Source organism: Streptomyces sp. NPDC000878 (genome assembly GCF_053599695.1).
In genome coordinates this window covers 1-43,501 of sequence record NZ_JBSFMT010000084.1, presented here as the reverse complement: position 1 = coordinate 43,501, position 43,501 = coordinate 1, and the positions used below count along the sequence as shown (strand labels likewise).

Below are 43,501 nucleotides of genomic sequence, written 5' to 3'. Positions count from 1 at the left end.
GGCTGGGTTAGTCAGCCCGTCCGGCGTTTGAGGACAAGGCCCGTTCAGGGCCGGAGCGGGGGTTCGGGGGCGCAGCCCCCGAGGATGGGAACGGGTAAGGGCGGCGGGGGCGAGACACCGCTTCGGGGTGCGTCCGCGTTGGGTCAGGCCGTCCTGGTCAGTTCCTCCGTCCTTGACGGCGACGTCTGCTCGCCCTGCGCCCGCAGGCCCGTCAGCGCGACGAACACCGTGGCCAGTACCGCCGCCACAGCGAACGCGGTGAACCCCCAGCTCTCCGACCCGTTCGCCACCAACTGACCGCCCAGCCACGGCCCGAACACCGCCCCGAAGCGCCCGATGCCGGACACCCAGCCCACCGCCGTCGCCCGGTTGGCGTCGGTCGAGCGGCCCGCCACCGTCGCGTAGATCATGGCCTGGGCGCTGAAGAGGAACATCCCGGTGAGGAAGACCACGATGTACGTCAGCGGCAACGCCATGTGGATGCCGAGCAGGTACACGCCCACTGCCGTGCCCGCGAACCAGATCGTGGCGATGCGGGCGGAGCCGTAGCGGTCGGAGCAGCGGCCGGCGACGAGCATGCCCACGATGCCGCCGAGGTTGATGACGATCAGGAGGGAGAGGGAGGAACCCAGTTCGTAGCCCGCGCCGCGCATCATCGTCGGCAGCCAGTTGCTGACCCCGTACACCAGCAGCAGGCCGCAGAAGGACGCCAGCCAGAACAGGGCCGTCGTACGCCACAGGTTGCCGCGGAACAGGGCCGCGACGGCGCTCCAGCGGTCCTCGGCGGCGGGGCGTTCCGTCGCGGCGCCGGGCAGTTCGACGTCGTAGCGGTCGGCGAGGGCCCGGGCCTCCTCGACCCGCCCCTTGGCGATCAGGAAGCGCATCGACTCGGGCAGGTACTTCGCGACGAACGGGACGCCGATCAGGAGCGGGAGGACGCAGATCCAGTAGGCGACGCGCCAGCCGTCGGGGCCGCTCGTCCACAGGCCCAGGAAGCCCGCCATGATGCCGCCGGCCTGGTGCGCGGTCATCAGCGTGCCGACGATGAGGGCGCCCCGGCCGCGTGGGGCGTACTCGGAGACCATCGTGATCGTGGTGGGCAGCAGGCCGCCGAGGCCGAGCCCGGCGATGAAACGGCCGAGCCCGAACACCCCGAGGCTGGGGGCGACCGCGCACAGGGCGGAGGCCAGCGAGAACACCGCGGTGCAGGTGAGGATGACCTTCTTGCGGCCGATCCAGTCGGTGACCGTGCCCGCGGACAGGGCGCCGATCAGCATGCCGAAGGTGGCGTAGCTGCCGAGGTCGCCGGCCTGGGCGGGGACGAGTCCGAGGGCCTTGTGCTCCAGCATGTGGGGCAGTTCGGCGCCGTAGACGAACATGTCGAGGCCGTCGAAGAAGACGACCAGCCAGCAAAGGCCGACGACGAGCACAGCCAGTCTGCCGCCGCGAGCGGGCGGAGCGGGGGCGGGGGACGGAGACATCGTTGTTTCCTATCGTCCGGCAGGAGAGTCCCTGAGGGGGAAGGGCCTGCCCCATAGCCATGGGGAACGGGGGGATGCGCTCGACGGTAAGGAGCCGTTGCGAGAGTGTCAACGTTTTTGTCAACAATCCTGGGAGCGCAGTGGGCCGTGCCGTGGCCGGTCACGGCCCGCGCCGCAGGTGGGAGCGTCAGTCGAGCGGAGGCGTGCCGTGCGTGTGGAACGACTCGATGGTCTTCAGACCCCACGCCTGGCCCTTGGCCCGCTCCGCCTGTGTCCAGGTGATCAGCGGCCAGTCGGGGGCCAGGACGAGGCGGGTGAGCGGGTTGCAGAGTTCGATGCGGTTGCCGCCCGGCTCGTAGACGTACAGGAAGAACGTCTGCTGGATGGCGTGCTTGTGCGGGCCGGTCTCGATGTGCACGCCGTTGTCCAGGCACAGGTCGGCTGCGCGCAGGATGTCCTCGCGGGTGTCCGTGGCGAACGCGATGTGGTGCAGGCGGCCGTTGGAGCCGGACCAGTCCTCCGTGTAGACGATGTCGTACGACTTGTTGGTGAACGTCAGCCACTGCGCGGCCAGGCGTCCTTCGTCGAGGACGATCTGTTCGGTGGGGCGGGCGCCGAGGACGTGCTGGACGAAGCCGGCGTTCGGTTCGACCGCGGCGGCGAGGAAGTTGACGTGGTCGAGGCGGCGCACGCCGACGCCCGTCGCGGGCTTGGCCTGCGGCTGGTTCTTGAGGCCGGGCCGCAGCTCGGGCGGCGCCTGGTACCACTCGCTCTCCCAGTAGAGGGCGTACTCGTGGCCGTCGGGGTCCGTGGTGACGTAGAGCGGGCCGAGGCCGGGTTCGTCCTCGACCCAGCGGCCGGGGCGGCCGGCGTTCTCGGCCTCCTTCACCCGGCGTTGCAGGGCCTCCTCGCTGGAGGCGCGCAGGGCGGTGCGGCGGATGCCGGAGGTCGAGTGGGCGGTGAGGGTGAGGCTGTGGTGCTCGTAGTCGTCCCAGGTGCGCAGATACACCGAGTCGCCGGAGCGGCCGTTCTCGGTCAGGCCGAGGATCTTGGTGAAGAACCCGACGCTGGCGTCGAGGTCGGGGGTGAGGAGTTCGACATGGCCGAGGTGGGCGATGTCGCCGAGCGGCGGGGTCATCAGCGGCTCCTGACGGGGAGAGGGGCGGCGGGGCGGGGGAACACCGTGCCGTCGAAGATCTTGCGGGCGGTACGGACGACGGCCGTGCGGTGCGCGACCGGGGCGGGGCCGTCGGTGTCGGTGTCGGTGAGGGAGACGGCGGTTTCCACGTCCAGGAATCCGGTGGGGTGTTCGATGCGCAGCGGGGCGTCGTCGGGGGCGGGGAGCCGCGCCACACCCTCCCCGACGGCACCGGGTATGCGCAGTCCGGCGGCGACGCTCGCGGCACCCAGCACGCCGATCGCCGTGTGGCAGCGGACCGGGATGAAGGTGCGGGTCATGACGGTGCCGCCGTGCGCGGGCGGGGCGAGCAGGCTGAGCTTGGGCACGGTCGTCGCGGAGACATCGCCCAGACCCATCAACTTGCCCGCCTCCAGGCGGATCTCGCGCAGCCGTTCGTTGAGGGTGACGTTCTCCTCCAGGTCCCTCGGATCCTCGTAACCGGTGACGCCGAGGGCGGAGGCGACGATCAGCACGGTCGGCATGCCGTTGTCGACGCAGGTCACCGACGTGTCGGCGACGGTGTCCCGGACCCGGCCGGTCGGCAGCAGGGGTCCGCTCCCCCGCCCGAACCCGATCGTCACCGGAGCGGAGCTGCCAGGTACACCGGAGATCTCGGTCGTGCCCTCGTAGACGACCCGCCCGTCTGCCGTGGGGAAGGTCGCGGTGGCGTGGTCGCCGCTGTTGACCATGCGGATGCGTACGGAGGTCAGCTCGTCCCCGGCCGCGACCAGCCCGCGTTCCACGGCGAACGGGCCGACGCCCGCGAGGAGGTTCCCGCAGTTCTGACGGTCAGTCACCTCGGGCTCCTCGACGCCGACTTGGAGGAACAGGTAGTCGACGTCGGACTCGTCGTCGGCCGAGCGGGAGACCACGGCCACCTTGCTGGTGAGGGGGTGCGCTCCGCCGAGTCCGTCGATCTGGCGGGGGTCTGGGCTGCCCATGACCCGCAGCAGCAGGTCGTCGCGGGTCGCGGGGTCGGCCGGCAGGTCCTCGGCGAGGAAGTAGGCGCCCTTGGAGGTGCCGCCCCGCATCAGCATGCAGCGCAGTTCCTCCCCCGGGCCGCCCGTACTCACGAGCGGACCCCCGGTCCGGCGCCCGGGTCGGCCCCCGCACCGGCGTCCCGTACGTACTCCTCGTACGACCGGTACGTGACCCCCAGCCGTACGAGCGTCTCGCGCAGCCCGTACCGGTCCAGGCCCAACTGACCGTCGGCGAAGGCGAGTCGGGACGCCTCCTCCTTCGCGATGCGGGCCTCGGACGCCTTGACGGCCTCGGCGGACCGCAGCCGGGGGACGACCATCACGCCGTCGTCGTCGGCGATGATCACGTCACCCGGGTGGATCTGCTGGCCGCCCACGACGATCGGGATGTTCACCGAGCCGCCCGTCGCCTTCACCGTGCCCTGGGCGGAGACCGCCGCCGACCAGACGGGGAAGTCCATGGCACGCAGTTCGGCGGTGTCGCGTACGCCGGTGTTGATGACCAGGCCACGTACGCCCCGGCGGCGGAGCGCGGTGGCGAACAGCTCGCCGAACAGGCCGTCCGTGCAGGGGGATGTCGTGGTGACAACCAGGATGTCGCCCTCGGCGCACTGTTCGACGGCCGCGTGGATCATGAGGTTGTCGCCGGGCCAGCACAGCGCGGTGACGGCGGTGCCCGCGATACGTACGTCCTGCTGGATCGGGCGCAGGGTCGGGCCGAGGAGGCCGGTGCGGCCCAGGGCCTCGTGGACGGTGGCCACGCCGTGGCGGGCCAGCGCCTCGACGTCCGAGGCGGTCGCGCGCGGTGGGTTGGTGACGATCACGCCGCTCATGCCAGCTCCCCCGTGACCTGCGGGTAGGGGCGCATATAGGCCTCGCCGTAAGTGGTGTGCGGCAGGCCGAGGTTGGGGCCGGCGTTGCGCTTGAGCTGGACGCCGCGCCGCTTGGCGAGGTCGGTGTAGTAGTCCCACAGGTGCTGTTGGGCGGACAGGCACTCCATGGCCTTGCGCTTGGTGTCGAACACCTCGGTGATGTCGAGCAGCACCTGCGGGGTGAAGTCGCACATCTCCGGCTGGTGGGGTTCGAAGAAGAACACCGGTGGCGCGCCCAGGACTTCACCGGGGGCGGGGTAGCCGATGGCCTGGGCGAGGATCCGCGCGTCCAGGGCCATGCGGGCGGCGGCCGGGTGGTCGGCGTTGTAGGGGTCGGCGAGGGGGTGGGTGAGCACCACGTCGGGCTGGGTGTCCCGGTAGATGCCCACCAGCCGGTCGGTCAACTCGGGGGTGGCGAGGAGGGGGTAGTCGCCGGCGTCGAGGAAGCGGACCTCGGCACCGAGCGCGGCGGCGGCCTGCTCGGCCTCGGTCCGGCGGATCCCCTTGATCTCCTCCAGCGACTTGCCCTCCCGCCAGGCCTTGGCGGACTCGCCGCGTTCCCCGTACGACAGACAGGCGATGACGACCTTCTCGCCACGGGAGGCCGCCAGCGCGATGGCACCTCCCGCCCGCCAGACGAAGTCACCGGCATGTGCGCTGATCACCAGCGTCGAGCGAGCGGCTGCGGGCACCGCACCTTGTGTCATTGCAGAAATCTCCTTGGTGGACAGGTCCTTCGGCCCACCTCGGCGGCGTCATCCGCGCAACGCGTTGTTCGCACAACACGCTGTTCGCGCGACACGCTATTCGCGCAACGCGGCGATCACGCTCGTGAGATGGGAGCGAGCGGCCGCTTCGGCCGCCTGCGGGTCCCTGGCCGTGATCGTCTCGACCATGGCCAGGTGTTCACTCAGGGACTGCTGGGGACGCCCCGGTCGCAGCGCGAGCTGGAAACGGTGGCGCACCAACTGGGCGTTGAGCTTCTCCAGCAGTTCCACGGCCGTCTGCTGGCCGGAGAACTGTCTGATCCGGGCGTGCAGTTCCTGGTTGAGTTCGGAGTACGTGACCGGCTCGCCGTCGGCGACCGCCTTGGCCATCGCCTCGCCGACGCCGGTCAGTTGGGCCAGCTGGTCGTCGGTGGCCGCCACGGCCGCCTTGGCCGCGCACAGCCCTTCGAGGACCATCCGGCATTCGGTGATGGCGACCGCCTCCTCCACGGTCACCACCCGCACCCGCGAGCCACGGTTGCGGATCCGCTCGACGAGTCCCTCCGACTCCAGCTCGATCAGCGCCGCCCGGACGCTGGCCCGTGTCACACCGAACTGCTCGGCGAGTTCGTTCTCCACCAGCCGCTGGGCCGGTGCCATGTCGCCGCGCAGAATCGCCTGCCGCAGCCGCTCCAACGCGTGCTGCTTGGCCTGCTCTCCGGTGCCTGGACGGGCTTGGTTCGGCATGTGCCCTCCTGAGTGAGTGCCTGTCGACGCTAAATCTAGACGGACAACATTGTCAACAATATTGTTCCCCATGCTCGCACACAGCTGCCCCACAGAAACGCCGCCACACGGCTCCGATCTGTTATCAGGTCAAGCGTCCCGGACTATTGACTCCATCACCCCGCTGTCGCGATCCTCATCACAGAGTTGCGCGAGCCATGACAACCCTTGTGCGAGGACGTGAGTGATGACTGTGCCTGCCTTCTTGCCTCGCCCGCGCCGCGGACGCAGACCCCTGACCGTGCTGTCGCTGCTGCTCGCCGTACTGGCGCTGACGCTCGGCACCGTGCCCAGCTCGGCGGCCGGCACGGACTGGTGGACGCCGACCGCGCGCCCCACCCCCGACTCCCAGATCAACGTCACGGGCGAGCCCTTCAAAGGCACCAACTCCCAGGGCGAGGTACAGGGGTTCGTCGACGCGCACAACCACCTGTTCTCCAACGAGGCCTTCGGCGGACGCCTGATCTGCGGGAAGGTCTTCTCCACCAGCGGGATCGCGGACGCCCTCAAGGACTGTCCCGAGCACTACCCCGACGGCACCCTCGCGATCTTCGACTACATCACCCACGGCGGCGACGGCAAGCACGACCCGGTCGGCTACCCGACGTTCAAGGACTGGCCCGCGTACGACTCGATGACCCATCAGGCCAACTACTACGCCTGGGTCGAGCGCGCCTGGCGCGGCGGCCAGCGTGTGCTGGTCAACGACCTGGTCACCAACGGCGTGATCTGCTCGGTCTACTTCTTCAAGGACCGCAGCTGCGACGAGATGACGTCGATCCGTCTCCAGGCCCAGCTGACCTACGACCTCCAGGACTACATCGACGCGCAGTACGGCGGCACGGGCAAGGGCTGGTTCCGGATCGTCACGGACACCACGCAGGCCCGTGAGGTGATCAAGCAGGGCAAGTTGGCGGTCGTGCTGGGCGTCGAGACGTCCGAGCCCTTCGGCTGCAAGCAGATCCTGGACATCGCGCAGTGCAGCAAGGCCGACATCGACGCCGGTCTCGACGAGTTGTACGACCTGGGTGTGCGCAGCATGTTCCTGTGCCACAAGTTCGACAACGCGCTGTGCGGGGTGCGGTTCGACGAAGGCGGGCTCGGTACGGCGATCAACGTCGGCCAGTTCCTGTCGACGGGTACCTTCTGGCAGACGGAGACGTGCACGACCGCGATGCACGACAACCCCATCGGCGGCGCCACGGCGACCGACGCGACGGAGGACCTGCCGGCGGGCACCGAGCTGCCGACGTACGACGCGGACGCGCAGTGCAACACCCGAGGGCTCACCGATCTCGGCGAGTACGCCGTGCGCGGCATGATGAAACGCAAGATGATGCTGGAGATCGACCACATGAGCGTCAAGGCCACCGGCCAGGCGCTGGACATCTTCGAGTCCGAGTCCTACCCGGGCGTGCTCTCCTCGCACAGCTGGATGGACCTCAACTGGACCGACCGGGTCTACGGTCTCGGCGGTTTCATCTCCCAGTACATGCACTCCTCCGAGGAGTTCGTCACGGAGGCCGCGCGCACCGACGCCCTGCGCACCAAGTACGGCGTGGGCTACGGCTACGGCACCGACTTCAACGGCATCGGCGACCACCCGGCCCCGCGCGGCACGGACACGGGTACGACGGTGACGTACCCCTTCACCAGTGTCGACGGCGGTTCGGTGATCGACCGCCAGACCACCGGTTCGCGCACCTGGGACATCAACACGGACGGTGCCGCGCACGTCGGGCTGATCCCGGACTGGATCCAGGACATCAAGCAGGTCGGCGGCGCGGACGCGGTGAGCGACCTGTTCCGGGGTGCCGAGTCCTACCTCGACACCTGGGGCGCCTCGGAGAGCCACAGGGCCGGGGTGAACCTCGCCAAGGGCGTGACGGCGACGGCGAGTTCGTCCGAGTCGAACCCGGTCACCAGCTACCAGCCCGGCCGGGCCGTCGACGGCGACTCGGGCACCCGCTGGGCGAGCGACTGGAGCGACGACCAGTGGCTCCAGCTCGACCTCGGGTCGACGAACCTGGTCAAGCGGGTGACCCTCGACTGGGAGAAGGCGTACGGCAAGTCGTACCGCATCGAACTGTCGACCGACGGCACGACCTGGCAGACCGCGTGGTCCACGACCGTCGGCGACGGCGGCCTGGACACGGCACAGTTCGCGGGAGTACCGGCCCGCTATGTGCGCGTCCACGGTCTTGATCGCGGCACGGACTGGGGATACTCGCTCTACGAAGTGGGTGTCTACAGCAGCTGAGTTCCGTATCTAGGGGGAGTTCATGGCACGCAAGCCGTCGGCCGAGCGGCGCCGGCAGCTGACCGAGGCGGCCATCCGCGCGATGACCCGGGACGGCGTCCCCAGGACGACGACCCGGTCCATCGCGGCCGAGGCGGGCGTGTCACTGAGCGTCTTCCACTACTGCTTCGACTCCAAGCAGGCCCTGATCGAGTCGGTCATGACGACGATCACGGACCACTCCGTCGACGTGGTGCGCGCGGCGATCCAGCCGCAGGCCACCCTCCAGGAGACGATCCGGGCGGGCTTCAGGGCGTATTGGGACCATGTGGCCGCCCACCCGGGCGAGCACATGCTGACGTACGAACTCACCCAGTACGCCCTGCGGGAGCCGGGGTTCGCTCATCTGGCCCGTCGGCAGTACGAGCTGTACGCCGACACGTACACCGGGCTGCTGGAGCAGCTGCGCGAGAGCATGGGCTTCGAACTGGGCGTGCCCGTCCCGGTGTTGGCCCGCTATCTGGCCGCGATGACGGACGGCCTGACCCTCAACTTCCTTGCCCTGGGCGACGAGAAGGCCTGCGTCGACATCCTCGACACGGTCACCGACCATGTGGCCTCCCTCGTACGGGAGTAGTCCGTACGAGGGTGGTCCGTACGGGAGTTGGGGGGGGACGCGCTACTTCTGCGAGGTGAGGATGCTCACCGCGTTGGCGGCGACGATCGCCCCGATGCTCGCCCACTCCAGGGCGCCCAGGCTCTCCCCCAGGCCGATCCAGCCGACCACGGCGGCCAGTACCGGGTTGACGCTCATGAACAGCCCGAAGGCCCGGGCGGGCACCCGGCGCAGGGTGAACATGTCGGCGAGATAGGGCACGGCCGAGGCGAGCACCCCGGCGACGACGGCGTAACCGACGGCCGCCGGGGTCGGCGGACGGTCGACGACGAGGACGATCCCGACCGGCAGGAAGAGCAGCGCGGAGACGCCCGCGGCGGCGGCCGACCCCTCCGCACCGGGCAGCCGCCGCCCGATCGTACGGTTGAGCAGGATGTACGAGGCCCAGCAGACGGCGGCGAGCAGACCGAGGCCCATCCCCAGGTAGTCGGCGGACGGCTGCGGGCGCAGCAGCGCGACGACACCGGCCGCGGCGATCACCGCGCAGCAGGCGTCCACGCGCCGCCGGGTGGCCGCCAGCGCGATGGCGAGCGGTCCGAGGAACTCCAGGGTCACCGCGAGACCGAGGCCGATCCGGTCGATGGCCGTGTACAAGGACAGGTTCATCGTCCCGAAGACCAGGGCCAGCAGGAGTACGGGCCCCCACTGCGCGCGGGTGAAGCTCCGCAGGCGGGGCCGGGCGACGGCGAACAGGACGACGGCGGCGACGTACTGGCGGACGGCGACGACACCGACCGGGCCGAGCACCGGGAAGGCGAGGGAGCCGGTCGCGGCGCCGACCTGGTTGGCCAGCCCGCTGCCGAGCATGACTGCTACGCCGGCGAACCTCCCGGTGGCGGGCTTCGGGGATGCAGGGGGAACGGGTGCGCTGCTGTAGGCGGGGGCCACCGTGTCGGCGGCTGTTGTGTGTGCGGGGCCTGCGGGCATGGGCCGATCGTGCGCCGGTTCGGTGGTTGCGCAAAATGCATGGGACTGGGCATCTATACGCTGGAGTCATGGATGTACCCCACACGCGGACAGTGCCGACAGCGCAGATCGAGCTTCGGCAGCTGCGCTTTCTCGTCGCGATCGTCGACGAGGGCACCTTCACGGATGCCGCCATCGCGCTCGGCGTCTCCCAGGCGGCCGTCTCCCGCACCCTGGCCTCGCTCGAACAGGCCCTGGGTGTACGGCTGTTGCGGCGGACCTCGCGCGAGGTGAGCGTGACCGGCACCGGGTTGCGCGTGGTGGCGCACGCCCGGCGGGTGCTCGGTGAGGTGGACGACCTGGTCGGGGAGGCGACGTCCGGTCATGCCCGGCTGCGGATCGGGTACGCCTGGTCGGCGCTGGGCCGCCACACCCTCGCCTTCCAGCGCCGCTGGGCCGAACGGCGGCCGGAGACGGAGGTGCAGCTCGTCCGGACCAACTCCGGCACCGGTGGGCTGGCGGAGGGGGCGTGCGAGCTGGCCGTGGTGCGCCGGCCGCTCGACGACCGGCGGTTCGACTCCGTCATCGTGGGTCTGGAGCGGCGGCTGTGCGCGATGGCCGCCGACGATCCGCTGGCGCGGCGGCGGTGGATCCGGCTCGCCGACATCAGCGGGCGTGTCCTGCTGGTGGACCGGCGGACCGGCACGGCCACGGCGGAGCTGTGGCCGCCGGACTCGCGTCCGGCGACCCAGGAGACGCATGACGTCGACGACTGGCTCACCGCGATCTCGACGGGGCGATGTGTGGGGCTTACGCCGGAGTCCACGGCGCATCAGTATCGGCGGCCGGGGGTTGTGTACCGGCCGGTGCGGGATGCTGAGCCGGTGGTGGTTCGGCTTGCCTGGTGGCGGGATGATCCGCATCCTGCGGGGGCGGCGGTGGTTGAGTTGTTGACCGACCTCTATCGCGAGGAGTGACAGGTGGTCCGTCGTCTGCGAGCCGGTGGGGGCTGGTCGCGCAGTTCCCCGCGCCCCTAAAAGAAGGGGCGCTCCTCCACCGCCTGTCAGTAGCTCACCGCCAGCAGGCGTTCCGCGTAATCCGCCAGGTACTCCTCTCTCTGTTTCGGGGACACCTCGGCCGGGGTCCTGGCCACGAACGGGGGCAGGACCTCGAAGCCCAGGCAGTTGAGGATGCCGTGGTGGATGGGCCAGAGGGCTCGGTCCAGGTCCTCGTCGGTGGCGTGGGGGCCGTAGAAGCCCGAAGGAGTGCCCGTCGTCGTGCTGATCAGGGCTCGTCTGCCCTTCAGGGGGGCGGTGTCGTAGGTGCGGCCCTCGTCGTAGGCGAAGCCTCGGGCCATCGTGCGGTCGATCCAGCCCTTGAGGATGGCCGGCATTCCGGACCACCACAGCGGGAACTGGAGGATCATCAGGTCGCACCGGGCGACCTTCTCCTGTTCGGCGAGGACGTCGGGCGGGGTCTCGTGGGCCGCCTGCACGCGTTCCTGCTCGGCGGTGACGTCCAGGTAGTCGGGGTCGGTCCAGACGCCGGGGAAGTCGTCGGCGTCGACGGCGGCCTTCCAGCCGAGCCGGTAGAGGTCGCTGACCACGACCTCGTGTCCGGCGCGTCTCAGGACGTCCACGGCTCTGACCTTCAAGGCGCCGTTGAATGAGCAGAGTTCGGGGTGGGCGAAAACGATCAGTACGTTCACGGTGGGGGGTCCCCTCAGATGCGTGTGTGCTGAGGTGCGCGTTCAGTCGTGGGGCGGTCGGTCCGTCCTGTCGAGCGGGAGGCGGAGGGTGAAGACGGTCGAGCCGGGCCCGCTCGTCAGGTCGAGGGTGCCGCCGTGCGCCCGTACCAGGGACAGGGCGACCGCGAGGCCGAGGCCGCTGCCGCCCCGGTCGCGGCTGCGGGCCTTGTCGACGCGGTAGAAGCGGTCGAAGACCCGGTCCTGGTCGGCGGGCGGGATGCCGGGGCCGGCGTCGGCGACCCGGACCACCGCGTGGCCCGCGTCGACCTTCACGTCCACGGACACGGGGGTGCCGGCGGGTGTGTGCACGGCCGCGTTGGTCAGCAGGTTGTCCAGGACCTGCCGGATGCGGAGGGGGTCCAGGCGCAGCCGCAGTTCCTTGGGGGCGGCCGTCACCGTCAGGGGATGCTTCGGGTGGCCCGCGCGGAAGGCGTCGGCCGCCTGGCCGGTCAGTTCCACCAGGTCGGCGTTCTCCTGGCGCAGCGGGGTCTCGATCTGGGCCGCGTCCAGTCGGGCGAGCAGCAGCAGGTCGTCGAGGAGGACGCCCATCCGGGCCGCCTCGGCGCGCAGGCGGGCCAGGTGCTTGTCCCGTTCGCCGGGCTCGTTGGCGGCGGCGTACTGGAAGAGGTCCGCATAGCCCCGTACCGACATCAGAGGGGTACGCAGCTCGTGGGAGGCGTCGGCGACGAAGCGGCGCAGGCGCTGCTCGGCCTCCGTGCGGACGGCGAGGGAGTCGTCGATGTGTTCGAGCATGGTGTTGAACGCGGTGCGCAGCTCCTCGACCTCCGGGCCGCCGTTGCCCCGGTCGGCGCGTACGGGCAGCCGGGCGGAGTCGGTGAAGTCGTGCGAGGTGATGCCACGGGCGGTGTGGGCCATGTCGCTGAGGGGCCGCAGGCCGCGCCGCAGCACCGCGCGGCCGAAGATCACCAGGCCGAGGAGGGCGATGGCGAAGGCGACGACCTGGACCGTGACCAGCTGGTCCATGGTGTTCTCGATGTCGTCCATGGGCGCGGCCGTGACCAGGACGACCCCGGTCTCGACCTCGCAGGCGCGCAGCCGGTAGGCGTCCCCGTCGATGCGCGCGGTGCGGTAGACGGGGTCGGTGCCGGAGGCCCGCAGGCTCGCGGCGGTGGCGAGGAGTTCGCCGGAGTCCGGCGGCACGTCGGCGGGCTCGCGCAGGACGGGCGTACCGCTGGAGACCTTGTACGAGGCGGTGTACCAGCCGTAGTACGGCTTGCCCTGCACGCTGCCGTAGTCCACGACGTCCTTGGACTGGGTGATCTGGACGAGCTTCATCTGGTCGCTGAGCTGGCGTTCCAGGTACTCCCGCATGTACATCGAGAGGGCCGCGCCGACGACGGCGAACACCACGAGCGAGAGCACGCCCATGCCCAGCGCCAGGCGCGTGCCCAGTCGCAGCCTGCGGTAGTTCTCCCGGCAGCGGCGGATCACTCGCCGACCTGCCGGACCACGTAGCCGACGCCCCGCACGGTGTGGATCAGCGGTTCGTCGTGCTGGTCGGGATCGTCGAGCTTGCGGCGCAGCCTGCTGACGACCAGCTCCACGACGTTGGACCGGCCGCCGAAGCCGTACTCCCAGACGTGGTCGAGGATCTGTGCCTTGGTGAGCACGGTCGGCGACTTGCGCATCAGGTAGCGCAGCACCTCGTACTCGGTCGGGGTGAGAGTGAGCCGTTTGTCGCTGCGCCTGACCTCACGGGTGTCCTCGTCCATCGTCAGGTCGGCCACCCGGAGTACGGACCGCTGGAAGCCGGGACCGGCGCTGCGGCGCAGCACGGTCCGCAGCCGGGCCATCAGCTCCTCCACGGCGAACGGCTTGACCAGGTAGTCGTCGCCGCCCCGGGTCAGCCCCGCGACCCGGTCGGCGACCCCGTCACGGGCGGTGAGGAAGACCACGGGCACCATCGTGCCGGACAGCCGCAGCCGGTCGAGCACGGCGAAGCCGTCGAGGCCCGGAAGCATCAGGTCGAGCACCACGATGTCGGGATGGAACTCGGCGGCCCGGCTCAGCGCCTCCTCACCGGAGTACGCGGTGACCGCCTCCCAGCCCTCGTAGCGGGCGACCGTCGCGACCAGGTCGGCGATGGGCGGATCGTCGTCCACGACGAGGAGTCGTACTTTTTCCACGTGCTCATAGTGCTCCACGTGGCTCCCGTGCCATACCGCCCGCCCCTCCCTACACGCGATCGATAACAACTTGAAAGTCCAACGACAGCATTACGACAGCTACCGTCGGTCAAGCTCAGTGTCCCCGGACCCGATCAAGGAGCACTGTCCGTGACGACCGTCCAATCGCCTCCCGCGCCCCCCACGGCGATACGACCCAAAGTGGTGGCCCGTACCGGCCTGTACGCCGTGCTGGCCGCCAACGTGGCCGTCGTGACCGTCTTCTTCGCCCAGGCAGGCTTCGCCTCCAACGCGCTGATCGTCATGGGCCGGCTCGCCGGGCTGTACGGCGCGCTCTTCATGGCCTTCCAGCTGGTCCTGGTCGCCCGGCTGCCGTGGCTGGACCACCGCATCGGCATGGACCGGCTGACCTCCTGGCACCGCTGGGTGGGCTTCGGCCTGCTGTGGACGCTGATGGCCCACGCGGTGTTCATCACCTTCGGCTACGCCGAGGGCACCTCCATGGGCCCGGTCGACGAGCTGGTGGAGCTGGCCGAGACCACCGAGGGCGTGCTGCGCGCGATCGTCGCCCTCGTCCTGATCATGATCATCGGCGCGGTCTCCGCGCGCTACGCCCGCCGCCGCCTCGCCTACGAGACCTGGCACTTCATCCACCTCTACACCTATGTGGCGGTGGTCCTGGCGTTCACGCACCAGGTCGGTGTCGGTACGACGTTCACCTCGTCGTCCGCCGCCACCACGTACTGGTGGACGATGTGGGGCGTGGCGCTCGGTTCGGTGTTCCTGGGCCGGGTGGTGCTGCCGCTGCGCAAGAACCTCCGGCACCAGCTGCGGGTCTCGGCGGTCGTCCCCGAGGCCGACAACGTCGTGTCGATCTACATGACGGGCCGTGACCTCGACAAGCTGCCCGCCCGCGCCGGCCAGTTCTTCCTGTGGCGGTTCCTCACCAAGGACCGCTGGTGGCAGGCGAACCCGTTCTCGCTGTCGGCGGCGCCCGACGGCCGGTCGCTGCGCCTCACCGCGAAGGTCGCCGGCGACGGCACCGCGACCCTGAAGCACATCCCGGTCGGCACCCGCGTCTTCGCCGAGGGCCCGTACGGCGCGTTCACCTCGATGCACCGCACCCGCCCGGAGGCCGTCCTCATCGCCGGCGGTGTGGGTGTCACGCCGATCCGCGCGCTCCTGGAGGAGATCCAGGGCCACGCCGTGGTCATCTACCGGGTGGCCAGGGACCAGGACGCCGTCCTCTACGAGGAGCTGCGGGAGATCGCCCACGCCAAGGGTGCCGAACTGCACCTGGTGTCCGGGCCGGTCGCCCCCGACAAGCTGGCCCCGGGCGAGCTGGCCAAGCTGGTGCCGGACATCACGGACCGGGACGTCTTCCTGTGCGGCCCGCCGCCCATGATGAACGCGGTGCTGCGCAGCCTGCGGGAACTGGGCGTGCCCAAGTCGCAGACCCACTTCGAGCGCTTCAGCCTGGCCGGATAAGAGGAACGTCGTGAAACGAGCACTGCCTGTACTGGTCCTGAGCATCGCGGGCCTGGTCCCCGTCTGGCTCTACGAGCCGTCGCTGGGCATCACGTCCTCGGAGGCCTCCAGCCCCGCCACGACCCCGTCCTCGTCGTCCTCGACGTCTTCCTCGGGCTCCTCCGGTACGTCGTCGACGGTCGTCAAGGGCACGACCGTGACCACCGAGAAGGGTGACGTCCAGGTCGAGGTGACGTTCGCGGGGACGAAGATCTCCTCGGTGCGGATGCTGAAGCAGCCGAACCACCCGCAGACCACGGCCGCCGTCCCGGTCCTGATCAAGGAGACACTGGCCGCACAGAGCGCCGACATCGACACCGTGTCCGGCGCGACGATCACGAGCGACGGCTACAGGGAGTCCCTCCAGGCGGCGATCGACTCCCAGGCGGAGTCCGCAGCAGCGTCCCCGTCGGCCTCGGCCTCCGAGTCCTCGGCCGCGGCGGACACCGCGTCCAAGGTCGTCTCGGGTACCGCCGTGGACACCGAGAAGGGCACCGTCCAGGTCGAGGTGACCTTCGAGGGCGACACGATCGCGTCCGTGAAGATGCTCCAGCAGCCGAACCACCCGCAGACCACGGCCGCCGTCCCGGTCCTGATCTCGGAGACCCTGGCCGCACAGAGCGCGGACATCGACACGGTCTCGGGTGCGACGATCACCAGCGACGGCTACAAGGAGTCCCTCCAGGCCGCGATCGACGCGAAGGGCTGAGGGGATGCGGCGCGTCGAACACATCATGGGGTTCCCGATCTCGCTGCGGATCGACGACGAGAACGCCCCGGCGGAGGCGGCCCACGCCGTGTTCGCCTGGCTCCACGAGGTCGACGCGCGCTTCAGCCCCTTCAAGGACGACAGCGAGGTGTCCCGCCTCGACCGGGGCGAGCTGGAAACGCGCGAGCTGAGCGCCGACCTCACCGAGGTGCTCGGCCTGTGCGAGGAGTACCGGGTCGCGACGAAGGGCGCCTTCGACGTACGGCTGCCCGGCCGGGGCCTCGATCCGTGCGCCATGGTGAAGGGCTGGGCGGTGCAGCGGGCGGCGGATCTGCTGGCGGCGGCGGGCGTACGGACGTACTGCCTCAACGCCGGCGGTGACGTGGTCGCCGCCGGGCGCCCCTGGCGCGTCGGGGTACGTCACCCCGAGCACGCCGACCAGCTGTGCACGGTGCTGGAGATCACGGAGGGCGGTGTGGCGACCTCGGCTCGTTATGAACGCGGCGACCACATCCTCGACGGCCGCACCGGCCGCCCGGCGACGGGACTGCTGAGCCTGACCGTCGTGGCCCCGACGCTCACCGAGGCGGACGCCATGGCCACGGCGGCGTTCGCGATGGGCGCGGAGGGCATCGACTGGGCCGCCGCGCGCAAGGGCTGCGAGGTCTTCGCGGTGGACACCGACCGCCAGGTCTTCCGGACGGCGGGCTTCCCGGTGGCTGCCTGAGAGGCCTTGCTTGCTGTTTTGTACGTCCGTGTGGGCGCCCTCCGTTGCGACGGGGGGCGCCCACTGGCGTGTGCGTGCGGTGTCCGTGGCCGTCAGTGGCCGCGGGCGATCCACTCCTCCAGGTGCGGTGCCTCGGCCCCGATGGTGGTGGGGTCGCCGTGTCCGGTGAGGACCTTCGTCTCGGGCGGGAGGGCGAGCAGGCGGTCCCGGATCGAGTCGATGATCGTCGGGAAGTGGGAGTAGGAGCGGCCGGTGGCGCCCGGGCCGCCGTTGAAGAGGGTGTCGCCGGTGAAGACGGTGCCCAGGCCCGGGTCGTAGAGGCAGACCGCGCCGGGTGCGTGTCCGGGGGTGTGGAAGACCGTGAGATCGGCGCCGGCGGCCTCGATCACCTGGCCGTCGGCCAGCCAGGCGTCGGGCTCGCGGTCCGGGTGGGTCTGCTTCCACAGCGGCAGGTCGTCGCGGTGCAGCCAGATCGTGGCGCCGGTGCGTTCGGCGAGCGCGGGGGCCGCGTCGATGTGGTCGTTGTGGGCGTGGGTGCAGATGATGGCGGTCAGGCGTCGGTCGCCGACGGCCGCCGCGATGGCGTCGGCGTCATGGGCGGCGTCGATGACGATCGCCTCGTGGTCGTCGCCGACGATCCAGACGTTGTTGTCGACGTCCCAGGTGCCGCCGTCGAGGCTGAACTGCCCGGAGGTGACGAGGCGTTCGATGCGGGCGGCCATCAGAGCACCACCACGGAACGCAGTACGTCTCCGCCGTGCATCCGCTCGAACGCCTTCTCCACCTCGTCGAGTTGGATGGTCTCCGTCACGAACTTCGCGAGGTCCAGGCGCCCTTGGAGGTGGAGGTCGATGAGCATGGGGAAGTCACGGGAGGGCAGGCAGTCGCCGTACCAGGACGACTTGAGCGAGCCACCACGCCCGAAGACGTCGAGCAGCGGGAGTTCGAGCTTCATCTCCGGCGTGGGGACACCCACGAGGACGACGGTCCCGGCAAGGTCGCGGGCGTAGAAGGCCTGCTTGTACGTCTCCGGGCGGCCGACCGCCTCGATGACGACATCGGCGCCGAAGCCGCCGGTCAGTTCCTGGATCGCCTCGACCGGGTCGGTCTCCTTGGAGTTGACCGTGTGCGTGGCGCCCAGTGTGCGGGCGGTGGCGAGCTTCCGGTCGTCGATGTCGACGGCGATGATCTTCGCGGCACCGGCGAGGTTGGCCCCGACGATGGCCGCGTCGCCGACCCCTCCGCAGCCGATGACGGCGACCGTGTCACCGCGTCCGACGTTCCCGGTGTTGATGGCGGCACCGATACCGGCCATCACGCCACAGCCGAGCAGTCCGGCGACGGCGGCGGAGGCGGCGGGGTCGACCTTGGTGCACTGTCCGGCGGCGACGAGCGTCTTCTCGGCGAAAGCACCGATACCGAGGGCGGGCGACAGCTCGGTCCCATCGAGCAGGGTCATCTTCTGCTTGGCGTTGTGCGTGTTGAAGCAGTACCAGGGCCGCCCGCGCAGACAGGCGCGACAATTCCCGCACACGGCACGCCAGTTGAGGATCACGAAGTCACCGGGGGCGACATCGGTGACGCCCTCCCCGACCGACTCCACGATGCCCGCGGCCTCGTGGCCCAGGAGGAAGGGGAACTCGTCGTTGATCCCGCCCTGCTTGTAATGCAGGTCGGTGTGGCAGACCCCGCAGGCCTGGATCTGCACCACGGCCTCGCCCGGACCGGGGTCGGGCACGACGATCGTCTCGACCCGCACCGGTTCGTTCTTGCCCGGTGCGATCACGCCGCGTACTTCCTGCGCCATGGTGCTGAACCCTTCCATCGGCCAATGTTCGGTTCTTCTCTCCGACCCTACGTGCGACTGATCGGTATCGGCACGTCCACGGTCGAGCCCGGCTCACGAATACCCCCGGGGGTACCTCTGCTACGGTGATGAATATACCCCCGGGGGTAATTTCGCGAGGCTTCGCAAGTCCTCGCAAGGCCTCCGGAGGCTTCGCGAGGACTTCATGAGGAGAGGAAGGAGTGCCGCCATGTACTTCGTCGACCGCATCGACGTGCCGGGACTGGGCAACCGCGGCTATCTGGCGGGCGGGCCGCACCGGGCCGTGGTGATCGATCCGCCACGGGACATCGACCGGGTGATCGAGGCCGCCGTCCGGCGGGGTGTCCGCGTCACACACGTCGTCGAGACGCACGTCCACAACGACTACGTCACCGGGGGCCTGGAACTGGCCCGGATCACCGGGGCCGCCTACCTCGTCCCGACGGGCGCGCGGGTGGCGTACGACAGGGTGCCGGTCACGGACGGGGACAGTGTGGAGATCGAGGAGGGGCTGCTGCTCCGCGCGCTGGCCACGCCCGGGCACACCCCGCACCACACCGCGTACGTCCTGGAGGAGGCCGGTCTGGCCGTGGCCGTGTTCACCGGGGGCTCGCTGCTGATCGGCACGGTCGGTCGGCCGGACCTGGTCGAGCCGAGGCTCACCGGGGAACTGGCCCGGGCGCAGTACGACTCGGCGCACCGACTGGCAGCCGAACTCCCGGACGAAACGGCCGTGTTGCCCACGCAAGGCTTCGGCAGCTTCTGCTCCGCCGGGACAGCGGCGGGCGACGACGCGACGACCATCGGCCGGGAGCGCATGGCGAACGAGGCGTTGGTCAAGGACGCGGACACGTTCGTCGCCGAGCTGCTCGCCGGGCTCGACGACGTGCCCGCGTACTACGCGCACATGGGCCCGCTGAACTCCGCGGGCCCCGCGCCCGTCGACCTGACTCCGCCGGCCCCGGCGGACGCCGAGGAGATCGCGGCGCGGCTCGCCGCCGGGGAGTGGGTGGTGGATCTGCGCAACCGGGTCGCGTTCGCCGAGGGTCATGTCGCCGGGACGGTCAACTTCGAGGCGGAAGGGCAACTCGCCACCTATTTGGCGTGGCTACTGCCGTGGGGCAAGCCGGTCACCCTGCTCGCGGAATCGTCGTCCCAACTCGCAGCGGCACAGCGGGAGTTGGTACGTGTCGGCATCGACCGACCCGCAGCCGCTTCCACGGGCTCCCCCGCCGGGTGGCTACGTCCGGGCGAGCAACCGCACACCTTTCCACGCGCCACGTTCGCTGAGCTGGCGGCCCGTCTCGCCGAGGCTCAGCGGGAGTCGGACCGACCCGCCGCCTCCACGAACTCCCCCACCGTTCGGCTGCATCCGGGCGAGCCGTTCGCCGACCTGGCGGGCCAGGAGGACAGGCAGGTCGTGGTCCTGGATGTGCGGCGGGACTCCGAGCGCTCGGGCGGCCACATCACGGGTTCGCTGCACATCACGCTCCACCAACTGCGGGACCGGCTCGCGGAGATACCCGACGGGACTGTGTGGGTGCACTGCGCGGGCGGGATGCGGGCCGCGATCGCCGCCTCGCTGCTGGACGCGGCGGGGCGTGTCGTGGTCGCCGTCGACGACGGGTTCGCCGCCGCCCGCGAGGCCGGGCTGCCGATGGCCCGGGTCACCCCGGCCGAGGCCCGCGAACTCACGGGCGCGGACGGGACGGCCGTACTCCTGGACGTCCGCGAGGCCGAGGAGTGGACTGCCGGGCATGCCGTCGGTGCGTTGCACGCGCCGCTGTCGGCGCTGAGGGCGGGTGCACCGCTGCCGGGTTCCGCGCAGGGACGCCCCCTGATCACGATCTGCCGCTCCGGCAAGCGCTCCCGGGAGGCCGCGGCGCTGCTCACGGCGCGCGGCACGGAGGTCTCGGACGTGATCGGCGGGATGGGGGCATGGGCGGAGGCGGGCCTGCCGGTGGTGACCGGGGACGGGCCGCAGACGGAGGCGGGCCTGCCCGCAGCAACCGCAAGCGGCCCGCCGCCGGAGACGATCCTGCCGGTGTCGAACGAAAGCAGGCTCCAAGCCGAGGCGGGCCCGTCGATGGTCGCCGAGAACGGACTGCCAGCGCAGACGAGCCTGCCAGTGCCGAACGCAAGCGGGCCACAAGCAGGGGCCGACCTGCCAACAGCAACCGCGAGCGCGCCGCAGGCGGCCCCCTCCAGCCATGGCGGCCCGGTCGCGTGAGTGTGTTCGTGCTCGCCCTGGTCGCCGGGGCCGTGACCGGTCTCGCGCTGGGGGCGCTCGGGGGCGGCGGCAGTGTGCTGGCCGTGCCCGCGCTGATCTATCTGCTCGGTTTCACCCCGGCCGCGGCCACCACCGCGAGCCTGGCCATCGTCACCGTCACCTCCGCCACCGCGCTGGCCGCGCACGCCCGTGCGAACACCGTCGAGTGGCGGGCCGGGGCCGTGTTCGCGGCGGCGGGACTGGTGCCCGCCACGCTCGGCGGAGCGGTCAGCGGGTACGTACCCTCCGCCCTGCTGACCGGCGCGTTCGCGGTGATCGCCGGGCTCGCCGCGTACCGCATGCTGCGCCCTTCGGCATCCGTACGGGAGGGGGTGCCAGTGCGGCCCGTTCAGGTCGCTCAGGCGGGCGCGGGGCTCGGTGCGGTGACCGGGGTGCTGGGGGTGGGCGGCGGTTTTCTCGCCGTACCGGCGCTGGTGGACGTCGTGGGGCTGCGGATGCGGGCCGCCGTCGGGACGAGCCTGCTGGTGATCACCGTCAACTCGCTGGCCGCGCTGGTGGCCCGGGCCGGTACGGCGACCCGTGTCGACTGGACGCTGGTCGCGCCCTTCGCCGGGGCCGCGATCCTTGGCGCGTGGGACGGTAAACGGCTCGCGGGCCGGGTCTCCGGGAGCCGGCTCCAGCGGATCTTCGCCTGGGTACTGCTGGCGGTGGCCCTGTTCATGCTGGCCGACACGGTGGTGTGAACGCCGAACCACCGACGGCCCGCAGCCGGCGGTCGACGGCCGGGAGCCGGGAGCCGGGAGGCCTGGAGACCTGGAGACCGGAAGGCCTCGAAAGGCTCTCCCCGCCCACCCCTCACCCCCCGAACACCCTTACGCCAGTGACAGGAACAGCTTCTCCAGACGCGCCCGCATCTGCTCCTTCGTCTCGCCGCTCCGTTCGGCCGCCTCCACGTCGGTCAGGCACTGCTGGAGTCCGGTCGCGATGATGGCGAAGCCCGCCCGGTCCAGGGCGCGCGAGGCGGCGGCGAGTTGGGTGACGACCTCCTCACAGTCGCGGCCCTCCTCGATCATCCTGATCACCCCGGAGATCTGCCCCTGCGCCCGGCGCAGCCGATTCAGCACCGACTTCAGCTCATCAGCCTCAAACTGCAGTTCCACAATCACTCCTCTACATACCCTTGGGGGTATTTTACCTCCCCAACGGTTAGACCCCCCGAAAGGATCCCAGTCCCTCATGACCACCCCCGTCGCCCTCGACACCGACCAGGCCCGCACCCGCCTGCCGCAGCTGACCGTCATCGATGTCCGCACCCCGGGCGAGTACGCCTCCGGGCATCTCCCCGGCGCCCTCAACATCCCCCTGGACCACGTCCGGCGCGCGCTGCCCGCCCTCAAGGCGGCGGACCACGGTGAGCTGCTCGTCGTCTGCGCCTCCGGCGCCCGCTCCGAGTCCGCCTGTTCCGTCCTCGCCGAGAACGGTGTCCCGGCCATGACCCTGACCGGCGGCACCCAGGGCTGGCGGGACCGGGGACACGAACTGCACCACCCGGCGACCGAGGCCCGCACCGTCTGGTCCATGGAACGTCAGGTCCGCCTCACGGCGGGCGGCCTCGTCCTCGTCGGTCTCGGGCTGGGGCGCATGCACCCCGCCTGGCGGCTGCTGTCCGCAGGGGTCGCGGGCGGCCTCGTGTTCTCGGCCGTCAGCAACACCTGCGGCATGGCCCACCTACTCTCCAAGCTGCCGCACAACCGGCCGCGGCCCGCCGACCTCGACGCAACCCTCACCACGCTCGCGCAGCGGTCCCGGGCCCACGCCGAGCCGGCGGAGCGCGCCACCGACGTCAGCGCATGAAGTCCCGGACGGCCCGGGCGAGTTCGGTCTCGTCCAGGCCGTCCGGCCCGCCGAGGGCGAGCAGCCGGTGCGGTACGTGGACCAGCGTGCCGGCGACATGATGGGCCGAGGTGCCGCGCGGCTGGGGCGTGCGGCGTGAAAGGAATCGCAAGCATCGTTCCCCCGGTCGGATTACCTGGTTCCGTTCCCGGACTCCGCCGACGGGGACGCCGCGAAAACGGTCCGGGCCGCCGCCGACTTCGGTCATATCGTCGGTTCGCGGCCCCTCGGCGTGTTCTCTCCCCCGTCCGTGGCCGCGCTGCGGGAGTTCGTCGCACTGGCCGGCCCGCGCGGTCTGCCGGTCACCGCCCGGGGCGGCGGCTACTCCGTCTACGGCCAGGGCCAGGCCGAGGGCGGGTACGTCGTCGACCTCAGCGCACTCAACGAGGTTCGCTGCATGCCCGCCGCACGGACGGTGACCGCCGGAGCCGGCGCCCGCTGGAGCGAGGTCGTCCGCGCCACCCTCGCCGAAGGGCTCGCTCCGCCCGTGCTCCCCGACCATCTCGGCGGCAGCGTCGGCGGACTGCTGAGCACCGGCGGCCTGGGCGGCTCCAGTCACCGGCACGGTCTGGTCGCCGACCACGTGCGGGAGCTGGACGTGGTCACGGGCGCCGGCGAGGAGGTGACCTGCTCGCGCGAGCGCCGGCCGGACCTGTTCGACGCCGTACTGGCGGGCCTCGGCCAGTGCGCGCTGATCGTGCGCGCCAGGCTCGGCCTGGTCCCCGCGCCCACCCTGGTCCGCCGCTTCCGCCTCTACCACCACTCCCCCGGCACGTTCTTCGCCGACCAGCGCGCCCTCGCCCGCGACGACCGCTTCAGCCATGTGTGCGGCCAGGCACGGCCCGCGCTCGACGGCGCCTGGGACTACATGATCGAGGCCGTGGCCCCGCACACCGGCCAACTCCCCGGCGACGACACCCTGTTGACCGGTGACCTCCGACACGACCGGGACACCGAGGAGATCGAGAACCTCTCGTACGAGGAGTTCCTGCGCCGCATGGACCGCGACGAGCGGATCCTGCGCACCACGGGCGAGTGGCAGCGCCCGCACCCCTGGCTCACCCTGCTCCTCCCGGAGGAGGCCGCCCCCGCGTTCGTCCCGACGGTACTGGCCGACCACGCACAGAGCGGCCTGCGCGCCTGCGGAGTGGTCCAGCTGCGCCCGCTCACCTCCCGGGCCCTGCGCGCCCCGCTGCTGCGCAGGCCGCCGGGCGAACTCCTGTGACTGCTCTCCCTGATGCGCACGGCACCGCCCGGCGCCCCCGAGAACGTACGGGAGGCGGTCGCCGCCAACCGGGCGCTGTACGAACGGGCGCGCGACCTCGGCGGTGTCCTGCACCCGACCAGCGCGCTGCCGATGACCTCCGGGGACTGGCGAGCCCACCTCGGCCCCGCCTGGGAGACCCTGGCCCGCGCAAAGGACCGCTACGACCCGCACTCCATCCTCACCCGGGGATACGGACTGTGGCCGTGACCGCCGTCACCTCCGTCACCTCCGTCACCGTCTTCTGCGGCGCCTCCCCCGGACACCGCCCCGGCCACCGGGAGACCGCCGCCGACCTGGGCCGTGCCCTCGCGAAAGCGGGCCTGCGCCTCGTCTACGGCGGGGCCCGCACCGGCCTCATGGGCACGCTCGCGGACGCCGCGCTGGACGGCGGCGGCGAGGTGACCGGAGTCGTACCGCGCCGGATGCTGCCGTACGAGATCGCGCACACCGGTCTCAGCGAGCTGGAGGTGGTGGCGGACATCCATGAACGCAAGGCGCGGATGGCGGAGTTGGGCGACGCGTTCGTGGCGCTGCCGGACGGGCTCGGTACGGCGGAGGAGCCGCTGGAGGCGCTCGCGTGGGCGCAGCTGCGCATCCACCGCAAGCCGTGTCTGCTGCTCGACTCGTACGCCTTCTACCGTCCGCTGCTGGAGTTCCTGGAACACGCGCGGGACGAGGGCTTTCTGCACCCGGGGGATCTGGAGCGGATCGTGGTGTGCGCGTCGGCCGAGGAGGTTGTCGCTCAACTCACCGCCCCTGTCCGGCAGTTGCTGGGTGAGATGGCTGCGCCGCGGCCGACTCCCGTCCTGCGGAAGCTTCCTGGCGGCCGGACCGCGTTCCTGTTCTCGGGCGCCGGGTCGCAGCGGCCGGGGATGGGGGCGTGAACTCCACGACGCCTTCCCCGTGTTCGCGGAGGCGCTGGAGGAGGTGTGCGCGGGGCTCGACCCGTATCTGGACGTGCCGCTGCTGGACGTGATGTCCGCCGAGGCCGGGACACACACGGCCGCGCTGCTGGACCGGATCGCGTTCGGGAACCCGGCGATCTTCGCGCTCCAGGTCGCGCAGTACCGGCTGCTGGAGAGCTGGGGCGTGCGCCCGGACGTGCTGTTCGGCTACTCGGCCGGGCGGATGGCCGCCGCCCATGCCGCTGGAGTGTTCTCCCTGACGGACGGCTGCCATGCGGTGGGCACGCTGTCGCGGCTCATGGGCGCGCTGCCGACAGGGGGTGCGATGGCGGCGGTGGAGGCGCCCCCAGAGGAGCTGCGCGCAGGGTCCGGAGTGGTGGTCGCGGCGGTCAACGGGCCCCGGGCGGTGGTGGTTTCGGGCGACCGGGACGCGGTGACGGCCGTACAGGAGGAGTGGGAGGGGCGCGGCCGGCGGACGCGGATGCTGCGTACCGATGTGGCCGCGCACTCGCCGCACTTCGACCCGCTCCTCGACGCGTACCGCCGCACACTGGACCTGCGTCCGCCGCGCCTGCCCCTGGTCTCCGACATCACGGCGAAACCGGTCGGCGCCGAGGCGTGCGCGCCGGAGTTCTGGGTGCGCGAGCTGCGCGAGCCGGTCCAATTCGCGGACGCGGTAGGCCTGTTGGCGCGGGACGGGGTGACCACGTATCTCGAACTCGGCCCGGGCGAGGTGCTGGCGGGCATACTCGGCGACTGTCTGCCCAGCGGGGACGCCCCGCCCGTCGTCCTCGCGACGGCGCTGGACTGGCGGGCGCTGCGCGAGGAGCACACGGGCAACGGGCAACGGGCAACGGGCAACGGGCAACGGGCAGGAATAACTCCTTCTCCGCTCCCCCGGCCGCCGACGTAGGGTGAATCTCCCGCCCGACTGCCCGCCGAGGAGCGCCGTGAGCATCGCAGAGCCCGACGCCGGTCCGCCCGCCTGGCGGCTGCTCCTCGGATACGTACGGCCGCACCGGTGGACCCTGCTGATGGGTGCCCTGCTGTCGCTGGCCATGGGGGCGGCAGGGCTGGCGCTGCCGCTGGTGGCGCGGGGGCTCATCGACGATCTGTCCCACGACCGGACGATCACCAAGGCGCTGCTGCTGATGTCGGCGCTGGTCGTCGCCAACGCGGCGCTGGGCGCGCTGGGTTCGTACGTCCTGCGGCGGACCGCCGAGTCGGTGGTGCTGGGGGCGCGGCGGGCGCTTTCCTCCTATCTGCTGCGGCTGCGGGTACCGGCCGTGGACCGGACCGAGCCCGGCGATCTGATGGCCCGGGTCACCTCGGACACGACCCTGCTGCGCGAGGTCACCACCGACTCGCTCGTCGGCCTCGGCACCGGCGGCCTCACCCTGGTGGCGACGATCGTGATGATGGGCCTGGTGGACCCGGTGCTGCTGGGCGTCACCCTCGCCGTGATCCTGGGCGCGGGGACGGTGCTCGGGGTGATCGTGCCGCGTATCAACAAGGCGAGCCGGCGGGCGCAGGACGCGGTCGGGGTCATGGGGGCCTCGCTGGAACGGGTGCTGGGCGCGCTGCGCACGATCAAGGCGTCCGGCGCCGAGCACCGCGAGGAGCGGAATCTGCACGCGGCGGCCGAGGAGTCGTGGCGGCAGAGCGTGAGCGCCGCCAAGTGGTCGGCCGCCGCCGGGAATACAGCTGGCCTCGCGATGCAGATCGCGTTCATCACAGTGCTCGCGGTGGGCGGCGCGCGGGTCGCGACGGGCGCTGTCGAGGTCGGCACGCTGGTCGCGTTCCTCCTCTACGTCTTCTATCTGATGTCGCCGATCCAGCAGGTCGTCGGCGCGATCACGCAGTACCAGACGGGCGCCGCGGCCCTCACCCGCATCCAGGAGGCCCTCTCCCTGCCCGCCGAACCGTCGTCGGCCCACCCCGCGCCCCTCCCGGCCGCCGACGCCGAACCGGCGGCGCTCGCCTTCGAGGAGGTCCGCTTCCGCTACGACGACGATCTTCCGTACGTCCATCACGGTGTGACGTTCGCCGTGCCGGCCCGGGGCATGACGGCGTTCGTCGGCCCGTCCGGCGCGGGTAAGACCACCGTCTTCTCCCTCATCGAGCGGTTCTACGACCCCGAGTCCGGCGTCATCACGCTCGACGGCCGGAACGCCGCCGACTGGGAGCTGACCGAACTCCGTTCCGCGATCGGCTATGTCGAGCAGGACTCGCCCGTGCTGTCGGGCTCGCTGCGCGACAACCTGATCCTGGGCAATCCGGAGGCGGACGAGGAAGCGGTCACGCGGGTGGTGAAGACGACCCGGCTCGACGGTCTGGTGGCCAAGCTGCCGCGCGGGCTCGACACCCTGGTCGGGCATCGCGGCACCAAGCTGTCGGGCGGCGAGCGTCAACGGGTGGCCATCGCCCGCGCGTTGCTGCGCCGCCCCCGGCTGCTCCTGCTCGACGAGGCGACCTCGCAGCTGGACGCGGTGAACGAGGCGGCGCTGCGGGACACGGTCGCGGATGTCGCCCGTACGACGACTGTTCTCGTCGTCGCGCACCGGCTGTCGACGGTGACGATGGCGGATCGGATCGTGGTGATGGACGCGGGGCGGGTGCGGGCTGTGGGCACCCATCGTGAACTCGTCGCCGGGGATCCGCTGTACGCCGAACTGGCCGCGACGCAGTTCCTGGCGACGACCGGTTGAGTCGGTTGTGGGGAGCGCTCAGCTCTCCAGCCTGCGCAGGCGTTCCGTGTCGCAGGTGCGGGGGCAGGTGGAGCAGGCCTCGTCGGGGCGGATCGCGTAGTAAAGGCAGCAGCCGGCGCGGGTGCGGGTCGGGTGGCGCTGCCCGGACGTGTCGGTGAGGTGGCGGAAGTCGGCGCCGCCGGGGTACGGAGAGACAGCGGAGGGCAGTAGCTCGGTGGCCGCGTGGACTGCGTCGCCCTCCCGGCCGAGGACGCGCCCGAGGTACCAGATCCCGGAGACCAGGTCGTCGGAGACCAGGCCCCACAGGGCGCGTGATCGCCGGCGGGCGACCGGGCCGAGCGCGGTGAGCAGCGGGGCCATGTGGTCGGCGACGGCGGAGCGCAACTCGGTGCGCAGCGCCTCCTCGTGCGGGAGCACGGTGACTCCGGGGAGGCCGGCGGCGGGGTCGCCGGGGAGGCAGGAGAAGTAAGAGCCCGGTGTGATCTTGAACTCCCCGGTGGCGAGGTCCAGCCGTACGTCCTCGGGCCGGAGGCGTGGCACCCGACGCTCCAGGTACCAGACCCCGCTCATCAGCAGGCCGACCGACCAGGCGTAGTCGTGCAGGGCGCGGGACGCGGCGACATACGGGCGGGCGGTGTGCCCGTAACGCTCCTGGATCCGCGCAGTCTCGGCCTCGACGAAGGCGTCGAGCGCTTCGTGACTCTCCGTCAACTCGGCTCCGGTGACTCCCACTTGAGAGCCCGCCACACCCGGCTGCGCCACCTGCACGGTGAGCACCTCGCAGATGTCCGCGAGGCGCTGATAGGCGCCGCCGAGCACGCGCGCGGCGGCGGTGGCCGGCGGGGTCTCCAGGGCGACGCTCATCGGTACTCCTGCGCAGAGAGGTGCGAGTGGGGTTAGATAGGCAAGGCTTACCTTACTGGCAAGATCGCAAGGCGGTTACCGGGGTGCCCCCATGTCGACGATCAAGGACCGTGCACGTCACAGCGCTTCCACAGCTGGTTGAAAAGTAAAGCATGCCTAACCTAAGCTCCCGGCTCGTGACTGCGACCCGCCGGGGCGCACCGACCGGTGTGCCCTTCCGTGCCCTGAGGCACATCCCGATCCTTCTCACCGGACTCGGGGCTCTGGCCCTGATCTCCGCGCTGAGCCTCGCCCTCGGCGCGCGCTCGGTGCCCCTGTCGACGGTGGCCGACGCGCTCTTCGGCGACGCCCGGGGAAGAGACGCGCTCGTGGTGACCGGGCTGCGGCTGCCACGTACGGTCATCGGACTCGCGGTCGGCGCGGCGCTCGGGGTCGCCGGGGCGGTCGCCCAGGGCATCACCCGCAACCCGCTCGCCTCACCCACCACCCTCGGGATCAACGCGGGTGCCGGGTTCGCGGTGGTGGTCGCGATCTTCGCGCTGAAGCTCAACGACCCTGTCGAGTACGTATGGTTCGCCTTCGCGGGCGCTGCCGGCGCCGCCCTGCTCGCCCAGTCGCTGGCCCGCCGGGCGGGCGACATCGACCCGGTACGGCTCGCGTTGGGCGGCACCGTCCTCCAACTGGTCCTGCTTTCCTGGACGTCGGCGGTGATGCTCCTCAACCAGCGCACCCTGGACGAGGCCCGCTTCTGGCTGGCGGGCTCCCTCTCCGGCCGCACCCTCGCCACCCTCTGGCCGGTACTGCCCTGGCTGCTGCTCGGCCTGGTGGTCGCGCTCGCGGTGTCCCCCGCCCTCAACGCCCTTGCCCTGGGCGACGATTCGGCCCAGGCACTGGGCGTCCCGGTGGCCCGGATCCGCCTCGCGGGCGGCATCGCGGTCGTCCTGCTGGCCGGTTCGGCGGTGGCCGTGGCGGGCCCCATCGCGTTCATCGGCCTGGCGGCACCTCATCTCGTACGTCCGCTACTGGGCGGCGACCACCGCCTCCTGGTCCCCGGTTGTCTGATCGCCGGACCCCTGCTCCTCCTCTCGGCCGACGTACTGGGCCGTCTGGTGATCCGTCCCTCGGAACTGGAGGTCGGCATCGTGACCGCGTTCCTGGGCGCGCCCCTGCTGGCGCTGCTGGCACGGAAGGTGGCCCGATGAACGCCGGTACCAAGACCAGGCTGTGGGCAGGCGTTCCGCAGGGCGGAACGGGTGGGCACAGCCGCCGCCTCCAGGCTCGGCGCCGCGTCCTGCTCTGTGCCTCCTGCGGTCTCGTCGCCCTCTTCGTGCTGCTCACCGTCGCCCTGACGACCGGTGAGATGGGCATGCCGGCCGGTACCGCGCTGCGGGCGCTGGTCGGGCTCGGAGACTCCGGGGACGTACTGGTCGTACAGCAGTTCCGGGCGCCGCGGGCCTTCGCCGCGATCGTCGCCGGGGCCGGGCTCGGTGTCGCCGGGTGTGTGCTGCAGCGGCTGTTCCGGAATCCGCTGGCCTCCCCCGACGTCATGGGCGTGACCGGCGGGGCGTCGCTCGGTGCCGTCTCGCTCATCGCGGCCGGGGTCTCGCAGACACTGATCCCTGTCGGCGCGCTGGCCGGGGGACTGCTCTCGGCGCTGCTGCTCGGCGTGTTCGCCTGGCGCTCGGGGGTCGCCGTGACGCGGCTGGTGCTGACCGGGCTCGCCGTGCAGGCGGGGCTCGCCGCCGCCGTGAACCTGCTGATCGTGCGTTTCCCGGCCGAGCTCGCCGGCTCCGCGCTCCAGTGGACCACCGGTTCGGTGTACGGGCGGACGTGGACGGAGGTGTGGGGAGCGGGCGGTGCCATGGTGGCCGCGCTCGCCGTCACCCTCGTACTGCACCGGCGGCTCGCCGTGCTGGACCTCGGGGACGACTCGGCGGGCGCACTCGGGCTCAGCACCTCCACCGCCCGGCTCCAACTCCTCTTCGTCGCCGTCATGTTGGCGTCGCTGGCCGCCGCGCTCGCCGGTCCGGTCACGTTCGTGGCACTCGCCGTGCCGCACATCGTCCGCTTCCTCACCGGCCCGCCGACCGCCGTCTCACTGGCGCTTGCCGGTCTCACCGGGGCCGTACTGCTGCTCGCCTCCGACCTGGTGGTGCAGCATCTGCTGCCCGTCGAGGGGCTGCCCGTCGGGGCGGTCACCGCCACGCTCGGCGCGCCCTGGCTGCTGGTGCTGATGTTCCGTCAGAGCAAGCCCGTTCACAGGAGTCACGCATGACCGCCCGGCCGGACACCGTCAACCAGCTGCGCACCGAGGCTCTCGACCTGCGCTACGGCGACCGGCTCGTCGTCGGCGGGCTGGACCTCACCCTCCCCGGCGGCGCCGTGACCGCCATCGTCGGCCCCAACGCCTGTGGAAAATCAACCCTGTTGAGAGGGCTGAGCCGGTTGCTCGCGCCCGCCGCCGGCACCGTCACGCTGGACGGCTCCGACATCCACCGGATGTCCGCGAAGTCGCTCGCCCTGCGGATGGGACTGCTGCCGCAGCAGCCGGTCACCCCGGAGGCGATCACCGTCGAGGCGCTCGTCCGGCTCGGCCGGTATCCGCACCAGCGGCTGCTGGCCCCCTGGTCGACGGCCGACCAGCGGGCGGTCGACGAGGCCCTGGAACGCACCGGCACGACCGCGCTGCGCGACCAGCCCGTCGACCGGCTCTCCGGCGGTCAGCGCCAACGCGCCTGGATCGCCCTGGCGTTGGCACAGGACACCGAGCTGCTCCTGCTCGACGAACCGACCACCTTCCTCGATCTCCGGCACCAGCTCGACGTACTCGACCTGGTCGCCGCCCTGCACGCCGAGGCAGGCCGCACCGTGGTGATGGTGCTGCACGACCTCGGACAGGCCGCCCGCTACGCGGACCACATGGTGGTCCTCAAGGACGGCCGCCTCGCCGCCGCCGGCGCTCCCGCGGACGTGCTCGACGCGGAGCTGGTCAAGTCCGTGTTCGACGTGGACTGCCGGGTCATCCCCGACCCGGAGACCGGCACCCCGCTGGTCATACCCAGAGGCAGCGCGGTGCGGCACTCCGCCGCCACCGCGTGACCCACCCGCACCCCCATCGACAGAAAGACCAACCCCCCATCATGCGCAACACCCTTTCCCTGCCCGGAATCGGCCGGTTCGGCCGCCTCGGCAGGCTCATCGCCCTGCTCCTCGCCGTCGTACTCGGCACCGCCGTGCTCGCCGCCTGCGGCAGCGACAACTCCGACGGCGAGGGCACGGACACGACCGCGAAGGCGGCGGCCGACACCGCCGGATTCCCGCGCACCCTCGACACCGTCATGGGTGAGGTGAAGATCCCCGCCAAGCCGAAGCGGGTCGTCGTGCTCGACACCGGCGAGCTGGACGACGTCACCCTCCTCGGCATCGACCCGGTCGGCGCGGTCGCCCCGCACTTCAAGTCCGAGGGCGGCTTCCCGACGTATCTGAAGGGCGAGTTGAGCGGCACGAAGGACGTCGGTCCGCTCCTTGAGCCGAACCTCGAACTGATCGCCTCGCTCAAGCCCGATCTGATCCTGTCCTCGAAGGTCCGCCACGAGGCGATCTACAGCAAGCTCAGCGCCATCGCGCCGACTGTCTTCACGGAGACCACCGGCGGGGTCTGGAAGCAGAACCTGAAGGTGCACGCCGAGGCCCTCGGCCTGGAGACCGAGGCCGCCGCCAAGCTCAAGGAGTACGAGACGCGGGCCGAGGCGCTCGGTGCGGCCATCAAGGCGAAGGACAAGGGCACCATGCCGACGGCGTCCGTGGTCCGCTTCATCGCCGGTCCGACCCGCCTCTACCAGTCCAACTCCTACAGCGGTGTCGTCCTGGGCGACATCGGCCTGGTCCGGCCCAGGTCGCAGGTCTCGACCGACCCCGAGGTCACGATGAAGGACGTCAGCCCGGAGCAGATCGACCAGGCCGACGCCGACCTGATCTTCGTCACCGCCGCCGACACCGAGGACAAGACCCAGAAGCAGCAGGTCGTCACCAACCCGGTGTGGAAGAGCCTGCCCGCCGTCAAGAACGGCAAGGTCTTCGAGGTCCCGGACGAGATCTGGATGTCCGGCATCGGCGTCCAGGCCGCCGAGCAGATGCTCGCCGACGTGGCCAAGGCCACCGGTGTGGAGCTGCCGAAGAAGTAGCGGCAACTCCCGCTGTACGGGGGCGGGGCGCGCCCTTCTGCACGCGCCCCGCCCCCGGGCCTCCGGGTCGAACCCCCGACCAGGGCCCCAACCCCCCACCCGCTAGCGGAAGTTGTTCCACACGTCATGCGTCTGTACCTGCTCGCCCTCAACCCCACCGATTCCGTCACCGAGGGCTTCCTGCCCGCCGCTACCCGGCTCGGCCTCGACGTCACCGTCCTCACCGACCAGCCCGACGCCCATCGGGCCGTGTACCCGGACGTCAAGACCCTGGAGTGCGACGTCCGTGACTTCCGGGCCGTCGTCACCCGGATCTCCACGCATCACCGGCCCGACGCCGTCTTCAGCAACAGCGACCATCTCCAGACCCAGGCCGCCCTGGCCGCCGACTACTTCGGCCTGCCCGGCAAGGACTGGCGCGCCGCGCTGGCCTGCAAGGACAAGGCCGAGATGCGGCGCAGGCTCGCCGCCGCGGGCGTGGACACCGTATGGTCCGCCGAGCTGACGGAGTCCGGTCCCATCGAGCCCATCGCGCAGGCCGCGCCGTACCCGTGCGTGCTCAAGCCGCGCGAGGGTGTGGCCAGCGAGGACGTCGTACTCGTCGGCAGCGCCGAGGAGTTGGAGTCCCACGCCGGGGAGATCTTCTCGCGGCGGCCGGGTGCCGTACTGGTCGTCGAGGAGTATCTGCCGGGCGAGCTGTACACCCTGGAGACGCTCGGCGACGGCAACGTCCGGCACGTACTGGGCGGTTTCCACACCGACGTGTCGGCGCCGCCGTACTTCATCGAGGAGCGGCTCGTCTTCGTGCCGGCCCACCCCGAGCCGGTCGTCGCGCAGATACTGGCCCAACTGGACGCGCTGGGCGTCGGGTTCGGCGCGTGCCACACCGAGTTCGTGGTGCACGAGGGGCGCGCGCGGATCATCGAGGTCAACTACCGTGCCATCGGCGACCAGGTCGACCTGCTGCTGGCCCGGCTCCTGGAGATCCCGCTCTTCGAGCACATCCTGCGCACCCACCTGGGCGAGCCGCTCCCGACCGACCTGGGCGTCCGCCGCGACGGCGCGGCCCGTCTGGAGTACCCGTGCGCCGACCGCGCGGGCACGCTGACCTCGGCTCCCCCGGCCGGCGAACTCACCGTGGACGGCGTCCACCTGACGTACCGTCCGCTGCGCGCGGTGGGCGAGCGGCACGAGCTGTACCGCACCAACCGCGACTACGTGGGCGTGCTCCGGGCCACCGGAGCCGACCAGCCGACGGTCGACCGGGTGTCGGCGGAGTTCCTGGCGGCCCAGCGCTGGGAGGTCCAGCCGTGACCGCCACCGCCGCACACACCTCCGAGGCCGAGCTGCTCACCCGCGTCCTCAGCGCCCTGCTCCGCGAGGACGTCGTCGGTCTGCGCACCCGGGGCACGCTCACCCATCGCCCGGACGGCACCTGGCTGCGCCTGCCGACCGGCGCCGACGACGCCCTGCTGCTGCCGCTCACCGAGGACGGCTTCCAGTGCGTGTACGCCGCCCGGCTGCCGCTGCTCGTGCGCGAGTCGGACGGCGCCGAGCTGACCTCGTACGACACCGTCCTCGCCGAACTGCGCGCGCTGGCCGACCCCTTGGACCGCGACGGCTTCGACGCCTTCGCCGAGGAGTGCCGGCAGACTCTGGCCACCCTGCGGCTGCACGACGCCACCCGGGACGAGATCACCGAGCGCCTGACGGGCCGCCATGGTGCCGACCCCGCACGCTGGACGGGCCTGACGGCCTCCCTGGCGTACGACGCCCTCGCGGCCCGGATCGACCATCCCGTGTATCCGACCGCGCGTGGCCGGTCCGGGCTGGTGGAGGAGCAACTGCGGGCGTACGCACCGGAGTTCCATCCCCGTTTCGCGCTGCGCTGGCTCGCCGTGCCCCGGGAGGCGGTGACCCTCGCGGGACCGTTGCCCGAGGGCTGGCCGACGCCCCCCGTGCTGGGTCTGGAGGATCTGGGCGGCACGCACTTCGCCCTGCCCGTGCACCCGTTGACCGTCGGTGCCCCGCTCGACGAGGCGCTGCGGGTCACCGGTCTCGCGGGACGCGCCCGGCTCGCCGAGCACGGGTACCTCGAAGTGGTGCCGACGCTGTCGATGCGTACCGTCGCGGTGGCCGCCGACCCCACCCTGCACCTCAAACTCCCCCTGGCCACCGCCACGTTGGGGCTGCGCAACCGGCGTTCCATCAAGCCGGGCACGCTCGTCGACGGCGCCGCCGGGCAACGGCTGATCGAGCGGGTCGTCGAGCACGAGCCCCGCTTCCGGGACACCGTCCTGCACGCCGACGAGACGACGTACGCGCACGCCGGCCACGAGCTTCTCGCCGTCCTGTGCCGCCGTTACCCGGCCGGCCTCGACGACGCGGTCGTCGTCCCGCTGGCCGCGCTGCTGGCCGAGGCGCCCGGCGGACGGCTGGTCGTCGACCAGCTCGCCGACCGCTTCCACGACGGCGACCCGCTCGCCCTGCTGGATGCCTGTCTCACCCTCCTCTTCGACTGGCAGACCACGCTCTTCGGCCACGGCATCGCCCTGGAGTCGCACCAGCAGAACGTGTCGCTGGTCCTGGGGCCCGAGCCGGGCCGGGTGCGGCTGCTGTTCAAGGACAACGACGGCCCGCGCATCAACACCGCCCGGCTGGCCGCTGCGCTGCCCGGCCCCTGGGGCTTCGACGACGAGCGGACCTACACCGCCGAGGACGGGCCGGTCGCCGACGTGTTCGCCACCATCACCGTCCATCTCTGCGCGGGCGCCTACGCGTTCGGCCTCGCCCGGCACGGCCGCGCGCCGCTGCCCACGCTGCTGAGGCTGGTCCGCGACCGGCTCTCCGAGGCCGTCGACCGGCTCGGCGGCACCCCGGCCGCCGTACTGCGCACGCAGATCCTGGACGCACCGCATCTGCCCGTGAAGGCGATGGTCAGCGCCGGGACCCTGCTCACCAAGGAGCGTTCGGGCGCCGCCGACGTCAACAAGCACTACACGACCGGCCCCAACTACCTTCTCCAGGCAGGGGATTCGGCATGAGCGCCGAGGCATGGCGGCTGCCGAGACGCTCGTCCTTCGGCCGGGGCCATGTGCACGCGGTGGCCGCCTGCTACTTCGTCGCGTCCTTCGCCGCCCTGGGCCTGCCGCCGTATCTCACCCAGATCCTCCCGGAGTTGGGCGACCGTTCCGCGCGCTGGGCCGGGGTGCTGTACGTGGTCCCCACGGTGTTCGGCGCGCTCGGCGCCCCGTTCTGGGGCCGGCTCGCCGACCGCTACGGCCGCAAACGGCTGCTGCTGCGCGCCCAGTTGGGCCTCGCCGTCGCCTTTCTGCTCGCCGGCTGGGCCGACTCGCTGACCACGTTCACGGTGGCGCTGATCCTCCAGGGCATCCTCGGCGGCACGTTCGCCGCGTCCAACGGCTACCTGGGCGCCGCGCTCGAAGGCCCGGCCCTGTCCAAGGCGCTCACCCTGATGCAGGGCAGCGCCCGGGCGGCCCTGGTCGTCGCGCCGATCGTCGTCGGCGCGCTGTCGGGCTGGCTGTCGCCGCACCGCCAGTACGCGCTGCTGGCCGTACTCCCGCTGGCCGCCGCCCTGTTGCTCGCCGCGCTCCCCGAACCGAGCGAGGAGCAGGCGCCCGAGTCCATACCCGAGGCCACCGCGCCCGCCTCGGCGCCGGTGGTCTCCCTGCGCACCCTGTACGCCCTGGAGTTCGCGTTCGTGTTCTCCACCGTCATCTCCTTCCCCTATCTGATCTCCCTGGTCGAGGACCGACTGCCGTGTACGTCGGCCACCTTGTCCGGCGTGCTCTTCGCCCTCCCCCACCTGGTGTATCTGGTGTCGGCGCTGGCAGTGCACGCCGCGGTCCGGGACCGGCCCCGGACGGGGATCGCCCTCGGCTTCGCCTGTATCGCGCTCGGTCTCGCCGGACATGGCGTCGCCGACTCGCTGGGCACGCTGATCGCCGTACGGCTGGTCCTCGGAGTGGGGCTCACGCTCGGCCTGGTGTCCCTGTCTGTGCTGGCCGCCGACTGCGCCAAAGGCCGTCCGCCCGGCGGGATGTTCGGCGCGCTGGAGTTCTTTTCCAAGGCCGGCGCGGTCGCCGCCGGACTCGCCGCGGCGGCGGGCAGCGCCCGTTTCGGCCCGGCCGCGCCGGTGCTGACCGGCAGCGGCGCCGCCGCCCTCACCGTCCTCGCCTCCCTCTTCCTCCCCAACCCCCGCTCGCACCGCGCCCGTTGGAGCCGCTGATGCCGTCACTGACCGACTCGCCCGACACCACCACCGCCGCCGCAGTCTCCACCTTCGCCTCCACCTCCGCCGAACTCCCCACCGCCGACGACGTGGTGACGCACACCCTCCTCAACTGCCTGCTGCGCGAGGTGTCGGGCCCGGAACGCCAGACCGTCGTCGACGACGGCCACCTCCTGCTCCGCCTCCCCCGCCGAGGAGTTCTCCTGCGGGTCAGCCTGCGCCGGACGTCGCTCCTGGGCGCCCACCGCTTCAGCGGTCCGGTGCGCGAGCAGGTCGGCGAGGGCTGGGCGGTCGTGGACTGGCGGCGGCTGGCCGAGTACACGCGCGACGAGCTGTCCCTGCGGACCGGGGAACGCAACGACGAGTTCCTGGAACAGATCGCCTCCAGCCACCAGGCCGTCACGACCGCCCTCGCAGGTCGGCGCTGCTCCGCAGGTCCGACGGACGGCAACCCCACGACCCACCCCTTGCCCCAGCCCACAACCCACCCCGCCTCCCACCTCGGCGCCTATCTCGCCTCCGAGCAGTCCCTGCTGTTCGGTCACCGTTTCCACCCCACGCCCAAGGCTCGCACCGGCGACCCGCGCGCCTGGGCGGCGTACGCGCCGGAGACCGGGGCCGTCTTCCCGCTGCGGCATCTCGCCGTACGCGCCCACCTGATCGCCGAGGAGACCGCCGCCCCTTGGGCCGCCGCCGCGCTGGACGGTCAGCGCACGGACGTCCCCGACGGCTACCGGCTGCTGCCCACGCACCCCTGGCAGTACGAGACTCTGCGCGAACACCCGCTGCTGCGGGCCGCGTTGGAGCGCAGTGACGTACTGGACCTCGGTCCGGGCGGGCGCCCGTTCGCCGCCACCGCGTCCGTGCGGACCCTGTACGACGGCGAGACGTTCCTCAAGTTCAGCCTGAACGTCCGGATCACCAACTGCCTTCGGAAGAACAGCAGTTACGAGCTGTCCGGCGCCGTCGCCCTCACCCGCGCGCTCGCCCCGGCCCTCACCGAGCTGGCCGAGCGCTTCCCCGGCAGCGCGGTGCTCCGGGAGCCCGCCTACCGGACACTCGCCCTGCCCGGCCCCGACGGCGCCCCGGACCGTGAACTCTTCGAGGGGTTCGGTGTGATCGTCCGCGAGGGCCTGCCCCGGCGCCTCGCAACCGGGGCGACTCCCCTGCTGGCTGCGGCGGTTGCCGACGAGTACCCGGCGAGCGCCGCGCACATCTCCCGACTGCTCACCGACACGGACCGCGAATCGGCCCTCGACTGGTGGTCGACGTACCTCGAACTGCTCGTCCCGCCCGTCCTGGCCGCCTACTTCGACCACGGCCTTGTCCTGGAACCGCATCTCCAGAACGTGCTGATCTGCGTGGACGCCGACGGTCGTCCCACCCAGGTACTCTTCCGGGACCTGGAGGGCACCAAGCTGGTCCCCGAGCACCATGCCGACACGCTGACCGCCGTACCGGCCGAGGTCGCGGGCCCGATGACGTACGACGCGGAGCGCGGCTGGGACCGGGTCGTCTACTGCCTGCTTGTCAACCACATCGCCGAACTCCTCGCCGCCCTGGCCGACTTGCACCCGGAGGCCGAGGCCGCACTGTGGGCGCGGGTGCGCGACACGCTCCGGTCCTACGCCGACCGTTCGGGCTGCCCGCCACGGCTCGCCGCGCTGCTCGCCGGAGTCCCGCTGCCCGCGAAGGCCAACCTTCTCACCCGCTGGGAGCGCAAGGCGGACCGCGAGGCAGGATACGTACGGCTGCCGTCCCCGCTCGCCGAGGACATCCTGCGCGACACCACCCGGAGCACCCGATGACCCTCGCCGTGCGCGACCACGCCCTGTCCCTGCCCACCACCGAACTGCCCGTGTACGTCTACGACTTGACGGAGCTGCGCGGCCACGCGGCGATGGTCAGGGCGGCGCTGCCCGAGCGGGTCGAGCTGTACTACGCGGCCAAGGCCAACCCGGAGCCGGAGATCCTGGCCGCGCTCTCGCCGTACGTCGACGGCTACGAGGTCTCCTCGGGCGGCGAACTCGCCCATGTCGCCGACGCGGTGCCGGGCCGGCCGCTGGCGTTCGGCGGGCCGGGGAAGACACCGGAGGAGGTACTGGCCGCGCTGAAGCTGGGCGTGGACCGGTTCCATGTCGAGAGCGAGCACGAGCTGCGTATGCTCGCCGAGCTGACGCGGCAGGCAGGACCCGAGCGGCGGGTGGCGGTGCTGGTACGCGTCAACATCCCAGTATCGGACGGCTCGTTGGCGGGCAGCTCACTGACGATGGGTGGCAGGCCGACGCCCTTCGGCCTGGACCCGGCCGGAGCCGCACGGGTGTTCCGGGCGCTCACGGACGGGACGTACCCCCAGCTCGAACTGCGCGGAATCCACGCCCACTTGGCGAGCGGACTCGATGCCCGGGAGCAGCTGGCGGTGGCCGAGTCCGTGGTGACCTGGGCGGCGGGGCTCGGGGTGCGCATCAGCGAGGTGAACGTCGGCGGCGGTATGGCCGTCGACTACACGGCCCCGGCCCGCCGTTTCGACTGGACGGCGTTCGGCAGAGGCCTCGCCTGGCTGACCGAGGCCTACCCGGAACTGACCCTGCGTATCGAGCCGGGCCGGGCGCTGACCGCGTACTGCGGCTGGTACGCCACCGAGGTGCTGGATGTGAAGCGGAGCCACGGCGAGGAGTTCGCGGTGGTCCGGGGCGGCACCCACCATCTGCGCACCCCGGCGACGAAGGGCCACGACCAGCCCTGCACGGTGTTGCCGGTAGACACCTGGCCGCACCCGTGGCCGCGCCCGACGGCGGAGCAGGAGCGGGTCACACTGGCAGGCCAGCTGTGCACACCGAAGGACGTACTGGCCCGCCAGGTCCCGGCTGCGGGTCTCCGGGCGGGCGACCGGGTGCTGTTCTCGCTGGCGGGCGCCTACGCGTGGAACATCTCCCACCACGACTTCCTGATGCACCCGAGACCCGGTTTCCACTTCCTGGGCACGGAGCCGATGACGACGAGCCGGCAGCGATAGCACGCACGAGCGAGGGCCGCCCGGCCAAGCCGGACGGCCCTCGTTTCCTGCCCGCTCCGCCCGTCAGGCCTCGATGCCCGGCAGCAGCCCGGTCACGGGGGCGACCATGTCGGTCACCTGGTGCAGCTGCTGGAGGTCGTTCAGCCGGTTGAGCGAGCCGAGCTGGGTGGAGACCCGGGGCAGGTCGTCGTGGTACTGCGCGGGAATCTCGCTCACGGCGAGCGAGTCGAGCTGGGCGATCGGGTTCAGCTTGCCCGCGTTCTGGTCGGCGGCGGGAGCCGCGCTCGCCAGCGGGGCGGCGAGGCCGGTGACGCCGACGGCGAGACCAACGGCGGCGGCGATTCGTCGTGTTGAGATCATGTATTCAGCAACGCCCCGCGCCCCTCCCCGGACACGGCCACCCCACCCCCCTCACTCGTCAGGCTCATCCTCTGCCTGCGCTTGCCGAGGTCACCGGGACGGAGGAGCCTCAGAAGGAGAGGCCCCTCGCGGCCCGCGCCCGACCGGGCCGCGCCCCTCGGAGGAGGTCACCATGGGCACCGCGGCAAGCCACGCCTTCGACACCGAAGCACTGCGCCGGGGCATCGAAGGACAGGACGCGACGGCCCTGCTGTCGCTCTACGCCGACGACGCGGAACTGCGCGTCGTCGACCACAACACCCAGCCCAGCCACCCGATGGTCATGCACGGACGCGGCGAGATCAGCGCCATGCTGAACGACGTGTACAGCAGGGACATGACCCACAAACTGGAACAGGTAGTCGTCCAGGGCGACCAGGTCGCCTACACCGAGTCCTGCCTGTACCCGGACGGCGTCCGAGTCCTCGCCGGCTCGATGCTGTCCCTGCGCGACGGCAAGATCGTCGACCAGACTGTGCTGCAGGCATGGGACGAGGAGAACTCCTGACCCCGGGCTAAGCTGGGATCCGGGTCGTGACTGGCGCTGAGGTGGAGTACCACCGGGGAGCGACCCTCACGGAGTGCCGCATCCTTCCGTGAACGTGGAGTGCGTGCCGTGCGCCTGGGCGATGACGACTGTCAGCTCAGGAGTGGATCATGTCTCAGGCCCGGCTCATGGACGGCACCTCGCTCGCCCGGCACATCGTGGAGGACACCACGAAGAAGGCCGCCGACCTCACCGACCGTACGGGCACGACGCCCTGTCTGGCGACGGTGCTGGTGGGTGCGGACCCCGCCTCGGTCACCTATGTCCGGATGAAGCAGAACCGCTGCCGCAGGGCCGGCATCGAGTCCCGCCGCGTGGAGCTGCCCGCCGCCACGACCACGGTGGAATTGGTCGGCACGCTGCGCGCCCTCTCGGACGACCCCGGTGTGCACGGCATCCTGCTCCAGCACCCGATGGGCGAACACATCGACGAGCGGGCCGCGTTCGAGGCGATCGCGCCCGAGAAGGACGTCGACGGAGTCACCTTCGCCTCCTTCGCGACGATGAGCTTCGGTCTTCCCGGGTTCGTGTCCTGCACGCCCGGCGGCATCATGCGGCTGCTCGACGCGTACGACGTCGACCCGTCCGGCAAGCGGGCCGTGGTGGTGGGCCGCAGCGCGATCCTCGGCAAGCCGGTCGGCATGCTCCTCCTCGGGCGCGACGCGACGGTGACGTACTGCCACTCACGGACGCGGGACCTGTCGTCCGTCGTCCGCGAGGCGGACATCGTGGTCGCCGCCGTCGGTCGGCCCCGGCTGATCCACGGCGCGGACATCAAACCCGGCGCCGTCGTGATCGACGCCGGGTACAACCCCGGGAACGTCGGCGACGTCGACTTCGACTCCGCTGTCGAGCGGGCCGGGCTCATCACGCCGGTGCCGGGCGGCGTCGGTCCGATGACGATCGCGGTGCTGCTGGAGCAGTCCGTCGACGCAGCCGCCCGGCAACTCGGGGCGTGATCAGCGCATCCAGGCGCTGTAATCCATGACGTCGCCCACCTTCAGGCCCCACTCGGGTTCGGCTGTGGTGGCGGTGTGCTCCAGGCCCAGGACGGCGCCGGTGGTCGGGGCCAGGATCAGCATTCGGCGGGCGCCCTGGCCGTCGTAAACGTACGCCTGGCCGGGGCGGCCGAGCCGGTCCGTCACCCGGCCGACGGGGCGTAGGCCCTCCGCGTCTGCCAGCAGCCTGGCGATTGCCGCGTTCTCGCGGGCGCCGAGGGTCCAGTGGTTGAGCAACACTTCTACCGCATCGAGGAGTTCGGGTGTGGTGAGTGGTGTGGTCTGGCGTTGTGCCTCCTGGAGGTAGGCCTCCAGGCGCTCCGGGTCGTGCGGTGGGGTCGACTCGGGTGGGGCATCGCTCCAGCTCGGTCCGAACGTCTGGTCGCTGATGACGTGTCCGTCCTCGACCAGGCCTGGATCGCCGTCCCCCTCGCTCAGGACCGGTCGGCCGGGATGCTGTGGGTCGGTCGCCACGACCAGTTCCGTATGGCTCGCGTCGGCCCGCCAGCGCACGATGCGCTCGACGGGAAGCGTGATCGGCGGCGCGTCCTCCGACATGCCCATGCTCCACGTCTGTACGTGGGTGCCCTTCCGGAGTTCCGGTGAGCCGTCCGCGGCTGCCGCGTCGGCGATCTCGGCCATCCTGGCCAGGGGTACGGGGGCGGAGCCGGCCTGCACGAGCAGCGGGCGGGGCGCGGCCACCGCCGGGGCCGTGTTCGGGCCCGCGAGGAGCAGGGCCAGCGCGGTCGTCGCGACGACGGCGACGGTCGCGAGGCTCCACGTCCATCGGGTGCGGCGACGGCCGAACAGGCCGCTGGTGTGGAGGAGTTGGTTCAGGCGGCGTTCCGCGTTGTGGTCCAGGGGGCCGTCGCCGAAGAAAGGGCCGTCCGCCGGTACCGGGTCGGCGGCGCGCAGCAGGTCGAGTTCGTCAGGCATGGCCGTGTTCCTTCGGGGAGTTCACATCGGCGGTGAGCGCGGGGCGTATCCGGTCGATCTCGGTTCTCAGCCGGTGCCGGGCCCGGTGCAGCCGCATCGCCGCCGCGCGCGTACCGCACCCCAGGGCCACGGCTACCTCGTCGACGGCGAGTTCCTCCCAGGCCGTCAGGCGCAGTATCTCCTGGTCGGCCGGGGTGAGCCGGCCGAGCGCCTCGTGCACCCAGGCGCCCGGCGACTCGGCGTCGGGGCTCGCCACGACCTGCCTGGCGTGCGCCGTCTCGTCGTTGCCCAGCCGGTCGACGAGCCGACGGCGGCGGCCCTGACCGCGTACCGCGTTGGCCAGGCAGTTGCGTGCCACGCCGTACAGCCAGGGCAGCGGGGACGCCGGAAGGTCGGTCCGGCGCCGCCAGGCGACGGTGAAGACGTCCGCCACCACTTCCTCCACCTCGCTCGTACGGCCGTCCAGTCGCCGAGCGACATAGCGGCTGACCGCCCAGTAGTGCTCGCGATAGGCAGCGGCGAAGGTCTCGTCGTTGCTCATGTTCCGTTGGTGTCCGGCAGCCTGCGGATCGTCACACCTGTTTCCGTGATTCTTGTCGCGTCACCCGAGTGTGACGCCGGGACCGGGCGCGGACACAGGCGGGGCGTGAAGACCATCGAGCTCCAACCCCGCACCACCACCGGTCGCAGAGCCGTCAAGTGGCTCACCACCACGGACCACAAGACGATCGGCACGCTGTATCTGGTGACGTCGTTCGCGTTCTTCTGCATCGGTGGCGTGATGGCGCTG

Annotated in this window: 41 protein-coding genes, 2 pseudogenes and 1 riboswitch; of the genes and pseudogenes, 25 read left to right on the top strand and 18 right to left on the bottom strand. The window is 71.4% G+C overall.

Features of this window, described 5'->3' with window-relative positions:
• Positions 1-143: 143 nt before the first annotated feature.
• From ACWDR4_RS42970 to ACWDR4_RS42945, 6 genes are all read right to left on the bottom strand, one after another.
• Entirely contained in the window at positions 144-1,481 is a 1,338-nt protein-coding gene (locus ACWDR4_RS42970) for an MFS transporter (protein WP_450416724.1), read from the bottom strand.
• A gap of 187 nt (positions 1,482-1,668) precedes the next feature.
• Entirely contained in the window at positions 1,669-2,619 is a 951-nt protein-coding gene (locus ACWDR4_RS42965; protein WP_450416722.1) for a catechol 2,3-dioxygenase, read from the bottom strand.
• A complete protein-coding gene (locus tag ACWDR4_RS42960; protein ID WP_450416729.1) occupies positions 2,619-3,698 on the bottom strand; it encodes a 4-oxalomesaconate tautomerase in 1,080 nt (359 codons plus the stop codon). Before ACWDR4_RS42960 ends, ACWDR4_RS42965 begins: the two co-directional genes overlap by 1 nt.
• 32 nt (positions 3,699-3,730) lie before the next feature.
• Positions 3,731-4,474, bottom strand: a complete 744-nt coding sequence (locus ACWDR4_RS42955) for a 4-carboxy-4-hydroxy-2-oxoadipate aldolase/oxaloacetate decarboxylase (protein WP_450416721.1) — start codon at positions 4,472-4,474, stop codon at positions 3,731-3,733.
• Positions 4,471-5,220 (bottom strand): PIG-L deacetylase family protein, encoded by a 750-nt coding sequence (locus ACWDR4_RS42950; RefSeq protein ID WP_450416719.1) that lies wholly within the window; start codon positions 5,218-5,220, stop codon positions 4,471-4,473. Before ACWDR4_RS42950 ends, ACWDR4_RS42955 begins: the two co-directional genes overlap by 4 nt.
• Positions 5,221-5,316: 96 nt before the next feature.
• On the bottom strand, positions 5,317-5,967 hold the full coding sequence (locus tag ACWDR4_RS42945; protein ID WP_450416717.1) for a GntR family transcriptional regulator: 651 nt from the start codon (positions 5,965-5,967) through the stop codon (positions 5,317-5,319).
• A 226-nt stretch (positions 5,968-6,193) separates the two neighbouring features.
• On the opposite strand from ACWDR4_RS42945, the gene ACWDR4_RS42940 reads away from it, so the two are divergent.
• Positions 6,194-8,266, top strand: a complete 2,073-nt coding sequence (locus tag ACWDR4_RS42940; protein ID WP_450416716.1) for a galactose-binding domain-containing protein — start codon at positions 6,194-6,196, stop codon at positions 8,264-8,266.
• 22 nt (positions 8,267-8,288) lie between these two features.
• Positions 8,289-8,882, top strand: a complete 594-nt coding sequence (locus tag ACWDR4_RS42935) for a TetR/AcrR family transcriptional regulator (protein ID WP_450416714.1) — start codon at positions 8,289-8,291, stop codon at positions 8,880-8,882.
• A gap of 42 nt (positions 8,883-8,924) precedes the next feature.
• Here ACWDR4_RS42935 and ACWDR4_RS42930 read toward each other — a convergent pair whose 3' ends face one another.
• Positions 8,925-9,848: an EamA family transporter gene (locus ACWDR4_RS42930; RefSeq protein ID WP_450416712.1), complete on the bottom strand. Its 924-nt coding sequence runs from the start codon at positions 9,846-9,848 to the stop codon at positions 8,925-8,927.
• Between the two features lie 68 nt (positions 9,849-9,916).
• Here ACWDR4_RS42930 and ACWDR4_RS42925 point away from each other — a divergent pair, with 68 nt between their 5' ends.
• Positions 9,917-10,804: a LysR family transcriptional regulator gene (locus tag ACWDR4_RS42925; protein WP_450416710.1), complete on the top strand. Its 888-nt coding sequence runs from the start codon at positions 9,917-9,919 to the stop codon at positions 10,802-10,804.
• 86 nt (positions 10,805-10,890) lie between these two features.
• Here ACWDR4_RS42925 and ACWDR4_RS42920 read toward each other — a convergent pair whose 3' ends face one another.
• From ACWDR4_RS42920 to ACWDR4_RS42910, 3 genes are read right to left on the bottom strand one after another with little or no spacing between them, the layout of a single operon-like run.
• Positions 10,891-11,535, bottom strand: a complete 645-nt coding sequence (locus ACWDR4_RS42920) for an NAD(P)H-dependent oxidoreductase (protein WP_450416709.1) — start codon at positions 11,533-11,535, stop codon at positions 10,891-10,893.
• A 42-nt stretch (positions 11,536-11,577) separates the two neighbouring features.
• Positions 11,578-13,026: a sensor histidine kinase gene (locus tag ACWDR4_RS42915; RefSeq protein ID WP_450416707.1), complete on the bottom strand. Its 1,449-nt coding sequence runs from the start codon at positions 13,024-13,026 to the stop codon at positions 11,578-11,580.
• Positions 13,023-13,721 carry a response regulator transcription factor gene (locus ACWDR4_RS42910; RefSeq protein WP_450416705.1) on the bottom strand — a complete coding sequence of 233 codons (699 nt, stop codon included), beginning with the start codon at positions 13,719-13,721 and terminating at the stop codon, positions 13,023-13,025. The genes ACWDR4_RS42915 and ACWDR4_RS42910 overlap by 4 nt, the downstream gene beginning before the upstream one ends.
• Before the next feature lie 150 nt (positions 13,722-13,871).
• Between ACWDR4_RS42910 and ACWDR4_RS42905 the strand changes: the two genes are divergently transcribed.
• Genes ACWDR4_RS42905 through ACWDR4_RS42895 form a run of 3 tightly spaced genes read left to right on the top strand, consistent with a single transcriptional unit; the run spans position 13,872 to position 16,684 of the window.
• On the top strand, positions 13,872-15,209 hold the full coding sequence (locus ACWDR4_RS42905; protein ID WP_450416703.1) for a ferredoxin reductase family protein: 1,338 nt from the start codon (positions 13,872-13,874) through the stop codon (positions 15,207-15,209).
• A gap of 10 nt (positions 15,210-15,219) precedes the next feature.
• Positions 15,220-15,957 (top strand): FMN-binding protein, encoded by a 738-nt coding sequence (locus ACWDR4_RS42900; RefSeq protein WP_450416702.1) that lies wholly within the window; start codon positions 15,220-15,222, stop codon positions 15,955-15,957.
• Between the two features lie 4 nt (positions 15,958-15,961).
• On the top strand, positions 15,962-16,684 hold the full coding sequence (locus ACWDR4_RS42895) for an FAD:protein FMN transferase (RefSeq protein ID WP_450416700.1): 723 nt from the start codon (positions 15,962-15,964) through the stop codon (positions 16,682-16,684).
• 92 nt (positions 16,685-16,776) lie between these two features.
• On the opposite strand, the gene ACWDR4_RS42890 is transcribed toward ACWDR4_RS42895, so the two are convergent.
• Together ACWDR4_RS42890 and ACWDR4_RS42885 are read right to left on the bottom strand one after the other, a co-directional pair.
• A complete protein-coding gene (locus ACWDR4_RS42890) occupies positions 16,777-17,406 on the bottom strand; it encodes an MBL fold metallo-hydrolase (RefSeq protein ID WP_450416698.1) in 630 nt (209 codons plus the stop codon).
• A complete protein-coding gene (locus tag ACWDR4_RS42885) occupies positions 17,406-18,491 on the bottom strand; it encodes an S-(hydroxymethyl)mycothiol dehydrogenase (protein WP_450416727.1) in 1,086 nt (361 codons plus the stop codon). Before ACWDR4_RS42885 ends, ACWDR4_RS42890 begins: the two co-directional genes overlap by 1 nt.
• A 229-nt stretch (positions 18,492-18,720) precedes the next feature.
• Here ACWDR4_RS42885 and ACWDR4_RS42880 point away from each other — a divergent pair, with 229 nt between their 5' ends.
• Together ACWDR4_RS42880 and ACWDR4_RS42875 are read left to right on the top strand one after the other, a co-directional pair.
• Positions 18,721-20,742, top strand: coding sequence for an MBL fold metallo-hydrolase (locus ACWDR4_RS42880; RefSeq protein ID WP_450416697.1), 2,022 nt, complete (start codon positions 18,721-18,723; stop codon positions 20,740-20,742).
• Positions 20,739-21,485, top strand: a complete 747-nt coding sequence (locus ACWDR4_RS42875; protein WP_450416695.1) for a sulfite exporter TauE/SafE family protein — start codon at positions 20,739-20,741, stop codon at positions 21,483-21,485. Before ACWDR4_RS42880 ends, ACWDR4_RS42875 begins: the two co-directional genes overlap by 4 nt.
• A 129-nt stretch (positions 21,486-21,614) precedes the next feature.
• Here the strand turns inward: ACWDR4_RS42875 and ACWDR4_RS42870 are convergent, their stop codons facing one another.
• The gene (locus ACWDR4_RS42870; RefSeq protein WP_450416693.1) at positions 21,615-21,902 is read right to left on the bottom strand and encodes a metal-sensitive transcriptional regulator; all 288 of its coding nucleotides are present in this window, start codon (positions 21,900-21,902) and stop codon (positions 21,615-21,617) included.
• 76 nt (positions 21,903-21,978) lie between these two features.
• Between ACWDR4_RS42870 and ACWDR4_RS42865 the strand changes: the two genes are divergently transcribed.
• Positions 21,979-22,596 carry a rhodanese-like domain-containing protein gene (locus ACWDR4_RS42865; RefSeq protein WP_450416691.1) on the top strand — a complete coding sequence of 206 codons (618 nt, stop codon included), beginning with the start codon at positions 21,979-21,981 and terminating at the stop codon, positions 22,594-22,596.
• Here the strand turns inward: ACWDR4_RS42865 and ACWDR4_RS42860 are convergent.
• Positions 22,586-22,747 (bottom strand): hypothetical protein, encoded by a 162-nt coding sequence (locus ACWDR4_RS42860; RefSeq protein WP_450416689.1) that lies wholly within the window; start codon positions 22,745-22,747, stop codon positions 22,586-22,588. The two genes, ACWDR4_RS42865 and ACWDR4_RS42860, sit on opposite strands and share 11 nt — an antisense overlap.
• Positions 22,748-22,867: 120 nt before the next feature.
• On the opposite strand from ACWDR4_RS42860, the pseudogene ACWDR4_RS42855 reads away from it, so the two are divergent.
• From ACWDR4_RS42855 to ACWDR4_RS42840, 4 genes and pseudogenes are all read left to right on the top strand, one after another.
• Positions 22,868-24,109 (top strand): annotated as a pseudogene (locus tag ACWDR4_RS42855) (FAD-binding protein).
• On the top strand, positions 24,106-24,786 hold the full coding sequence (locus tag ACWDR4_RS42850; RefSeq protein ID WP_450416687.1) for a TIGR00730 family Rossman fold protein: 681 nt from the start codon (positions 24,106-24,108) through the stop codon (positions 24,784-24,786). The pseudogene ACWDR4_RS42855 and the gene ACWDR4_RS42850 overlap by 4 nt, the downstream one beginning before the upstream one ends.
• A 19-nt stretch (positions 24,787-24,805) precedes the next feature.
• Entirely contained in the window at positions 24,806-25,720 is a 915-nt protein-coding gene (locus ACWDR4_RS42845; RefSeq protein ID WP_450416685.1) for an acyltransferase domain-containing protein, read from the top strand.
• A 37-nt stretch (positions 25,721-25,757) separates the two neighbouring features.
• Positions 25,758-27,515 carry an ABC transporter ATP-binding protein gene (locus ACWDR4_RS42840; RefSeq protein WP_450416683.1) on the top strand — a complete coding sequence of 586 codons (1,758 nt, stop codon included), beginning with the start codon at positions 25,758-25,760 and terminating at the stop codon, positions 27,513-27,515.
• 18 nt (positions 27,516-27,533) lie between these two features.
• On the opposite strand, the gene ACWDR4_RS42835 is transcribed toward ACWDR4_RS42840, so the two are convergent.
• Positions 27,534-28,379, bottom strand: a complete 846-nt coding sequence (locus ACWDR4_RS42835) for a (2Fe-2S)-binding protein (RefSeq protein ID WP_450416681.1) — start codon at positions 28,377-28,379, stop codon at positions 27,534-27,536.
• 209 nt (positions 28,380-28,588) lie between these two features.
• Here ACWDR4_RS42835 and ACWDR4_RS42830 point away from each other — a divergent pair, with 209 nt between their 5' ends.
• From ACWDR4_RS42830 to ACWDR4_RS42790, 9 genes are all read left to right on the top strand, one after another.
• Positions 28,589-29,581, top strand: coding sequence for a FecCD family ABC transporter permease (locus ACWDR4_RS42830; RefSeq protein ID WP_450416726.1), 993 nt, complete (start codon positions 28,589-28,591; stop codon positions 29,579-29,581).
• Positions 29,578-30,654, top strand: a complete 1,077-nt coding sequence (locus ACWDR4_RS42825; RefSeq protein ID WP_450416679.1) for a FecCD family ABC transporter permease — start codon at positions 29,578-29,580, stop codon at positions 30,652-30,654. Before ACWDR4_RS42830 ends, ACWDR4_RS42825 begins: the two co-directional genes overlap by 4 nt.
• Entirely contained in the window at positions 30,651-31,478 is an 828-nt protein-coding gene (locus tag ACWDR4_RS42820) for an ABC transporter ATP-binding protein (protein ID WP_450416677.1), read from the top strand. The genes ACWDR4_RS42825 and ACWDR4_RS42820 overlap by 4 nt, the downstream gene beginning before the upstream one ends.
• A gap of 41 nt (positions 31,479-31,519) precedes the next feature.
• Positions 31,520-32,563, top strand: a complete 1,044-nt coding sequence (locus ACWDR4_RS42815; RefSeq protein WP_450416675.1) for an ABC transporter substrate-binding protein — start codon at positions 31,520-31,522, stop codon at positions 32,561-32,563.
• A 126-nt stretch (positions 32,564-32,689) separates the two neighbouring features.
• A complete protein-coding gene (locus ACWDR4_RS42810) occupies positions 32,690-33,877 on the top strand; it encodes an ATP-grasp domain-containing protein (protein WP_450416674.1) in 1,188 nt (395 codons plus the stop codon).
• On the top strand, positions 33,874-35,607 hold the full coding sequence (locus tag ACWDR4_RS42805; RefSeq protein ID WP_450416673.1) for an IucA/IucC family protein: 1,734 nt from the start codon (positions 33,874-33,876) through the stop codon (positions 35,605-35,607). The genes ACWDR4_RS42810 and ACWDR4_RS42805 overlap by 4 nt, the downstream gene beginning before the upstream one ends.
• Positions 35,604-36,812 (top strand): MFS transporter, encoded by a 1,209-nt coding sequence (locus ACWDR4_RS42800; RefSeq protein WP_450416671.1) that lies wholly within the window; start codon positions 35,604-35,606, stop codon positions 36,810-36,812. The genes ACWDR4_RS42805 and ACWDR4_RS42800 overlap by 4 nt, the downstream gene beginning before the upstream one ends.
• Positions 36,812-38,623, top strand: coding sequence for an IucA/IucC family protein (locus ACWDR4_RS42795; RefSeq protein ID WP_450416669.1), 1,812 nt, complete (start codon positions 36,812-36,814; stop codon positions 38,621-38,623). Before ACWDR4_RS42800 ends, ACWDR4_RS42795 begins: the two co-directional genes overlap by 1 nt.
• On the top strand, positions 38,620-39,831 hold the full coding sequence (locus tag ACWDR4_RS42790; protein WP_450416667.1) for a type III PLP-dependent enzyme: 1,212 nt from the start codon (positions 38,620-38,622) through the stop codon (positions 39,829-39,831). The genes ACWDR4_RS42795 and ACWDR4_RS42790 overlap by 4 nt, the downstream gene beginning before the upstream one ends.
• 63 nt (positions 39,832-39,894) lie before the next feature.
• Here ACWDR4_RS42790 and ACWDR4_RS42785 read toward each other — a convergent pair whose 3' ends face one another.
• A complete protein-coding gene (locus tag ACWDR4_RS42785) occupies positions 39,895-40,191 on the bottom strand; it encodes a hypothetical protein (RefSeq protein WP_450416665.1) in 297 nt (98 codons plus the stop codon).
• A 172-nt stretch (positions 40,192-40,363) separates the two neighbouring features.
• Between ACWDR4_RS42785 and ACWDR4_RS42780 the strand changes: the two genes are divergently transcribed.
• Positions 40,364-40,738, top strand: coding sequence for a nuclear transport factor 2 family protein (locus ACWDR4_RS42780; protein ID WP_450416663.1), 375 nt, complete (start codon positions 40,364-40,366; stop codon positions 40,736-40,738).
• Between the two features lie 16 nt (positions 40,739-40,754).
• Positions 40,755-40,865: riboswitch (ZMP/ZTP riboswitch) on the top strand.
• Between the two features lie 22 nt (positions 40,866-40,887).
• The gene (locus tag ACWDR4_RS42775; RefSeq protein ID WP_450416661.1) at positions 40,888-41,736 is read left to right on the top strand and encodes a bifunctional 5,10-methylenetetrahydrofolate dehydrogenase/5,10-methenyltetrahydrofolate cyclohydrolase; all 849 of its coding nucleotides are present in this window, start codon (positions 40,888-40,890) and stop codon (positions 41,734-41,736) included.
• Here ACWDR4_RS42775 and ACWDR4_RS42770 read toward each other — a convergent pair whose 3' ends face one another.
• Positions 41,737-42,711: a CU044_5270 family protein gene (locus tag ACWDR4_RS42770; protein WP_450416660.1), complete on the bottom strand. Its 975-nt coding sequence runs from the start codon at positions 42,709-42,711 to the stop codon at positions 41,737-41,739. It lies immediately after the preceding gene.
• A complete protein-coding gene (locus ACWDR4_RS42765; protein ID WP_450416659.1) occupies positions 42,704-43,252 on the bottom strand; it encodes an RNA polymerase sigma factor in 549 nt (182 codons plus the stop codon). Before ACWDR4_RS42765 ends, ACWDR4_RS42770 begins: the two co-directional genes overlap by 8 nt.
• Before the next feature lie 9 nt (positions 43,253-43,261).
• Here ACWDR4_RS42765 and ACWDR4_RS42760 point away from each other — a divergent pair.
• Positions 43,262-43,501 (top strand): annotated as a pseudogene (locus tag ACWDR4_RS42760) (hypothetical protein); the annotation flags it as partial.

Coding starts and splice junctions, on each gene's coding strand:
- ACWDR4_RS42970 (WP_450416724.1), bottom strand. CDS start 1,481: ATGTCTCCGTCCCCCGCCCCCGCTCCGCCCGCTCGCGGCGGCAGACTG.
- ACWDR4_RS42965 (WP_450416722.1), bottom strand. CDS start 2,619: ATGACCCCGCCGCTCGGCGACATCGCCCACCTCGGCCATGTCGAACTC.
- ACWDR4_RS42960 (WP_450416729.1), bottom strand. CDS start 3,698: ATGCTGATGCGGGGCGGCACCTCCAAGGGCGCCTACTTCCTCGCCGAG.
- ACWDR4_RS42955 (WP_450416721.1), bottom strand. CDS start 4,474: ATGAGCGGCGTGATCGTCACCAACCCACCGCGCGCGACCGCCTCGGAC.
- ACWDR4_RS42950 (WP_450416719.1), bottom strand. CDS start 5,220: ATGACACAAGGTGCGGTGCCCGCAGCCGCTCGCTCGACGCTGGTGATC.
- ACWDR4_RS42945 (WP_450416717.1), bottom strand. CDS start 5,967: ATGCCGAACCAAGCCCGTCCAGGCACCGGAGAGCAGGCCAAGCAGCAC.
- ACWDR4_RS42940 (WP_450416716.1), top strand. CDS start 6,194: ATGACTGTGCCTGCCTTCTTGCCTCGCCCGCGCCGCGGACGCAGACCC.
- ACWDR4_RS42935 (WP_450416714.1), top strand. CDS start 8,289: ATGGCACGCAAGCCGTCGGCCGAGCGGCGCCGGCAGCTGACCGAGGCG.
- ACWDR4_RS42930 (WP_450416712.1), bottom strand. CDS start 9,848: ATGCCCGCAGGCCCCGCACACACAACAGCCGCCGACACGGTGGCCCCC.
- ACWDR4_RS42925 (WP_450416710.1), top strand. CDS start 9,917: ATGGATGTACCCCACACGCGGACAGTGCCGACAGCGCAGATCGAGCTT.
- ACWDR4_RS42895 (WP_450416700.1), top strand. CDS start 15,962: ATGCGGCGCGTCGAACACATCATGGGGTTCCCGATCTCGCTGCGGATC.
- ACWDR4_RS42890 (WP_450416698.1), bottom strand. CDS start 17,406: ATGGCCGCCCGCATCGAACGCCTCGTCACCTCCGGGCAGTTCAGCCTC.
- ACWDR4_RS42885 (WP_450416727.1), bottom strand. CDS start 18,491: ATGGCGCAGGAAGTACGCGGCGTGATCGCACCGGGCAAGAACGAACCG.
- ACWDR4_RS42880 (WP_450416697.1), top strand. CDS start 18,721: ATGTACTTCGTCGACCGCATCGACGTGCCGGGACTGGGCAACCGCGGC.
- ACWDR4_RS42865 (WP_450416691.1), top strand. CDS start 21,979: ATGACCACCCCCGTCGCCCTCGACACCGACCAGGCCCGCACCCGCCTG.
- ACWDR4_RS42835 (WP_450416681.1), bottom strand. CDS start 28,379: ATGAGCGTCGCCCTGGAGACCCCGCCGGCCACCGCCGCCGCGCGCGTG.
- ACWDR4_RS42825 (WP_450416679.1), top strand. CDS start 29,578: ATGAACGCCGGTACCAAGACCAGGCTGTGGGCAGGCGTTCCGCAGGGC.
- ACWDR4_RS42820 (WP_450416677.1), top strand. CDS start 30,651: ATGACCGCCCGGCCGGACACCGTCAACCAGCTGCGCACCGAGGCTCTC.
- ACWDR4_RS42815 (WP_450416675.1), top strand. CDS start 31,520: ATGCGCAACACCCTTTCCCTGCCCGGAATCGGCCGGTTCGGCCGCCTC.
- ACWDR4_RS42810 (WP_450416674.1), top strand. CDS start 32,690: ATGCGTCTGTACCTGCTCGCCCTCAACCCCACCGATTCCGTCACCGAG.
- ACWDR4_RS42800 (WP_450416671.1), top strand. CDS start 35,604: ATGAGCGCCGAGGCATGGCGGCTGCCGAGACGCTCGTCCTTCGGCCGG.
- ACWDR4_RS42795 (WP_450416669.1), top strand. CDS start 36,812: ATGCCGTCACTGACCGACTCGCCCGACACCACCACCGCCGCCGCAGTC.
- ACWDR4_RS42790 (WP_450416667.1), top strand. CDS start 38,620: ATGACCCTCGCCGTGCGCGACCACGCCCTGTCCCTGCCCACCACCGAA.
- ACWDR4_RS42785 (WP_450416665.1), bottom strand. CDS start 40,191: ATGATCTCAACACGACGAATCGCCGCCGCCGTTGGTCTCGCCGTCGGC.
- ACWDR4_RS42780 (WP_450416663.1), top strand. CDS start 40,364: ATGGGCACCGCGGCAAGCCACGCCTTCGACACCGAAGCACTGCGCCGG.
- ACWDR4_RS42775 (WP_450416661.1), top strand. CDS start 40,888: ATGTCTCAGGCCCGGCTCATGGACGGCACCTCGCTCGCCCGGCACATC.
- ACWDR4_RS42770 (WP_450416660.1), bottom strand. CDS start 42,711: ATGCCTGACGAACTCGACCTGCTGCGCGCCGCCGACCCGGTACCGGCG.
- ACWDR4_RS42765 (WP_450416659.1), bottom strand. CDS start 43,252: ATGAGCAACGACGAGACCTTCGCCGCTGCCTATCGCGAGCACTACTGG.